This window comes from Eubacterium barkeri (assembly GCF_900107125.1).
In the GTDB taxonomy this organism is placed as follows: Bacteria; Bacillota; Clostridia; order Eubacteriales; family Eubacteriaceae; genus Eubacterium_O; species Eubacterium_O barkeri.
Genome location: NZ_FNOU01000010.1, coordinates 1 through 57,671, shown reverse-complemented (window position 1 = coordinate 57,671; position 57,671 = coordinate 1). Strand labels below are relative to the sequence as shown.

The 57,671-nt window shown below is 51.2% G+C and carries 55 protein-coding genes and 2 riboswitches; of the genes, 48 read left to right on the top strand and 7 right to left on the bottom strand.

From position 1 onward, the window contains the following. Nucleotides 1–42 precede the first annotated feature (42 nt). The 8 genes from BLU30_RS07410 (at nucleotide 43) to BLU30_RS07375 (ending at nucleotide 8,967) form a co-directional block, all read left to right on the top strand. A complete protein-coding gene (locus BLU30_RS07410) occupies nucleotides 43–2,367 on the top strand; it encodes a heavy metal translocating P-type ATPase (protein WP_090245113.1) in 2,325 nt (774 codons plus the stop codon). Nucleotides 2,368–2,498: 131 nt separating this feature from the next. Next, nucleotides 2,499–3,443 (top strand): ABC transporter substrate-binding protein, encoded by a 945-nt coding sequence (locus tag BLU30_RS07405; protein ID WP_090245110.1) that lies wholly within the window; start codon nucleotides 2,499–2,501, stop codon nucleotides 3,441–3,443. Continuing rightward, complete coding sequence (locus tag BLU30_RS07400) at nucleotides 3,440–4,468, top strand: FecCD family ABC transporter permease (RefSeq protein WP_090245108.1); 1,029 nt, start codon at nucleotides 3,440–3,442, stop codon at nucleotides 4,466–4,468. Before BLU30_RS07405 ends, BLU30_RS07400 begins: the two co-directional genes overlap by 4 nt. Before the next feature lie 2 nt (nucleotides 4,469–4,470). Beyond that, on the top strand, nucleotides 4,471–5,736 hold the full coding sequence (locus BLU30_RS07395; RefSeq protein WP_090245106.1) for an ABC transporter ATP-binding protein: 1,266 nt from the start codon (nucleotides 4,471–4,473) through the stop codon (nucleotides 5,734–5,736). Between the two features lie 32 nt (nucleotides 5,737–5,768). Continuing rightward, a riboswitch (cobalamin riboswitch) is annotated at nucleotides 5,769–5,930 on the top strand. Between the two features lie 160 nt (nucleotides 5,931–6,090). Next, entirely contained in the window at nucleotides 6,091–6,840 is a 750-nt protein-coding gene (locus BLU30_RS07390) for an energy-coupling factor ABC transporter permease (protein WP_090245103.1), read from the top strand. Beyond that, nucleotides 6,840–7,163, top strand: a complete 324-nt coding sequence (locus BLU30_RS07385; RefSeq protein ID WP_090245100.1) for an energy-coupling factor ABC transporter substrate-binding protein — start codon at nucleotides 6,840–6,842, stop codon at nucleotides 7,161–7,163. The genes BLU30_RS07390 and BLU30_RS07385 overlap by 1 nt, the downstream gene beginning before the upstream one ends. 56 nt (nucleotides 7,164–7,219) lie before the next feature. After that, on the top strand, nucleotides 7,220–8,128 hold the full coding sequence (gene cbiQ / locus BLU30_RS07380) for a cobalt ECF transporter T component CbiQ (protein ID WP_242873540.1): 909 nt from the start codon (nucleotides 7,220–7,222) through the stop codon (nucleotides 8,126–8,128). Between the two features lie 5 nt (nucleotides 8,129–8,133). Continuing rightward, nucleotides 8,134–8,967: an energy-coupling factor ABC transporter ATP-binding protein gene (locus BLU30_RS07375; protein ID WP_090245098.1), complete on the top strand. Its 834-nt coding sequence runs from the start codon at nucleotides 8,134–8,136 to the stop codon at nucleotides 8,965–8,967. A gap of 6 nt (nucleotides 8,968–8,973) precedes the next feature. Here the strand turns inward: BLU30_RS07375 and BLU30_RS07370 are convergent, their stop codons facing one another. Continuing rightward, complete coding sequence (locus tag BLU30_RS07370) at nucleotides 8,974–9,348, bottom strand: metal-dependent transcriptional regulator (RefSeq protein WP_090245096.1); 375 nt, start codon at nucleotides 9,346–9,348, stop codon at nucleotides 8,974–8,976. Nucleotides 9,349–9,537: 189 nt separating this feature from the next. Continuing rightward, nucleotides 9,538–9,706, top strand: a riboswitch (cobalamin riboswitch). Between the two features lie 102 nt (nucleotides 9,707–9,808). On the opposite strand from BLU30_RS07370, the gene BLU30_RS07365 reads away from it, so the two are divergent. From BLU30_RS07365 to BLU30_RS07260, 23 genes are read left to right on the top strand one after another with little or no spacing between them, the layout of a single operon-like run. Further along, nucleotides 9,809–11,179 carry a cobyrinic acid a,c-diamide synthase CobB gene (locus BLU30_RS07365; RefSeq protein ID WP_090245095.1) on the top strand — a complete coding sequence of 457 codons (1,371 nt, stop codon included), beginning with the start codon at nucleotides 9,809–9,811 and terminating at the stop codon, nucleotides 11,177–11,179. Further along, complete coding sequence (locus tag BLU30_RS07360; RefSeq protein WP_090245092.1) at nucleotides 11,160–12,038, top strand: GHMP family kinase ATP-binding protein; 879 nt, start codon at nucleotides 11,160–11,162, stop codon at nucleotides 12,036–12,038. The genes BLU30_RS07365 and BLU30_RS07360 overlap by 20 nt, the downstream gene beginning before the upstream one ends. Before the next feature lie 52 nt (nucleotides 12,039–12,090). Further along, entirely contained in the window at nucleotides 12,091–12,726 is a 636-nt protein-coding gene (locus tag BLU30_RS07355) for a precorrin-8X methylmutase (protein WP_090245090.1), read from the top strand. 1 nt (nucleotide 12,727) lies between these two features. Then, nucleotides 12,728–13,447, top strand: a complete 720-nt coding sequence (gene cobI / locus BLU30_RS07350) for a precorrin-2 C(20)-methyltransferase (protein WP_090245087.1) — start codon at nucleotides 12,728–12,730, stop codon at nucleotides 13,445–13,447. After that, on the top strand, nucleotides 13,444–14,583 hold the full coding sequence (gene cbiD / locus BLU30_RS07345; RefSeq protein ID WP_090245085.1) for a cobalt-precorrin-5B (C(1))-methyltransferase CbiD: 1,140 nt from the start codon (nucleotides 13,444–13,446) through the stop codon (nucleotides 14,581–14,583). The genes cobI and cbiD overlap by 4 nt, the downstream gene beginning before the upstream one ends. Beyond that, on the top strand, nucleotides 14,565–15,191 hold the full coding sequence (cbiE, locus tag BLU30_RS07340) for a precorrin-6y C5,15-methyltransferase (decarboxylating) subunit CbiE (RefSeq protein ID WP_090245082.1): 627 nt from the start codon (nucleotides 14,565–14,567) through the stop codon (nucleotides 15,189–15,191). Before cbiD ends, cbiE begins: the two co-directional genes overlap by 19 nt. Continuing rightward, entirely contained in the window at nucleotides 15,184–15,768 is a 585-nt protein-coding gene (gene cbiT / locus BLU30_RS07335) for a precorrin-6Y C5,15-methyltransferase (decarboxylating) subunit CbiT (protein ID WP_090245080.1), read from the top strand. The genes cbiE and cbiT overlap by 8 nt, the downstream gene beginning before the upstream one ends. Before the next feature lies 1 nt (nucleotide 15,769). Beyond that, nucleotides 15,770–17,011, top strand: coding sequence for a glutamyl-tRNA reductase (gene hemA / locus BLU30_RS07330; RefSeq protein WP_090245075.1), 1,242 nt, complete (start codon nucleotides 15,770–15,772; stop codon nucleotides 17,009–17,011). Continuing rightward, a complete protein-coding gene (locus tag BLU30_RS07325) occupies nucleotides 17,011–17,595 on the top strand; it encodes a precorrin-2 dehydrogenase/sirohydrochlorin ferrochelatase family protein (protein WP_090245072.1) in 585 nt (194 codons plus the stop codon). The genes hemA and BLU30_RS07325 overlap by 1 nt, the downstream gene beginning before the upstream one ends. Further along, nucleotides 17,592–18,500: a hydroxymethylbilane synthase gene (gene hemC, locus BLU30_RS14345; RefSeq protein WP_207647994.1), complete on the top strand. Its 909-nt coding sequence runs from the start codon at nucleotides 17,592–17,594 to the stop codon at nucleotides 18,498–18,500. Before BLU30_RS07325 ends, hemC begins: the two co-directional genes overlap by 4 nt. After that, a complete protein-coding gene (gene cobA, locus BLU30_RS14340) occupies nucleotides 18,497–20,023 on the top strand; it encodes a uroporphyrinogen-III C-methyltransferase (RefSeq protein WP_207647993.1) in 1,527 nt (508 codons plus the stop codon). The genes hemC and cobA overlap by 4 nt, the downstream gene beginning before the upstream one ends. Further along, the gene (gene hemB / locus BLU30_RS07315; RefSeq protein WP_090245071.1) at nucleotides 20,010–20,975 is read left to right on the top strand and encodes a porphobilinogen synthase; all 966 of its coding nucleotides are present in this window, start codon (nucleotides 20,010–20,012) and stop codon (nucleotides 20,973–20,975) included. The genes cobA and hemB overlap by 14 nt, the downstream gene beginning before the upstream one ends. Next, nucleotides 20,976–22,271, top strand: a complete 1,296-nt coding sequence (gene hemL / locus BLU30_RS07310) for a glutamate-1-semialdehyde 2,1-aminomutase (RefSeq protein ID WP_090245069.1) — start codon at nucleotides 20,976–20,978, stop codon at nucleotides 22,269–22,271. Beyond that, nucleotides 22,264–23,058, top strand: a complete 795-nt coding sequence (locus BLU30_RS07305) for a sirohydrochlorin cobaltochelatase (protein WP_090245066.1) — start codon at nucleotides 22,264–22,266, stop codon at nucleotides 23,056–23,058. The genes hemL and BLU30_RS07305 overlap by 8 nt, the downstream gene beginning before the upstream one ends. Next, nucleotides 23,055–23,819 (top strand): precorrin-4 C(11)-methyltransferase, encoded by a 765-nt coding sequence (gene cobM, locus BLU30_RS07300; protein ID WP_090245063.1) that lies wholly within the window; start codon nucleotides 23,055–23,057, stop codon nucleotides 23,817–23,819. Before BLU30_RS07305 ends, cobM begins: the two co-directional genes overlap by 4 nt. 10 nt (nucleotides 23,820–23,829) lie before the next feature. Further along, nucleotides 23,830–24,891: a cobalt-precorrin 5A hydrolase gene (locus tag BLU30_RS07295; protein ID WP_090245060.1), complete on the top strand. Its 1,062-nt coding sequence runs from the start codon at nucleotides 23,830–23,832 to the stop codon at nucleotides 24,889–24,891. Nucleotides 24,892–24,903: 12 nt separating this feature from the next. After that, complete coding sequence (cobJ, locus tag BLU30_RS07290) at nucleotides 24,904–25,644, top strand: precorrin-3B C(17)-methyltransferase (RefSeq protein WP_090245058.1); 741 nt, start codon at nucleotides 24,904–24,906, stop codon at nucleotides 25,642–25,644. Next, nucleotides 25,641–26,411, top strand: coding sequence for a precorrin-6A reductase (gene cobK, locus BLU30_RS07285; protein WP_090245055.1), 771 nt, complete (start codon nucleotides 25,641–25,643; stop codon nucleotides 26,409–26,411). The genes cobJ and cobK overlap by 4 nt, the downstream gene beginning before the upstream one ends. Next, complete coding sequence (locus BLU30_RS07280) at nucleotides 26,411–27,901, top strand: cobyric acid synthase (RefSeq protein ID WP_090245052.1); 1,491 nt, start codon at nucleotides 26,411–26,413, stop codon at nucleotides 27,899–27,901. The genes cobK and BLU30_RS07280 overlap by 1 nt, the downstream gene beginning before the upstream one ends. A 3-nt stretch (nucleotides 27,902–27,904) precedes the next feature. Then, a complete protein-coding gene (cbiB, locus tag BLU30_RS07275; protein WP_090245047.1) occupies nucleotides 27,905–28,909 on the top strand; it encodes an adenosylcobinamide-phosphate synthase CbiB in 1,005 nt (334 codons plus the stop codon). A gap of 19 nt (nucleotides 28,910–28,928) precedes the next feature. Next, nucleotides 28,929–29,981, top strand: a complete 1,053-nt coding sequence (locus BLU30_RS07270; protein ID WP_090245045.1) for a pyridoxal phosphate-dependent aminotransferase — start codon at nucleotides 28,929–28,931, stop codon at nucleotides 29,979–29,981. Between the two features lie 2 nt (nucleotides 29,982–29,983). Further along, on the top strand, nucleotides 29,984–30,544 hold the full coding sequence (gene cobU, locus BLU30_RS07265; protein ID WP_090245043.1) for a bifunctional adenosylcobinamide kinase/adenosylcobinamide-phosphate guanylyltransferase: 561 nt from the start codon (nucleotides 29,984–29,986) through the stop codon (nucleotides 30,542–30,544). A gap of 24 nt (nucleotides 30,545–30,568) precedes the next feature. Next, on the top strand, nucleotides 30,569–31,075 hold the full coding sequence (locus BLU30_RS07260) for an SEC-C metal-binding domain-containing protein (protein ID WP_090245041.1): 507 nt from the start codon (nucleotides 30,569–30,571) through the stop codon (nucleotides 31,073–31,075). 69 nt (nucleotides 31,076–31,144) lie between these two features. Here BLU30_RS07260 and BLU30_RS07255 read toward each other — a convergent pair whose 3' ends face one another. The 4 genes from BLU30_RS07255 to BLU30_RS07240 form a co-directional block, all read right to left on the bottom strand. After that, complete coding sequence (locus tag BLU30_RS07255) at nucleotides 31,145–32,188, bottom strand: uroporphyrinogen decarboxylase family protein (RefSeq protein ID WP_090245039.1); 1,044 nt, start codon at nucleotides 32,186–32,188, stop codon at nucleotides 31,145–31,147. A 358-nt stretch (nucleotides 32,189–32,546) separates the two neighbouring features. Further along, the gene (locus BLU30_RS07250; RefSeq protein WP_090245037.1) at nucleotides 32,547–34,454 is read right to left on the bottom strand and encodes a DUF2207 domain-containing protein; all 1,908 of its coding nucleotides are present in this window, start codon (nucleotides 34,452–34,454) and stop codon (nucleotides 32,547–32,549) included. A gap of 75 nt (nucleotides 34,455–34,529) precedes the next feature. Then, nucleotides 34,530–35,105 carry a LemA family protein gene (locus BLU30_RS07245; protein ID WP_090245034.1) on the bottom strand — a complete coding sequence of 192 codons (576 nt, stop codon included), beginning with the start codon at nucleotides 35,103–35,105 and terminating at the stop codon, nucleotides 34,530–34,532. A 159-nt stretch (nucleotides 35,106–35,264) separates the two neighbouring features. After that, nucleotides 35,265–36,170 (bottom strand): PLP-dependent cysteine synthase family protein, encoded by a 906-nt coding sequence (locus BLU30_RS07240; RefSeq protein WP_090245032.1) that lies wholly within the window; start codon nucleotides 36,168–36,170, stop codon nucleotides 35,265–35,267. A gap of 157 nt (nucleotides 36,171–36,327) precedes the next feature. On the opposite strand from BLU30_RS07240, the gene BLU30_RS07235 reads away from it, so the two are divergent. The 3 genes from BLU30_RS07235 to BLU30_RS07225 are packed head-to-tail and all read left to right on the top strand — an operon-like array spanning nucleotide 36,328 to nucleotide 39,143. Next, a complete protein-coding gene (locus BLU30_RS07235) occupies nucleotides 36,328–37,014 on the top strand; it encodes an HAD hydrolase-like protein (protein ID WP_090245029.1) in 687 nt (228 codons plus the stop codon). Between the two features lies 1 nt (nucleotide 37,015). After that, nucleotides 37,016–37,771 (top strand): class B sortase, encoded by a 756-nt coding sequence (locus tag BLU30_RS07230; RefSeq protein ID WP_176770863.1) that lies wholly within the window; start codon nucleotides 37,016–37,018, stop codon nucleotides 37,769–37,771. A 34-nt stretch (nucleotides 37,772–37,805) separates the two neighbouring features. After that, nucleotides 37,806–39,143, top strand: a complete 1,338-nt coding sequence (locus BLU30_RS07225; protein ID WP_090245024.1) for an HdeD family acid-resistance protein — start codon at nucleotides 37,806–37,808, stop codon at nucleotides 39,141–39,143. Between the two features lie 59 nt (nucleotides 39,144–39,202). Here BLU30_RS07225 and BLU30_RS07220 read toward each other — a convergent pair whose 3' ends face one another. Then, complete coding sequence (locus BLU30_RS07220; RefSeq protein WP_090245019.1) at nucleotides 39,203–39,691, bottom strand: MarR family winged helix-turn-helix transcriptional regulator; 489 nt, start codon at nucleotides 39,689–39,691, stop codon at nucleotides 39,203–39,205. A gap of 13 nt (nucleotides 39,692–39,704) precedes the next feature. Continuing rightward, the gene (locus tag BLU30_RS07215) at nucleotides 39,705–40,301 is read right to left on the bottom strand and encodes an HdeD family acid-resistance protein (protein ID WP_090245016.1); all 597 of its coding nucleotides are present in this window, start codon (nucleotides 40,299–40,301) and stop codon (nucleotides 39,705–39,707) included. A gap of 253 nt (nucleotides 40,302–40,554) precedes the next feature. Here BLU30_RS07215 and aroB point away from each other — a divergent pair, with 253 nt between their 5' ends. The 14 genes from aroB to BLU30_RS07145 all read left to right on the top strand — a co-directional run. After that, a complete protein-coding gene (gene aroB / locus BLU30_RS07210) occupies nucleotides 40,555–41,625 on the top strand; it encodes a 3-dehydroquinate synthase (protein ID WP_090245014.1) in 1,071 nt (356 codons plus the stop codon). A gap of 14 nt (nucleotides 41,626–41,639) precedes the next feature. Further along, the gene (gene aroA, locus BLU30_RS07205; protein WP_090245011.1) at nucleotides 41,640–42,941 is read left to right on the top strand and encodes a 3-phosphoshikimate 1-carboxyvinyltransferase; all 1,302 of its coding nucleotides are present in this window, start codon (nucleotides 41,640–41,642) and stop codon (nucleotides 42,939–42,941) included. Further along, nucleotides 42,919–44,019, top strand: a complete 1,101-nt coding sequence (aroC, locus tag BLU30_RS07200; protein WP_090245008.1) for a chorismate synthase — start codon at nucleotides 42,919–42,921, stop codon at nucleotides 44,017–44,019. Before aroA ends, aroC begins: the two co-directional genes overlap by 23 nt. Next, nucleotides 43,995–44,291 carry a chorismate mutase gene (locus BLU30_RS07195; RefSeq protein ID WP_176770862.1) on the top strand — a complete coding sequence of 99 codons (297 nt, stop codon included), beginning with the start codon at nucleotides 43,995–43,997 and terminating at the stop codon, nucleotides 44,289–44,291. Before aroC ends, BLU30_RS07195 begins: the two co-directional genes overlap by 25 nt. Nucleotides 44,292–44,474: 183 nt before the next feature. Further along, nucleotides 44,475–47,903: a pyruvate carboxylase gene (locus BLU30_RS07190; RefSeq protein ID WP_090245003.1), complete on the top strand. Its 3,429-nt coding sequence runs from the start codon at nucleotides 44,475–44,477 to the stop codon at nucleotides 47,901–47,903. Nucleotides 47,904–48,386: 483 nt separating this feature from the next. Beyond that, nucleotides 48,387–49,244 (top strand): diadenylate cyclase CdaA, encoded by an 858-nt coding sequence (cdaA, locus tag BLU30_RS07185; RefSeq protein ID WP_090245001.1) that lies wholly within the window; start codon nucleotides 48,387–48,389, stop codon nucleotides 49,242–49,244. Further along, nucleotides 49,219–50,436, top strand: a complete 1,218-nt coding sequence (locus BLU30_RS07180; protein WP_242873539.1) for a CdaR family protein — start codon at nucleotides 49,219–49,221, stop codon at nucleotides 50,434–50,436. The genes cdaA and BLU30_RS07180 overlap by 26 nt, the downstream gene beginning before the upstream one ends. A 162-nt stretch (nucleotides 50,437–50,598) precedes the next feature. Continuing rightward, entirely contained in the window at nucleotides 50,599–50,952 is a 354-nt protein-coding gene (locus BLU30_RS07175) for a hypothetical protein (RefSeq protein WP_143024216.1), read from the top strand. Between the two features lie 26 nt (nucleotides 50,953–50,978). Next, a complete protein-coding gene (locus tag BLU30_RS07170; protein WP_090244993.1) occupies nucleotides 50,979–51,557 on the top strand; it encodes a VanZ family protein in 579 nt (192 codons plus the stop codon). 72 nt (nucleotides 51,558–51,629) lie between these two features. After that, entirely contained in the window at nucleotides 51,630–52,718 is a 1,089-nt protein-coding gene (serC, locus tag BLU30_RS07165) for a 3-phosphoserine/phosphohydroxythreonine transaminase (RefSeq protein ID WP_090244990.1), read from the top strand. 120 nt (nucleotides 52,719–52,838) lie between these two features. Beyond that, complete coding sequence (locus tag BLU30_RS07160; protein WP_090244988.1) at nucleotides 52,839–54,005, top strand: phosphoglycerate dehydrogenase; 1,167 nt, start codon at nucleotides 52,839–52,841, stop codon at nucleotides 54,003–54,005. A gap of 7 nt (nucleotides 54,006–54,012) precedes the next feature. Further along, complete coding sequence (locus tag BLU30_RS07155; protein ID WP_090244985.1) at nucleotides 54,013–55,254, top strand: DUF1015 domain-containing protein; 1,242 nt, start codon at nucleotides 54,013–54,015, stop codon at nucleotides 55,252–55,254. A gap of 104 nt (nucleotides 55,255–55,358) precedes the next feature. Beyond that, nucleotides 55,359–57,305 carry a clostripain-related cysteine peptidase gene (locus BLU30_RS07150; protein ID WP_090244983.1) on the top strand — a complete coding sequence of 649 codons (1,947 nt, stop codon included), beginning with the start codon at nucleotides 55,359–55,361 and terminating at the stop codon, nucleotides 57,303–57,305. Between the two features lie 146 nt (nucleotides 57,306–57,451). Then, on the top strand, nucleotides 57,452–57,671 hold a 220-nt coding region (locus BLU30_RS07145; RefSeq protein WP_176770861.1), incomplete at its 3' end, for a transposase family protein.

Genomic DNA, 57,671 nt, shown 5'->3' with positions numbered 1-57,671 from the left:
ATGAATGTTCATATGTTAATATAAAAAGATAAGGAGATTGCCATGTCGAACCATCATAAAGAACAAGAGCATACCCATGGCCACGACCATACCCATGGTGAAGCCTGCGGCTGCGGTCATGACCATCATGATCACGACCATGAACCCAAAAACGAAAACCATGAAGGATGTGACTGCGGCCACGACCACCATGGTCATCATCATTCCGAAGAACCGGAGACCCAGGATGGGGGAGAAGTGACCAAGGGCCATGAGGTCCGGGTCTACACCATCGAAAACCTGGGGTGCGCCAATTGTGCGGCAAAGATGGAAAAACGCATTAATACCCTCCCGGAGGTGTCCAGTGCCTCCATTACCTTTGCCACCAGGGAATTGCGTTTAACGGCAGCAAATCAGGACCGTCTGATGCCGGAAATAGAGGCGATCTGTCAAAAAATTGAAAATGGGGTCCATCTGGTGGCAAAAGAAGGTGGCCGAAAGAAAGAGGCTCAAAAATCCAAAGGATTTTTCACAAAGGATCAATTGAATCTCATCTCCCTCATTTTAGGTGGGATATTCTTCATTGGTGTCGAAATATACCATGAGGTCAGTGGAATTGAGACCTACTCCCTGCCTCTGATCATCGCCTTTGTGGTGGCCTATCTCGTATTAGGGGGAAACATCGTTTTAACGGCGGTTAAGAATCTTTTCAAGGGACAGGTGTTTGATGAAAACTTTTTGATGAGTGTCGCCACCCTGGGAGCCTTTGCCATCGCCCAATACCCGGAAGCTGTGGGCGTTATGCTATTCTTCCGAATTGGGGTAACCTTTGAACATTTCGCCGTGGAGCGCAGCCGAAGCCAGATTATGGAGGCGGTGGACCTGCGGCCGGAAACGGTTAATTTATTGGTGGGTGAGTCGGTCAAAGTCATTGGTGCCGAGGAGGCCCAGGTAGGGGATATCCTCCTGGTACGTCCAGGGGACCGCATTCCCCTGGATGGCATCGTCATTGATGGGGAAAGCCGCATTGATACCGCCGCAGTCACCGGAGAGCCGGTACCCCTTGGAGTCAGCACTGGGGATGAGGTGATCTCAGGCTGTGTCAATACCTCCGGGGCCCTTAAAATTCGGGTGGAAAAGGTGCTTAAGGAATCCATGGTCACCCGGATACTGGACTCCGTGGAAAACGCCGCCGCCAGCAAGCCGAGAATTGATAATTTCATTACCCGGTTTGCCCGGGTATACACCCCGGTGGTGGTGGCCATCGCCCTGTTTACCGCAGTGGGCATTCCCCTGATTACGGGACAGGCCTTTTACCCCTGGATTTATACAGCTCTGAGCTTTTTGGTTATGAGCTGCCCCTGTGCGCTGGTGCTGTCGGTGCCCCTGGCCTTTTTCTGCGGCATCGGTGCCGGATCGAAGCAAGGGATCCTGTTTAAGGGGGGCGTCGTTATGGAAGCTTTGGCCAATATTAAGGCGGTGGTCATGGATAAAACCGGGACCATTACCCAGGGGGATTTTGTAGTACAACAGGTCATCCCCACAGAAAATTTTGGGGAGACAGAGCTTCTTGCCCTGGCGGCATCCTGTGAACAGGTGTCCACCCATCCCATCGCCACGAGTATCGTGGCGGCTGCAGAATCCCGTGGGCTGGAATTAAATGCCCCAGAGGCTGTTGAGGAGCTGTCCGGTAAAGGGATCGTGGCTATCCAGGGAAACCAGAGGGTTTTGTGCGGCAATGTCAAGCTCATGGAATTCAAGGGCATTGACCTGGCCGGTCGCGTTAAGGCACAGCGGGGCTCTGAGGTGCTTCTGGCTGTGGACGGTGTTTACGTCGGACAGATTATCGTGGCCGATACCCTTAAGCCTGAGGCCAGATCGGCCATTTCCCGGATTAAAGACAATCATATCCTAACAGCCATGCTCACCGGAGATGCCCAGGACAGTGCCGATGCCGTGGCGGCAGAGGCTGGTGTGGAAGAAGTCCACGCCCGACTATTGCCCCAGGACAAGTTGGCCGAGTTGGGGCGGATTCGGGATAAAATCGGTGCGGTCATGTTTGTCGGTGATGGTATTAACGATGCCCCGGTTTTAGCTGGGGCTGATGTGGGAGCTGCCATGGGCAGCGGTGCAGATGCTGCCATCGAGGCGGGGGATGTCGTGTTTATGAATTCAAATTTAGATGCCATTCCAGACGCCATCGAAATTGCAAAGAAGACCGTGAGGATTTCCTGGCAGAATGTGGTTTTTGCGCTGACCATCAAAATTATCGTGATGATTCTGGGATTGACGGGGATTTACGCCAATATGTGGTTGGCAGTCTTTGCAGATACCGGGGTTGCCTTCCTGTGTATTCTCAATTCCATTCGTATCTTATATAGTAAGTAATATTTGCCGGGGACCGAAGTGTGATGCTTTGGGTCTCGGTTTTTTAATTGCGCTTGTATTTTTGGGGGGGATGCTCTAAAATAAGTTGGTAGGAAGAATTGATTGGATTTGTCATGAAGAAGGAGGGCGTTATGAAAAAATTTTGGAATGTCGTGTGGTGTGTGTTGGTGATGGCAGGGATTGTATTGGCCGTGTCCGGATGCCAAAGTAACAGTGGAACCTCTGGGAAGGTCGAGGTGGTATCGGGGCAGACGAGCTATCCCTTGACCATTACCGATGATTTGGGAACAGAGGTGACCCTGGATGCCCAGCCAGAGCGGATTGTTTCCCTCTCGCCGGCCAATACAGAGATTGTGTTTGCCCTGGGGGAAGGGGATCGGCTGGTGGGTCGGACCGACTATTGCAACTACCCCGCAGAGGCCGCTGCTGTGGCTAGTATTGGGGATTACAATGCCCCCAATGTGGAAAAAATCGTTGGGTTGAGTCCGGATCTGGTGTTGGCGACAGACTTTATCGATGACAATGTCCGCAAGCAGCTTGAAAATACCGGGGCCAAGGTTGTGGTGTTCTCAGCGACGAGCATCGATGGGGTGATGGGGGATATTGTCATCACTGGCAAGCTGATCAACGCCAACGATGCTGCTAAAACCGTGGCAGAGGGAATGGAAGCAGAGCGAAAGAAGCTGGTTGATGCTTGTGCTGGAGTTAGTGTCCAAAAGTCGGTGTTCATCGATTTAGGGGATTATTATAGTGCAGGAAATGGCTCCCTATTGGGGTCCATGATGGATGAAATTAATGTGAGGAACATTGCAGCGACGGGGAATACCGCCTGGCCCCAGCTGTCCGTGGAGCAGATTATTGCCGATAACCCCGATGTGTACATCTCGTTTTTGAATACTGCGAAGTCTATTGCTGCAGTACCGGGCTTCAACCAGGTGACCGCCATTGCAAAGGGGCAGATTTATGCCTACGGAATGACCTCCCCTGAGGCGGATCTCATGCAGCGCCCAGGTCCACGGATTGTAGAGGGCTTACGGCTCTTTGTTCAGGATATCTACCCGGATCTCATTAAATGAAAAAGCATTTAAAAAAATACGCCCTGCCCCTGCTGGTGGTGGGGTGTTTACTTCTGATTTATATTTGCACCTTAATGGGGATTACGTCCATTCCCTTTGGGGAGGCGAACCGGATTCTATTGTACCAACTGCTCCGCATTGACATTGGAGGGAGCAGTGCCAGTGCAGGCCACGGGGCCATTATCTGGGATGTGCGTCTGCCCCGGGTTATTCTGGGTTTTTTGACAGGGGGGGCCTTGGCTGTCTGTGGCGGGGCGTATCAGGGGATCTTTAAGAATCCCATGGCCGATCCTTATATCCTGGGGGTATCCTCTGGGGCAGCACTGGGGGCAGCTATCGGCATTGTCCTGCGTTTTGATACCAGCTTTATGGGAATGGGAGGCACGGCGGTGTTGGCCTTTATTGGGGCCTTTGTGACCATTTTTTTGGTTTATCGCATTTCCAGAGTGGGACGGCGGGTACCCGTGGGAAGCCTGCTTCTTTCCGGTATTGCGGTGGGCCAGAGTCTCTCTGCTTTTATGTCTCTTCTGATGATCTTTAATGTCCAGAGTATGAATGCCATTATGTTTTGGACCATGGGCAGCTTTAATGGAACGGGCTGGGACCAGGTCTTTATTGTGCTGCCCTTTGTGCTTTTGGGATGCGTGGTGTTGGCAACAACGGTTCGGGAATTGGATATTATGCTTTTAGGGGAGGATACGGCAACCCAGCTGGGGGTGGATACCGAGCGTCTTAAAAAGAAGGTTCTCATTGCCTCTTCCATCGTGGTGGCGGCAGTAGTTTCTGTGACCGGAATTATCGGCTTCGTAGGGCTGGTGGTTCCCCATGTGGTACGGATGCTCACGGGTCCCAAGCACCGGGTGCTTTTGCCCTTATCCATGGTCCTGGGCGGGGCCTTTCTGGTATGCTGCGACACCCTGGCCCGGAGTGTGGCCAGCCAGGAGATTCCTGTGGGGATTATTACCGCAGCCTTTGGTGGTCCCTTTTTTATTTATCTCCTGCGTAAAACCAGGAAGGGGGTATAGCCATGGATGCCAAGGAAATACTGCGCTTCGACGGTGTTCATACAGGGTATGGAGAACGGGAAATCATCAAGGGCTTTACAGCGACCATCCATGAAGGGGAGTTCGTTGGGCTGATTGGCTCCAATGGAACGGGGAAATCGACCCTCCTTAAGGGGGTGTCCGGTTTATTGCCCATTACTGCAGGGCAGATTTGGGTCCAGGGAGAGGATAATGCCGGCCTTTCCCAGAGGGAGCGGGCCAGGCGGATGGCGGTGGTTCCCCAGCACTTTGCCATCGACTACGATTTTTATGTGGAGGATATTGTGATGATGGGCCGAAACCCCTATCTGGGCTTTCGGGATCGGGAGGGGAACCAGGACCGGGATATCGTGACCCGGGCCATGGCCGTGACGGGGACACAGCGATTTAGAGGGCGACTCTTTAATGAGCTTTCCGGCGGGGAAAAGCAGCGGGTGGTTATTGCCCGGGCCATCGCCCAGGAGCCGGAAATCATCCTACTGGACGAACCCACCTCGGCTTTAGATGTCCATCATCAAATCGAGGTCATGGAAATGATCGTTCGCCTCAATAAGGAATCCGGCATGACGGTGGTGGCGGTGCTCCATGATCTGAATCTAGCCTCCCGGTATTGCGGGCGGCTTATTATGATTAATGACGGACAGGTGGTGGCGGATGGCCCGCCGGAGGCTGTTATTGTGGATGATAATATGCGCCTGTTGTACAATATGCGGATGCTGATTCGAGAGAATACCCTCTTCGAAAAACCCGAGGTGATTCCTATCGGGGTGCTAAAGCCCCAGCAAGTGGAAAATCCTTTGTCCATTCATGTGATTTGCGGTGGTGGCGGGGCGGTTCGGATTTTGGATGAGTTGTCTGAAATGGGCCACCATGTCACCCTGGGGGTGGTGAATGAGGGGAGCGATGACTGGCGGATGGCAGAGTATCTGGGCCTGGAAATGGTAGTGATTCCACCCTTTATGGCGGTGTCTCCAGAGGATCAGCGAAAGAATCTGGCCCTGATGTCAGGGGCGGATGTGCTTTTAGTGGCGGATGTTCCCTTTGGCACCGGAAATATCGAAAATCTTCGGGGATTGTCGGATTTTAAGGGAACCATTGTGATGCATCGGAGCGTATTGTCAGGCGATTTTACTGGAGGATTGGTGGCAGAGGCTCTGGAGGATATAAAACGTCAGCGGGAGGTGGTTATGATTGATGATCATGACGATTTTCTGGGGATGATTGGCACAATAAAAAACGGTTTCTCTTGACACCCAAAGGCCCAAGAGATACAATTAAGCTAATATAATAATTGCTTCCGTGTGTTGGGAAAGAGGTTGGAATCCTCTGCTGTAATCGCATCTGTGTTTCAAAATGCTGTCTTCATTGCCACTGTCAAAGGATGGGAAGGCGAAGACAGATGATATTGATTAGCCAGAATATCACCACGGCGGCTTTCTAAAAGCACTCCGATTTAGTTTGTTTTAGAGATACGACGTTTTGTATTTCAAAGCCTCCTCAGTGTGCTGGGGAGGTTTTTTTGCGAAAGGTGACAAAAGCGCGAAATAAGTCATACGCATACAAGACTGCAGCAATTATTATAAATCTATTTCAGGAGGTTTCTTATGAATAAGAAACAAAAGTGGATTGTTGCTGCATCCGCAGCCTTCTCCCTGTGCTTCGGTATTATGCCGGTGGCGGGTGCCATGCATATCATGGAGGGATATCTGCCGGTAGGGTATTGTGTGCTCTGGGGAGTCATTTCCATTCCCTTCTTGGTTTGGGGATTCTTTTCCATCAAAAAGACGGTATCAGAGAATCGGAAGTCCATTACCTTGCTGGCTATGGCAGGGGCTTTTATCTTTGTTATCTCGTCGCTAAAGATTCCATCAGTAACCGGTAGCTGCTCCCATATGACGGGGACCGGTCTGGGCGCCATTCTCTTTGGACCAGCGGCGGTCAGTATTCTGGGGATTATCGTGCTCTTGTTTCAGGCCATCCTTTTAGCTCATGGGGGACTGACCACCCTGGGGGCAAACACCTTTTCCATGGCTATTGCAGGGCCCTTTGTGTCCTTTGGCCTTTACGCCCTGGGGAAAAAACTGGGATGGAACCGAAAAATCAGTGTGTTTGTTGCCTGTGCCCTGGGGGATTTATTTACCTATTGTGTGACGGCATTCCAGCTGGCCATGGCCTATCCTTCGGAATCTGGGGGTGTGATGGCATCGGCCATTAAATTCCTGGGGGTGTTTGCCCCAACTCAAGTGCCCCTGGCCATTATTGAGGGGCTGCTGTCTGTGGTTATCGTTATTGCACTGGAATCCTATGCCAGCCCGGAACTGAAAGCCATTGGATTTATTGAGGAGGTAAAATAATGACTGCAAGCAATAAGAAAACCGTTATTATCATTTTAATCGCAGTAGTTCTCATTGCCTTGGTTCCTCTGTTTATGCTTCAGGGGGCAGAATTTGGCGGATCGGATGATGCCGGGAGTGAGATGATTAGTGAAATCCAGGGACAGGAATATGAACCTTGGTTTACTCCGGTGCTGGAGCAGGCTCTGAATGGGGAGCTGCCTGGAGAGGTAGAATCCATGATTTTCTGTGTTCAGACTGGGATTGGCGTTGGAATATTGGCCTTTTTTCTCGGCCGATTTGTGGAGCGGAAGAAGCTGGGTAAGGAAGATCAGGATTTATAGCCCCTTTTAATTGGCTTTGACGGTTTTTAGGGAAGTTGTGTCAGATTGGAGGCACTATGGATGTAAAATTATTGTGGCTGGTTCCACCTCTCCTGGTGCTGTTGGTTGGATGCATATACCAAATGAAGGATGGTGTCCGTAATGGACACCATCACCATCGTGGCTTCGGACATAAGCATGGGGAATCGACCCTTTCCATTGATATTTATGCCTATACCTCAAAGCTTGGCGGGGTGAATCCTGGATTTAAGGTGGGCTTTGCCATCATCCTGCTGCTGATGTGCGTGGTGGCGGATAATCTTTACGTTTCCATCAGCGTTATTCTGATTACCACCTTTGTGACGGTGATCCTGGGGGGGATCCATTTCAGAAAATATTTGGAGCTCCTTGCCATTCCCATTGCTTTTCTGATTATTGGGAGCATCGTGATTCTGGTGAATTTCTCCTGGGGGCCAGCCCCTGAGTCTTTGGTGAACCTGGACTGCCGATGGTTTACCGTTTTCGTTACGCGGGAAGGCCTGGGGACCACCATTAATTTATGGGGAAAGGCCTTTGGTGCAGTCAGTGCCATGTACATGATGTCACTCTCGACCATGTCCGGGGAAATTTTCAGTGTGCTGCGACGTCTCCATGTCCCCATGCTCATCGTAGAACTGATGAATATCATGTACCGTTATATTTTTATCCTAATGGATACCCAATCCCGAATGCGCAATTCTGCAGAATCCCGTTTAGGTTATACGACGTATAAGCGTGCCATCTATTCCTTTGGGAATACTGCAGGAAATCTCCTTATTGTCTCGATGAAGCGTGGCGGGCAATTTTACGATGCCATGGAGGCCCGGTGTTATGATGGGGAGTTAAAGTTTCTGGAGGACAAAAAACCTCTGGTGGCCAAACAGGTTATTTTAGCAGCTTTGGTGGTCATCTACTTAGTGGTGGTTTGGATTGCAACGATGAGGTGAATGAAATGCAGGAATCGATTTTAGAAATCGCAGATTTGAAATATGCTTATTCTGGGGAAAATGCGGCACTCAACGGAATCACCGTTGATATCCGGCAAGGGGAGCGGATTGCTGTGGTGGGCTCCAATGGAGCCGGCAAATCCACCTTCTTTTTAAACATCAATGGAGTACTCATTCCCGATGAGGGGACGATTCGCTTTAAGGGCCAGACGATCACTCGCAATAAGAAGGATTTGAATACCCTGCGCAAGGGGGTAGGCATCGTTTTCCAGGATGCGGATAATCAGATTATCGCCTCCACCGTCATGGGGGAGGTATCCTTTGGACCCATGAACCTAAAGCTCAGCCGGGATGAGGTGGTCCGCCGGGTTGATGAAGCCCTGGATTATATGAATCTCATGGAATTCAGGGATCGGGCGCCCCATTATTGCAGCGGTGGGGAAAAGAAACGCATCACCATTGCGGATATTATCGCCATGCACCCCGAAGTCATTATCTTTGATGAACCCACGGCATCCCTGGACCCCCTGAATGCTGTCATGCTGGAGGAAGTCCTGAGTAAGCTGGTGGATCAGGGAAAGACCCTGCTGATTTCTACCCACGATATGGACTTTGCCTATCGTTGGGCGAAGCGGGTCATTGTTTTTGCCGGGGGAGATATTATTGCCGACGGAACTCCCGAAGCCATCTTCTCTAATGAGGACATTCGCATAAAGGCCAATTTGAAAAAGCCCATTTTATTGGATGTCCGGGATGCGATGATTGAAAGCGGGAATTGGCCCCAGGAAGGCCCTTATCCAAAGACGGTAGGGGATTTTCGGAAAATCCTTTTGAAGTAGCCGCCCTTAGCCCTTAAAATGTGATTTGTAGTGGGCTAATAGACATTGGTAGGTTTCTTCGCTGATGTCGTGCTCGATCATACAGGCATCTGTGGTGGCCTGCTCTTCACTGACGCCAACAGCCATAAAGAGCGCTGCCAGATTACAATGGCGCTGGTAGATCTTCTGGGCAATGGCTTCACCCGAGGGTGTTAGCTTCAGGCAGTGTCCATGGTCTACCACAAGATAACCTTGTTCCTGAAGCCGCTTCACGGCAATGCTGACGCTGGGCTTGGAAAAATTCAGGGCGTTGGCCACGTCGATGGCCCGTACATTTCCCTTTTCCTGTCGGAGCATTAAAATTCGTTCTAAATAATTTTCGGTTGATTCTGTTTTTTGCATTGATAAAACCCTCTCTTCCACAATACCATTCATCCTTTGTTTAATCATAGCAAATTCATGAAAAAAAACCAATCTTTTCTTACAGATCGGAGAGTAAAAGTGAGTGGATCTATTTTAGGGTAAAGGTTCTGGAACCGTTGATGTTTTTCGTTGAATGTGTGTCGTAATTGTGGTACTATAAACGTAATCAATAAGAATAAGGTTCATGCTGTGCAGGAAAAGCGGTAAAAACCGCTACAGCCCCCGCTACTGTGATTGCCGACGAGACCTCCGAGACCACTGTTCCAAAATGGGATGGGAAGGGGAGGGTCAGGATGAAGCAAAAGTCAGGAGACCTGGGCAGGATGATAAAGTCAAGGAATCATCTCGGTGGGAGAAGTGGGTTAATTGAGCGCTTTTTTTAGTCTGTCTTCCCAAAATACATAGGGATGGCGGATTTTTTTGTGATTGGGAGGAAACCATGAAAGATTTCATGCTGGCCGGGGTCAGCAGCAATGTAGGGAAGACCACAGTGACCATGGGCATTATGGCGGCGCTGCGGGCCAGAGGTGAGGCGGTTACCCCCTTTAAAACCGGGCCGGATTACATCGATCCCATGTTCCACACCTTTGTCACCGGGCGGTCATCCATTAACCTGGATACCTGGATGCTGGACCCTGAAACGGTTCGGCTTCTGCATTATGGCAAAATGACGGAAGATGCCGTGGGTGTGGTGGAAGGTGTAATGGGGCTCTACGATGGCCATGGCGTGAAGGATGATGTGGGGAGCAGTGCCTATCTTTCCAAGGTGCTGGGTATTCCGGTTTTCCTCATCATCAATGGGCGGGGGATGTCCAAATCTGCAGCGGCCATGGTGAAGGGCTATGTGGATTTCGATCCCGAGGTCCGGGTGGCAGGGGTTATTGTCAATCGACTGTCCTCAGAAAGCCACTATCATTTGTTAAAGGAAATGATCGAGACCCATGCCGGGGTCCCCTGTGTGGGGTGGATGCCGGAATGTCCGGAGCTTGCAGTGAACAGCCGGCATCTGGGACTGATTCCGGTGGATGAGCTGGTGGATATTCAGAAGAAGGTGGATCAGGCGGCAGCCCTGGCCGAGGCCCATATCGATTTGGACCAAATGTTATCCCTATCCGAGACAATAGGCCCCCAGGGATTGATGGCGGATCCCTTTCAAAGCAGGGCCGGCCAGTATAAGGGCCTGCGAATCGGAATCCCCAGGGACCAGGCCTTTAACTTTTATTACCAGGACAATTTATCCGCTTTGGAAGTGCTGGGGGTGGAGCTGGTGTTCTTTAGTCCACTGGCCCATGGGGCCTTGCCGGATAATCTGGATGGCCTCTATATCGGCGGGGGCTTCCCCGAGGTATTTGGGAAGGAATTTGAAGACAACGGGGTTTTTCGGGAAAACGCCCGCCAGGCTTTGGAGGCGGGGCTGCCCTGCTTTGCGGAGTGTGGGGGACTGATGGTACTAACCCAATGGTTGGCGGATAAAACCACAGATCCCACAGAGGGCATTGGTTTTCTGCCGGCCCGTACCGTCATGACCGAGAGGCTCCAGCGCTTTGGGTATGTTGAGGTATTGGCTGAAATCCGGGGAGAGAGTATTTGTACCCGGGCCCATGAATTTCACCACAGCCTGGTGGAAGCAGAGGAGGCCTTGCCCACAGCCTATACAGTTTCTAAGGGCAATCGACAATGGCGGTGCGGTTATGTGAAGAAGAATACCATCGCCGGGTATCCCCACATCCATTTTTACAGTAATCCACAATTCCTCATCGCTCTGCTGGATGGGGCTATGGAGGTCAAGCATGCGAAAGGTAGAGGTTAAAGCCCCGGGAAGCTGTGGGGAGTTCATCCAGGGACGGGTGGGACCAGACCCTTGCCTGGTGTCCTGCCCTGTGGATTTATACTCCACGGTGACCATTGCCGAGGGACGGGCCACCCGGATGATGAATGATAAGGCGGCGGATATGTTGGATCTCATTTTCAGGGAGTACGGCCTCCCCAGGAGTGAGAAGCACAATATCAATATATCCCTTCATTCGGAAATCCCCATGGAGAGGGGGATGGCCAGCTCCACTGCGGATTTGGCGGCGGTGGCCCAGGGCCTGGGGGTCTATTATGACCTGGGACTGGATGCCGACCGCATCGCACAGCTGTGCATCGCCATTGAGCCCACGGACAATATCATGTACCCGGAGCTCAATCTTTTCAACCATGTGGGGGGCCAGATCCTGGCGGATTATCACACCCATTTGGAAACGCCCATCCTCATTGTGGAGTTTAGCGGCCGGGTGAATACCGTGGGCTTCCACGGACAGATGGAGGGGTACGATGCCGGGGATATCGAAGCCTTTACCCAGGTGGTACAGGCCTTTAACCAGGGCATTGCCGCCGGGGATTTGGACCGCATTGGGGCCGCCTGCACTGAAAGCGCCAGGCTCAATCAAAAGATTATCCACAAGCCCCATTTAGAGACCCTTATCGCCTTATCCAAGGCCTATGGGGGACACGGCGTGGTCACTGGCCACAGTGGAACGGTTATCGGCGTGATGTACACCGACAACCAGTTTGATTATCAGGGCTTCATGGGAGATTTTTTAGGGCTGATTCCCAAGGCTGATTACGATGCCCTGTTTTTAAAGAATATTATTTCCGGGGGATTGCAGACCCGTGTTCAGGTGTAATGGCAATACAGGGAAATATGGATTCAGGAACCAATTATAAAGGAGACGAGACATGGAATATATCAACAATCCTCAGGAAATTGAAAAGCGCAGCTTTGAAATCATCACCGAAGAGCTGGGACGGCCATTACCGAAAGAGGTCGCGGAGATCGTTAAGCGCATCATTCACACGACTGCAGACTTTGAGTATGCGGACTTAGTGGAGTTTAAAAACGATGCGGTGGCCAAGGGCATAAAAGCCTTATCCCAAGGGAAAAAAATCTATGCGGACACCAGCATGATTAAGGTGGCGGTTAATAAACGGGCAGCTGAGATGCAGGGGGTGGAAATTGTCAACTATGTCCACGATGAGGACGTTCGGGCAGAAGCTGCCGCCCGGGGGGTCACCCGCTCCACGGTAGCCATGGAAAAGGCCCTTGGGGATGAAGGGGTGGGTATCTTTGCCATCGGCAATGCCCCCACAGCCCTGTATCGCCTCATCGAGGCGATACAGGAGGGGAAGGGTAAGCCGGATTTGATCATTGGGGCACCCATTGGTTTTGTGGGGGCGGCAGAATCCAAGGCAGCTCTGGACGCCTTAGATGCCCTGGAGGTCCCCTATATCCGCATCAACGGACGAAAGGGTGGCAGCCCGGTGGTGGCAGCCATCCTTAATGCCATGCTCTATCAATTGGGAAGGGAGTGGTAAGATGAAAGGAACTTTTTATGGCCTGGGTGTCGGCCCTGGGGACCCGGATCTGATTACGGTCAAGTCCCTGAAGATTCTTCAGGGGGCGGATGTCATTGTGACCCCCACCAAGAAGATGGGCAAGCCCAGCATTGCCTATCGCATTGTCGAGAGCCATATCCCCCAGGGGACGGAAGTCATTGAAATGAATTTCCCCATGATCTCCCTTTCCGCTGAGCGGGAAACCTTAAAGAAGCAATGGGCGGAAAATGCCGATGCCATTGAGGAGATGTTAAAGGATGGCAAGGATGTGGTGTTTCTGACCCTGGGAGATCCCATGGTATTTTCCACCTACTCCTACATCATGGAATTCCTTGTGGAACGGGATATTGAGGTGGTTACCCTTTCTGGGATTCCCTCCTTTTGTAACCTGGCTGCCCAGGTGGGTATCCCCCTGACCCAGGGGGAAGAATCCCTGGGAGTGGTGGCCATGACCCAGCCCATGGAAGAAATTCGGGCCATTCTGGATGCCCATAAAAATATCGTCGTCATGAAGGTATCCGCAGATAATGCCAAGCTGGCCGAGGAGCTAAAAGCCCGGGGGTTAGAAAAACAATTTATCCTGGTGTCCAATATCGGCATGGATACCCAGAGCGTGGTCCGGGATATCGAGGTCCTCGCCGGGAAGATTCCCTACCTTTCCACGGTGCTGATTAAAAAAGATTACGATTTGGGGGAATGACCGTGTTTGAAAAATACGTGGAGAAGGGTGGAAAGCGCCTGCGCTACGGCTATACCACCGGCTCCTGCGCCACGGCAGCTGCTGCCGGGGCCACACGGATGCTCTTAACCGGAGTCCGGGTGAAGCACGTGATTATCGATACCCCCAAGGGCTGGCCCCTGGATTTAACACTCCATGACCCAGAAGTGGGGGAGGGCTGGGCCCGGTGCAGTGTCATTAAAGACGCTGGTGACGATCCGGATATCACCAATGGGGTGAAGGTTTACGTCACGGTCCGTTCCCAGGATGAGCCAGGCATCCGCTTTTCTGCTGGGGTCGGTGTTGGTGTGGTGACCCTGAAGGGGCTATCCGTTCCGGTGGGAGAGCCGGCCATCAACCCGGTACCCCGCCAGATGATTACCCGGGAAATGATGAAAATCATGCAGGCGCAGAGGTATGAAGGGGGCTTTGAGGTAGAAATTTCCATTCCAGATGGGGTGGAATTAGCCAAGCGCACCTTTAACCCCAAGCTCGGTATCCAGGGGGGATTATCCATTGTGGGGACATCCGGAATCGTAGAGCCCATGAGTGAGGACGCCCTGAAGGCCTCCATGAAACTGGAGATTTCCATGCTCAAGGCCCAGGAAATGGACCCCATCATTTTTATTCCCGGTAATTACGGCAAGGACTTTGCTCTGGAACAAGGACTGCCGGAAAACCGTATGGTGAAAACCAGTAACTACGTGGGCTATATGTTAGAAGAAGCCGAGGGCTTTGATATTTCAGAAATTCTTTTTGTGGGCCACTTGGGAAAGCTGGTAAAGGTGGCTGGAGGACTCTTCAATACCCACAGCGGGGTGTGCGACGGGCGGATGGAAATCCTGGCGGCCCATGGGGCGCTGCTGGGGGCAGATCAGACCTGTGTGGCTAAGATCATGGGGAGTACCACCACTGATGAGGCCACAGATTATTTGCTGGAGGCAGGGCTGACCGGGTATTTCGACCATTTGGCTGAGGCCGTTAAGAAGCGCTGTGAAGGCAAGGTCTATGGTAATATCCACATTGAGGTGGTTCTCTTCTCCAAAGCCCATGGATATTTAGGAGCCAGCTCAGGCGCAAAGGAAATGGAAGGACGCATATGCAACCAATCAAGGTGATCGGCCTGGGACCAGGCCATCCCGATTACATATTGCCGGTGGCAAAGGCCGCTATTGCAGAGGCTGAGGTCATTCTCTGCGGCAAGCGCCATTTGGAAAGCTTTGATACCGAGGGCAAGGAAATCCTGCTCATTGGCGGCGGAAAGCCCCTGTCGGAGCTCATGGCCCAGGCGAAGTATTTATATAAGAATCGGCGGACGGCCATTGTGGTTTCCGGGGACTGTGGGTTTTACAGCTTGCTGTCCTATACCAAGAAGGTCATTCCTGTGACGGATATCGAGGCGATTCCCGGGATTTCATCCCTTCAATATCTTTTTGCGAAGATCAGGATGCCCTGGCAGGATGCTCAGCTCATGAGCCTCCACGGCCGTAAGCAGGATCTCATTGCCCGTCTGACATTGACAGGGACCCTGGGGGTTCTGACGGATGCGGAGCAGAACACGGCGGCCATCGCAAAAATGCTGGTGGATGCCGGATACGATAGCAAATGGATTTACGTCGGCGAGAACCTATCCTATCCCGAGGAGCGGATTTGCCGGCTCAGTGTTCAAGAGGCACTCTCCTTTGAAGAGCAGGGGATGTCTGTGGTGGTGATTGCCGATGAGTGAAATTGCAGCGTATAAGGATAGTGAGTACGTCCGGGGGAAGGCCCCCATGACGAAGCGGGAAATCCGTGTCCTCACCATCGCCCTGTTGGGCATTAATAAGGATGATGTGGTCCTGGAGATTGGAGCAGGGACCGGGGGACTCACCATGGAGGCTGCCCATGCCGCCTATGCCGGACACGTCTGGACATTGGAAGGGAAGGAGGATGCCCAGGAATTGGTGGAACGCAACGCCGAGGAATTCGACGCCCAAAACGTCACCCTGATTCCCCACTTTGCCCCCGAGGGATTTTCCCTGGTGCCGGATGAGGTGGATAAGGTCATTGTCGGGGGGACTGGCGGTTGTCTGACGGAAATACTGGATTGGTGCCGGTGCCACCTAAGACCCGGTGGACGGCTGGTCTGTAATTTTGTAACCCTGGAGAATGCCTGTGCCGCAAAGGAAGCCCTGGAGGCCCGGTTTGAGGATGTGGAAATCATACAGGTGGGCATTACCCGGGGAGAACGGGTAGGGGGTCTGACGATGCTGAAGGCGGCCAACCCCATTTTCATTATTACCGCAGGAAAGAAGGAAGAGTAGGATGAAGATCGTCGTCGTGGGGATCAACCATAAGAATACGCCCTTAAACATCCGGGAGAAGGGCTCTTTTATGACCAGAACCCTGAAGGAAGGCATTGAGGCCCTGAAACATGAGGCGGCCATTGCCGAGGTTTTGATTCTTTCCACCTGTAACCGCAGTGAAATTTATGCCGCCACCCGGAACCCAGAGGCGGCCCTGGCTGTTCTGAAGGACTACTACCTAAAGGCGAAATCCCCAGAGCTTGAGGATTATCTGTTTAGCTACAGGGAAAGAGAGGCTATGCTCCATCTTTACCGGGTGGTCACAGGGCTGGACTCTATGATTTTAGGAGAGGACCAGATTCTGGGACAGGCTAAAGATGCCCTGGAAAAAGCCCAGTCCGTGGGGGGGGCCGGAAAATATCTCACCAAGATCTTTCGGGAGGCCGTTACCTTTGCCAAAAAAGTTAAAACAGTGTATAAAATTTCTGAAACCCCGGTATCTTTAAGCTCTACGGCGGTGAAGCACATCAAACGAACCTACGCGGATTACGCGGATAAACGGGTCCTTATCATCGGTTCCGGGAAAATGGGGATTTTGGCCCTGCGCTACATGGCGGCCGAGGGATTCCACTCGGTGTATATGACCAACCGGACCTACCACCCCGGGGACGAATACCGGGGGATATACAAAGGAGTGAATGTCCTCCAATACGATGATCGGTACACTGCCATTGAGGAAATGGACGTGGTCATTTCCGCTACGGCCTCCCCCCACGTGGTCCTGAAACAGGAGCTGATGACCAAGCGGAAAAAGCCCCTGATGATCATCGATATGGCCCTTCCCCGGGATGTGGAGCCAGCCATTAGTGAGATGCCCGACGTGGATCTGATTACCGTGGATGATTTTAAGCATATCATCGATGAAAAGATGCACTACCGGGAACAAATCGCTGCAAAGATTGAGGGAGAAATCGACAGCGAAATTGATGGGCTCATGGTGTGGATCACCAAATCCAAGGTGGACAATATGGTGGCCCATTTTAATAGCCATGCCGGAGAGCTGGCGGACGAAACCATCGAGATTTTAAATGGCCGCTTGAAGCTGACGGAGAAGGAGGAAGAATTCCTGTCAAAAATTGTCCGGTCGAAATTCAGAGAAATGGTGATGCCCTCCATTCGCCAGCTGAAAACCCTGGATAATGAGGATGACATCCTGCGTTTTGAAAAAACCATTGCCTTCCTGACCCAGGAGGGGCAGTAATGGCCGGGCGCCTACCCCTGCTTTTCACCACAGAGGGACGAAAGGCTCTGGTGGTTGGCGGTGGGAGCGTAGGATGCCGCCGGGCAAGGACCTTGGCTGAAGCTGGCTGTGCCCTCACCCTGGTTACGGCGGACCTTCCTGTGGAGGCAGTGGCCGGAGCAACCCTATGCCTGTCAAACTATGGCCAGGAGTGCTTAGAGGGAATGGCCCTGGTGGTTGCGGCAACGGACGATGCCGGAGTCAATGCCCAAATTGTGTCGGATTGTAAAGCCCGGGGAATCCTGGTGAATTGCGTGGATAATCCTGGGGCTTCGGATTTTATCTTTCCATCGGTGGTTCGCCGGGGGGACCTGACCTTGTCAGTATGTACCGAGGGGGCCAGCCCGACCTTGACTAAGGCCATTGTGTCTGAGCTTCGGATGCGTTACGATGAAAGCTACGCCCTGCGGCTGACCTATTTGAAAAAGCTGCGGCAAAGAACCCTGGCATCATCCCTGGATAAGGATGAAAAGCAGGCCCGTTTAAGGACCCAGGCAGCAATGAGTGTGGACGAATTACAGAAAGAGTGGGAGAAGGAGCAATGAAAATTATAGTCGGTTCCCGGGGGAGTAAGCTGGCAGTGGTGCAAACCAACTGGCTGCTGGATATCCTCCGAAAAGCTAATCCCCAGGTGGATTTTGAACTTAAAATCATCACCACCAAGGGGGATACCATCCAACATAAGGCATTGGATGCCATTGGGGATAAGGGCCTCTTTACCAAGGAGTTGGAGGATGCCTTGCTATCCGGAGAAATCCAGATGGCGGTCCATAGTATGAAGGATATGCCTTCATCCCTGCCAGAGGGCCTGACCCTGTCAGTACCACCGAAGCGGGAGGACCCTTCGGACGTCCTGGTTACCCCCCATGCCATCACCAGTGTTTTGGACCTGCCCCAAGGGGCGGTGGTGGCCACAGGGAGTAAGCGTCGGATTTATCAGCTTAAGGCCCTGCGTCCGGATTTAGAAATTGTGGGGATTCGGGGGAATATCGATACCCGCATCCGAAAGATGCAGGAGCAGGGATTAGACGGGATCATCCTGGCGACGGCGGGGATGCGCCGCATCGGCGTGTACGATGCGCCAGAGTACCATGTGATCCCCCTGGATCCCAGCACCTTTGTCTGTGCCCCGGCCCAGGGAATCCTGGCGGTGGAAATCCGGGAGGATAACGAGGACGTTAAGGCCCTCATGGCTACGGTTTGTGATGACCGGACCCGGGTCCAGATGGAAGCGGAACGGGGATTCCTGGTGGGACTTAATGGGGATTGCCATATCCCCATCGGAGCCTATTGTGAGCTGACTGAGGACGGCAGCATTTGCCTCCACGGGCTGTACGGCACCGAGGACGGCAGCCGTTTGGTGGCGGATACCCTCAGGGGGGATGCCCGTCAGGCAGCAGAAATCGGAAATCAATTGGCAATTGCCATGAAAGGTCAGGTGGATGGATGAGCGGAATGATATATCTAACCGGGGGCGGCTGTGGGGACCCGGGACTGCTGACGGTCAAGGCCCGGGAAAAGCTGGAAACCTGTGATGCCGTGGTCTACGATGCCCTGGTGAATCCAGAGTTCTTAAACTATGTGGGGCCTGACTGTGAAAAATACTATGTGGGCAAGCGGTCCTCCAACCATTACCGCACCCAGGATGAAACCAATGCCCTTCTGGTGGAGCTGGGACAAGCTGGGAAAACCGTGGTACGCTTAAAAGGGGGAGACCCCTACGTCTTTGGCCGTGGCGGTGAAGAAGGGGAAATCCTCTACGATGCCGGGGTAGCCTTCGAGGTAATCCCAGGGATTACCTCAGCCATTGGGGGACTGGCCTATGCCGGCATTCCCATTACCCATCGGGATTGCACCTCCTCCTTCCAGGTGGTGACCGGACATCTGAAATCAGATAATAACGATTTGGATTGGCCGGTTTTAGGGAAATCAAAGGGGACCATCGTCTTTTTAATGGGCGTGGAGAACCTCCAGAAGATTACCGAAAGGCTCATGGAAAACGGTATGGAGGCCACCCGTCCGGCGGCCCTGGTCCATCGGGCCTCTACCCCTGAACAGCGGGTGGTCACGGGGACCTTAGCCACCATTTCTGAGATTGCCACCGCCGCCCAGATCACCGCCCCCAGCCTTATTGTGGTGGGGGATGTGGTCAGTAAGCGGGAAAAGCTGCGGTTTTTCGACAATCGTCCCCTTTTTGGGAAGACCGTCTTAGTCACCCGTTCCCGGACCCAGGCATCCTCCATGGTGAAAAAGCTCCAGGATTTGGGGGCAGCTACCATCGAATATCCCACGATTAAGATCAGTCCGATACCAGAGGCCATGGCACATCTGGATGCGGTGCTTCCGACTTTATCGGATTACACCCACATCATCTTCACCAGTGTCAATGGGGTGGAGCTGTTCTTCTCGGCCCTGGCCTCCGCAGGGATGGACAGCCGTGCCTTTGGGGGGCTTCATGTCACCGCCATTGGGAAGGCTACGGCAGACCTGTTAAAGGCCCATGGCATCGTGCCGGACTTCGTGCCACAAAAATATGTGGGCGAGGAGCTGGTGGCAGGCTTAGCGCCTCTGCTAAGCGTCCACAGCCGGGTGCTGCTGCCCCGGTCTAAAAATGCCCGGGTCCTGGTGGCCGAAGAGCTGGCTAAAATCTGCCCGGTGGAGGAAATCCCCATTTATGAGACCATCCGGGAAACCCAGGATGATGTGGATGCCCTGGCCCTGCTTAGATCAGGGGCCATTGACTATATCACCTTTACCAGCTCCACCACGGCACAGTTCTTTGTGGAGAAAATCGGTCCTGAAAACATTACCCTGACAAAATCTGCGGTCTGTGTCTCCATCGGGCCGGTGACCTCAGGGCGAATGGTGGATTTGGGACTGTCCGTGGATCTTGAAGCCGCGGAATATACCATTGACGGAATGTTAAAGGCAATGCTTGAAATGAAAAAGGAGAAAGACCATGTTACCCACTAGATTACGTAAGAATGCGGCCGTCCGGAGCCTGATCCGGGAAACTACCCTCTCCATGGAGGATGTGGTTTATCCTCTGTTTGTGGTGGATGGGGAAGGCATTCGCCGGGAGATCCCCTCCATGAAGGGCCAGTACCATCTGTCCCTGGATATGCTGGAAGCTGAGGTGGTACAGCTCAAGGACCTGGGGATCCGCTATGTCATCCTCTTCGGGGTGCCGGATGAGAAGGATGCTGAAGCTACCCCAGCCTTTGTAGAGGATGGCATCGTTCAGAAAGCAGTCCGCACCATTAAGGCCGTGGACCCGGAAATGTACGTCATTTGCGATGTGTGTTTGTGTGAATTCAAAAGTGACGGTCACTGCTGCTTCTTCCATGGTAATGGGGAGATTAAGCGGGATAAATCCCTTAAAACCCTGTGTAAGGTCGCCGTGAGCCAGGCAATGGCCGGGGCGGATATGGTCGCCCCCTCGGATATGATGGACGGCCATATAGAGGCCCTGCGGGATGCCCTGGATGAGGCTGGCTTTGAAAGTATTCCCATTATGGGGTATTCGGCGAAATACGCCTCCACCTTCTACGGCCCCTTCCGGGATGCCGCCAATTCTGCGCCGGCTTTCGGGGATCGGAAGAGCTATCAGATGGACCCTGCCAACGTGGAGGAAGCCATGAAGGAAGTGGCCCTGGATGTGGAGGAAGGGGTGGATATCGTCATGGTGAAGCCTGCCATGCCCTATTTGGATATCATCGCCAAGGCCAAGGAGCTTTCCTTCCTGCCCATGGCCGCCTACCAGGTCAGCGGGGAATATGCCATGATCCGTAATGCAGTGGATGCCGGATTACTGGATGAACGGGCCATTTACGAAAGCCTGTTGTGTATCAAACGTGCTGGTGCCGGCATCATCATCACCTATTTTGCCAAGGAACTCAAGGCTTTGATTGGAGCGTACCAATAAATGGAACACAGTCAGTCTGAACAACTCTTCACCCGGGCCTGTAAAACCATCCCCGGGGGGGTCAACAGCCCGGTCCGGGCCTTTGGCTCCGTGGGAATGCCCCCGGTCTTTGTAGACCACGCCAAGGGGTCCCACATCACCGATGCCGATGGCAACACCTATCGGGATTATATCTGTTCCTGGGGTCCCTTGATTTTAGGCCACAGCTCTCCCATTTACTATCAGGGGATCGAAGAAGCCCTGGCCAAAGGAAACACCTACGGTGCCCCCACGGAAATTGAAGTGGAAATGGCCGAGCTGATCTGTGACGCCTATCCCTCCATGGACATGGTGCGGATGGTCAACTCTGGCACCGAGGCCACCATGTCAGCCCTTCGCCTGGCCCGGGGCTACACCGGCCGGAATAAATTCATTAAATTTGAGGGATGCTACCACGGCCACAGCGATGCTCTCCTGGTTAAATCCGGGTCTGGTACCCTGACCTTTGGGGTTCCCACCAGCGCCGGGGTTACCGAGGGTGCAGCCCAGGATACCCTGGTGGCCACCTATAACGATTTGGATTCTGTTAAAGCCCTCTTTAGCGAAAATGACGGGGAGATTGCCGCCATTATCGTGGAGCCTGTGGCTGGAAATATGGGGGTGGTCCCTCCAACCCAGGCCTTTATGGAAGGCCTTCAGAAAATAACCGAGGACAACGGTGCCCTCCTCATCTTTGATGAGGTCATCACCGGATTTCGGGTGGCCTACGGTGGTGCCCAGGAGGTCATGGGCATTACTCCGGACTTAACGACCCTGGGTAAGATCATCGGAGGCGGAATGCCTGTGGGAGCTTTTGGCGGACGTCGGGATATTATGGAAAAGCTGGCCCCCACCGGGCCGGTGTACCAGGCCGGCACCCTTTCCGGCAACCCCATTGCCATGGCCATGGGGCTCAATACCCTGGGGTATTTAAAGGCTCATCCCGAGGTGTACGATGCCATGGAAGCCCGGGCAATCCAGTTGGAAAAGGGTTTTAAAGCCAATATTGAAGCCACGGGAATCGCTGCACAAATTACTCGTTTTAAGGGGATGATGTGCCAGTTCTTCACGGATACTCCTATTGTGGATTTTTCCTCGGTGATGACCAGCGATACTGAAAAGTACGCCCGGTATTTCCGGGCGATGCTGGAAGCCGGCAATTTACTGGCACCCTCCCAATTTGAAGCCATCTTCCTCTCCGCGGCCCATACCGAAGAGGATGTGGCCCAGACCATTGCCGACCATCGGGCGGCCCTGGAGGAACTGGCCCATGGGTAAGAAAGCACTCCTTGTCATCAGCTTCGGGACCTCCTATCCCGAAACCAGGGCGAAAACCATTGGAGCCATTGAGGATGTCCTAAAGGCAGCTTATCCTGACTATGATTTCTACCGGGCTTTTACTGCCCGGATGATTATTAAAAAGCTTAAAAATCGGGATGGTGAGGCTGTGGATACGCCCTTAGAAGCCATGGAACGCCTAAAGGCCGAAGGCTACGAGGAGGTGGTTTGCCAAACCACCCATGTCATTAACGGTTACGAGTACGATTTGACCCTCTCGGAGCTCAGACAATACGCCCATGATTTTAAAACATTGACCCTGGGGGTTCCGCTGCTAACCACCCAGGAGGATTTTGAGGCAGTGGCCCGAATCCTCGCAGGGGATATCCCGGAGTTGTCGGCGGATGAAGCCTGTGTCTTTATGGGTCATGGGACAGATCACCACGCCAATAGTGCCTACCCCGCCATGGATTATTATTTTAAGCATCACGGTTATCCAGGGGTGTTTATGGGAACCGTTGAGGGCTTTCCAGAGCTTTCGGATATTCTGCCGAAATTAGAAGCCGGCGGCTATAAACGAGTCCATTTAATGCCCTTTATGATTGTCGCCGGGGACCATGCCCAAAATGACATGGCCGGGGAGGATGATGAATCCTGGAAAAGCCAATTAATGGCCCAGGGCTATGAGGTGGTATGCCATCTCAAGGGAATTGGAGAAAATAAAGCGATCCAGGAAATGTTCGTTGAGCATGCCCGGGGTGCCAAAGACGTAAAGGAGATATTATGAGTACAAATACAGTCTATTTAATTGGAGCCGGACCAGGGGATCCGGAGTTGATCACCCTAAAGGGCAAACGCCTGGTGGATGAAGCAGATGTCATTATTTATGCCGGTTCCCTGGTGAACCCAGGGGTGTTAGAAGGCCATAAGGCCGATGCCCAAATCCACAATTCAGCCTCCATGACCCTGGATGAAGTCATTACCGTCATTAAGGATGGCGTGGCCCAGGGTAAACGGGTGGTTCGGGTACACACCGGAGATCCCTCCATCTACGGCGCGATCCGGGAACAGATGGATCGCCTGGAAGGGGAAGGCATCACCTATGAGGTCGTACCCGGGGTGAGCTCCTTTACCGCTTCTGCCTCCGTGCTGAAAAAAGAATTTACCCTGCCGGATGTTTCCCAGACCGTGATTTGTACCCGGTTGGAAGGCCGAACCCCGGTACCGGAAAAGGAACAACTGGAATCCCTGGCGGCCCACCAGGCTTCCATGGCTATTTTTCTTTCCGTCCAGATGATCGATGAGGTGGCGGCTCGTCTCATGAAGCACTATCGTCCGGACACCCCCATTGCTGTGGTCCAGCGGGCGACCTGGCCAGATCAGAAGGTCGTTCTGGGGACCCTTTCCACCATTGCAGATAAGGTATCGGAAGCGGGGATCACCAAAACAGCTCAGATCTTAGTGGGGGATTTTCTGGGGGATCAGTACAGCTTGTCCAAGCTCTACGACCCCAGCTTTTCCCATGAATACCGCACCGCCACGAAATAAGCGCATCGGGATGAAGACGAATTTTGGCCCTTGGGCCATCGTTGCTGTCAGCCGGGATGCCACCGCCCTTGGCCTTCGGGTCAAGGGGGTTCTGGAGGAGTGGCCGGTGACAGTGTACACCCTTCCCAAATACCAGACCCATGAGACCCAGGCCATTGCTGGGCCCATGGCGGATTTTTTGGGTTCCATTATGGCACAGTACGACACCATTTTGTGCATTATGGCCACGGGAATCGTGGTACGCAGTATCGCCCCCCATTTGGGGCATAAATCTACGGATCCGGGAATTCTGGTTATGGACGCAGCGGGAAAATACGTTATAAGCCTGGTATCCGGGCATTTGGGTGGTGCCAATGATGCCGCTGTGATGCTGGCCGGTCGATTGGACGCCGCCCCGGTGATTACCACTGGGACAGATGTCAAGGGGAGCCTGGCGGTGGATGTCCTGGCCGAAAAGCTGGGCTGTACCATTGCAGACTTCGCCGATGCCAAGGACGTCACCGCTGCTATCCTGGATGATGAAAAAGTCGCCATTGAGGATCGGACGGGGGTGGACTTCACCGGAATCGTTCTCCCGGCCAATATCTTTCTCCCTGAAGACGAGGGATACCCTGGGACTCAGTGGCGTATCGTCATCGACGATGCCCAGGATCCGGAAAATATGTTGCCGGGGCACAGCGTCCAGCTGGTGCCAAAGAGCATCACCGTAGGCGTTGGCTGTCGGCGGGATACCCCCGGAGAGCGGATTATGAAGGCACTGACGCAGCTTTTGGATGAGGTGGGCTATCACCCGGGGGCGGTCAAGACCCTGGCGACCATCCCATTAAAGGCCGACGAGCCGGGAATCCGGGAGACATCTGAGCGCTTTGGTGCAGATGTCAAAATCATTTCTGATGACTTTGTCAAGATGGTTCAGAGCCGCTTCGATGGTTCGGATTTCGTGGAAAAAACCACGGGTCTTCGAAGCGTATCTGAGCCCTGCGGCTATGTGGCATCGGGCTTTGGTCACTGTGTGGCACCTGTGGTAAAAGGTGGGGGAATTACCCTCTCCCTTTGGAAAAAGAAAAAGTGAAAGAGAGATAAGATGAGCAAAAAAATCTATGTTACGGGCTTAGGACCGGGACTGTATGAACATATGACCGAGGCGGCTAAGGCCTCTCTGGAAGTGGCAGATATCATCGTCGGGTACAAGACCTACATCGATATTATCGCGGATTTGGTGGCGGGTAAGGATGTCCGCTCCTCGGGGATGCGCAAGGAAGTGGACCGCTGCCAGGAATGTTTGGATCTGGCAGAGGCCGGCAACACCGTCACCCTGGTAAGCTCCGGGGATGCGGGTGTCTACGGCATGGCTGGTATTATGATGGAAATGGTGGAAAAGCAGGGCAGCGATGTGGACGTCATCGTAGTCCCGGGGATTTCAGCTGCCAACGCCGCTGCCTCCACCCTGGGGGCACCACTGATGCACGACTACTGCGTCATCAGCCTGAGTGACTTAATGACGGACTGGGAGGTCATTAAAAAACGGATTCGCTGTGCAGGAGAAGGGGATTTCATTGTCGCCCTGTACAATCCGAAGAGCAAGGGGCGTCCCAACAATATCGTGGAAGCCCAGGAAATCCTTTTGGAGTACAAGGCGGGCAGCACCCCAGTGGGCATCGTCCGCAATGCTAAGCGAGCCGATGAACAGGCCACCATTACCACCCTGGAGGAGATGTGCGATGCAGAAATTGATATGTTCTCCATGGTCATCATCGGGAATTCCAAAACCATGGTGACAAAGGACAACCTTCACATGATTACACCCCGGGGGTATCAGCTTTGAGCAGCCCCATTCTGGTCCTCGGCGGAACATCCGATGGCCGGGCGGTAACGGATGCACTGCTGGCCAGGGGGGAGGCGGTCATTTACTCCTCGGTCAGCGGTATGAATGCACCGGATACCAGGGACTGGCCCCAGCTCACCAACCAGGTGGGGGCCATGGATGGGGAAGAGATGGCCACACTCCTGGCGGGACGTACGGTCAGGCTGTGTGTGGATGCCACCCACCCCTACGCTAAGGCGGTTTCCCAGACGGCCATGGCAGCCTGTGGGGAACAGGGGGTGGCGTACCTTCGCCTGGAGCGCCCGGGACTGTGCAAACGTCGGGAGGATGTTCACTTTTTTAAAGATTACGACGAGATGGTGGCGTATCTAAAGGATCACCCCGGGAATATACTGACCACCACCGGAAGCCGGGAGCTTGGGCATTATGCTCCCCTTCCCAAGGAGCGCCTGCGCCTTCGGGTGCTGCCTACCAGCGGAGTTTTGGCTAAATGTGAGGAATTGGGCTACACCGCATCCCAAATCATCGCCATGCAAGGGCCCTTCACCCTGGAAATGAATGTGGCGATGCTCCGCCAGTTTGACATAAGGTATCTGACCACCAAGGACAGCGGAAGCCTCGGGGGGGTGGCCCAAAAGGTGGATGCGGCCCTGGAGTGTGGGGCAGAGGTCCTCTGTGTGGCCAGGCCCGGGCTTCACTATCCCCGGGTGTGCGAAACCCCAGAGCAGGTGCTGGACTATATTATCAATGGAGAGGAAACAGTCTGATGGCAAAGAATATCATGTTTCAGGGCACGGGCTCATCAGTGGGGAAAAGTCTGCTGACGGCGGCGGTGTGTCGGATTTTAAATAACAAAGGGCTTAAGATTATGCCCTACAAGTCCCAGAATATGGCCCTTAATTCCTATATTACCGCTGACGGTAAGGAAATGGGACGGGCCCAGGTCACCCAGGCCGAATGTGCCCGGGTGGAGCCGGATGTGTCTATGAATCCCATCCTTTTAAAACCCAATTCCGATGTGGGATGCCAGGTTATTTTAAACGGGGTGGCAGAGTTTAATATGGATGCCCGGGAATACCACGCCCATAAGGCCCATTTAGGCCAGGTGGTTATGGATGCTTATAACACGCTGGCAGAGAATGCCGATGTTATCGTCATTGAAGGGGCTGGCAGTCCTGCGGAAATTAACTTACGGGAAAACGACCTGGTTAACATGGGCTTAGCGGAAATGGTGGATGCACCGGTGGTCCTCATTGGGGATATTGACCGGGGGGGCGTCTTTGCCTCCATCTACGGGACCATTAAGCTCCTGGAACCTGAGGAACAGGCCCGGATTAAGGGCTTCATCATCAACAAATTCCGGGGAGATGTCTCGCTGCTAGAGCCAGGGATTAAGACCATTGAAGAAAAGGTGGGGATTCCCTGCCTGGGGGTGGTGCCCTACGCCCGATTGGTTATTGATGACGAAGACAGCGTTACCGAGCGTTGGCAGGAGCAAAAGGATGGGGTAATCACCATTGGGGTGGTGCGCCTGCGACACATTTCCAATTTTACGGATTGTACGGTTTTTGACATGTACCCGGATGTTAGGGTAGAATATTATGAGAACCAGCGTCAGCTCAGCCGGGCCAATCCGGATCTACTCGTCATTCCTGGGAGCAAGAATACCATTGACGATGTGGTGAAACTGAAGGAAAGCCGAATGGCAGAGGAAATCTGCCGCCTGAAAAAGGCCGGGGTGCCGGTTATTGGCATCTGCGGAGGATACCAGATCCTCGGGAAAACCATCTCTGATCCAGGTGGTGTAGAATCCAGCCTCGGTGTGGTAGAGGGCCTGGGCCTACTAAATATCGATACAGTGATCGAGGCGGAAAAAACCACGACCCAGCGGGAAGGCACCATCACCCAGGATTTCCTGGGAATGGGGATAACCGGTCAAGGGGTCCGTGGCTATGAAATCCACATGGGGATCTCTAAGACCTTAGAGGGTACCGAAGCCTTTTGTAAGCTGTCCGACGGACGGCTGGACGGCGCGGTGTCAGAGGATGGTCAGGTCATGGGAACCTACCTCCACGGTATTTTCGATAACGATGTCTTTAGGGAGGGGCTTTTGGCCACCCTTAAGGAGAAAAAGAATCTGGAAGCTGGTGAAGCCCTGGATTTTGCCCGGTTTAAGGAAGAGCAATACGATAAGCTGGCCGCCATCGTGGCAGATAGCCTGGATATGGACTTGCTGGAAAAAATCATTGAAGGATAAATTATGCTATTAGGGATGAGTACAGGAATATGGGTCTGTCTCATGGTGTTGGCGATGGTCATCGACTGGATAATTGGGGATCCCCGGTGGATTCCCCATCCCATCGTCTTCATTGGGAAACTCATCAGTTTTTTTGAAAAGCACCTTAATAAAGGAAGGGCCCGGCGGGCCAAGGGGCTTCTGATGTGGGTGATGGTCATCGTCATCACCGTGGCCTGCGTGCTTCTGGTGCAATGGGCAGCCAGTAAAATCAATATTATCCTCTTCTACCTGGTGAATCTGTGGCTTTTGACCACTACCCTGGCAGAGCGCTGTCTAAAGGATGAGGTACACAAGGTTTACGATGCTTTAAAAAAAGGAGATTTGGAGCAGGCCCGGATACAGACCGGCTACCTGGTGGGGCGGGATACCGCTGGGCTCTCTGAGCATGAAATTATCCGGGCCGTGGTGGAAACCACGGCAGAAAATACTGTGGATGGAATTTTGGCTCCTCTCTTTTATATGACCCTGGGCTGTGTGACTTGGCGTTATATCCCTGAGATGAATCCCTTGGTGTGGGCCATGGTTTACAAGGCGGTCAACACCATGGACTCCATGGTGGGGTATATTCAGGAGCCCTACACCCAGTTTGGATTCTTTCCAGCTAAACTGGATGATGGGTTTAATTTCATTATTGCCCGGGTTGGAAGTATATTTATGCTTTTTGCCGGAGGGTTTTTGGGGTATAATGCCCGAGAGGGGTGGAATGTGTTCTGTGGGGACCGAAAAAACCACAAGAGTCCAAATTCTGCCCATCCGGAATCGGTGATTGCTGGACTATTGGGCATCCAGCTGGGTGGAGACAATGTTTATTTTGGTCAAGTCCTTAAAAAGCCGACCATCGGAAGGGGTAATAACGCCCTGACTGCCGACGATATTATAGAGACAACCGCCATTGCTAAGGGCTCAGAAATCGTCATGATGGTGGTTATTTGCTTGGCGTTCTTGGTAATTTATTCTTTAGGGTGATCGGGATAGGAGATGGAGTATGAATGTTCATGGTGGGTATCACGGCGGTAATGCAAAAATGTTGGATTTCAGCGTTAACATTAATCCCTTGGGGATGCCGCCGCGCTTGAAATACGATTTAATTGCAGCAATGGATGATTTAGGACGATATCCGGAAATCGCCGGTGCCAGTCAGCGGGATCGTTTGGCGGCACATCTGGGGGTTTATCCCGGTCAGGTCATCCTTGGTAATGGTGCCATTGAGCTGATTTACCTTTTTGCCCGCAGCCTGTGCCGTTCAGACAGTAAGGCCCTGATTGTATCCCCCACCTTCAATGAATATCGCCGGGCACTGACCATGAATGGCTGGGAAGGGGTAACGGAATGGGTGGCTGGTGCCGATTTAGATTTTCGCATTGATCCCGGTACTTTGCCCAGAGCTATTGCTGAGGAGCAGCCCAACGCCGTTTTTATCTGCAACCCCAACAATCCAACGGGGATGGCTTACTCCTGTGATTATCTCAGGGATTTGATGGATGAGTGTGACCCTGGGATTTTGTGGTTCATCGATGAATCCTTCATCGATTTTTCCACCAAAGAATCCAGTATGACCTTGGTGGCTGATGAAGGTCGTCCAGTGATTCTCCTTCGATCCATGACCAAATTTTTTGGGATTCCGGGCCTGCGCATCGGTTATGCTGTTGGTCATGAGGCCATTATCCACGCCATGGAACGCTACAAGGAGCCCTGGAGCATCAATTCCCTGGCTTTAGAAGCCGTGGATACCGTATTTCGGGACACACGCTACATGGAAACCACCAAGAACTACATCCGAAAGGAACGCCACCGGATGTACGTGGCCCTTTCCAAGCTGAACAACCTGAAGGTGTATCAAAGTGCGGCGGATTTCCATTTGTGTCGGCTGAAATGTGGGACAGCAGCAGCCCTCAATGAGGGGTTGAACACCCGGAATATTAATATAAGAACCTGTGAAGATTTCACAGGCCTGGGACCGGACTACTTCCGGATTGCAGTAAAAAAAGTAGAGGATAACGATGCGCTCATGGCAGCGCTAACTGAAATTGTGGGGTAAATATGGGAAAATTAACCTTTATCACTGGGGGAGCCCGGAGCGGAAAAAGCACCTTCGGAGAAAAGTTAGCCAAGGAGCACGGTGGAGCAGTGACCTACATTGCCACCGCCGTTCCCTTTGACGATGGAATGAAAGACCGGATCGCCCATCACAGGGAGCAGCGCCCAGCAGAGTGGCCCACCATTGAGCAGTACCGGGATTTTGAAAATCTGGGGGATGTGGAAGCCTTTCAATCGGCAAAGGTCATCCTTTTGGATTGTCTGACGGTGCTCATTACCAATAACATGATGGACTTCAAGGTGGATTATGACACGATTTCCATGGATGAATTTTCTGCCATTGAAAAGGCCATCCAGGATCAGGTCATGACCGTGGTGGATATTTGTGTGGCCAGCGATAAGGAAACCATTATCGTGGCCAATGAGGTGGGCCTTGGCTTGGTGCCAGCCTACCGAATGGGCAATTTTTTTCGGGATATTGCCGGGCGGGTGAACCAAATGGTTGCGGCTAAAGCGGATGCCGTTTATTTTACCGTTTCGGGAATCCCTATGAAAATCAAGTGATTACAAAAGAGATAGGAGAGTGACATGAGTTTATTTGAACAATGGAAACAGGAAATAGAAGCACATTCTGAGGATCAACAGGACCAGGAAGCATTCTGGAAGGCATTTTGCCAGAAGGAACAGGGCATTTATGAGGATCTTTTAGGAAAGAAAGAAGCCGCCATCACCGGAACGGTTGGCGGATTTGCAGAGCAGTACGGCATGACCGAAGCTGAAATCATGGGATTTTTGGACGGGATTAGTACAAGCCTGTCCACTGAAGCCCCGGTACTGGAGGACATGACTTCAGAGTCAGAATTTAGCTTTACCATCGATTTTGAAAAATTATTCTGGAATATGCTGGCTGTTCCGGCAGAATGGCTCTTTACCCTTCCCCAATGGGATGGCATCCTGTCCCAGGAAAAAAGAGACGAGATTTTCAAAGACTTTAGAAAGCGCAACACTGTGGTCAATGATGGCCCCAAGATTGGACGAAATGATCCCTGCCCCTGTGGGAGTGGAAAAAAATATAAAAAATGCTGCGGCCGATAGGGTGTTAAAAACGCCGTTACCCATGGAGTCAATCCGGGGTAACGGCGTTTTTAAGTGGGGGATGGGCCGCTAATTTGAATACTTCCCGTAGGTTTTGGCTTCCTCTACCATAACCTTGGCCATATGGAAATCCAGGGCGGCGGGGTATTCGCACCCCGTGGCCAGCATAAAGCCACCATCTTTCTTATAGGCATCGATCTGCTCCCGGCAAACAGTACGGACCTCTTCCTCGGTAGCCGCATAGATAAATCCGGGCTCCACATGGCCCATGATGGTAATCTCTTTACCGTACTTTTCCTTCAGCTCCGCCATGGATGCACAATCCGGGGGAAGGTGCTGGAGGGAAATAAGGACGGGGTGCATCCGTTCAATTTGCTCCCGAATGTAAATACCGTTGCCACAGTTGTGCAGCATGACCATACCGCCGTGGTCCCGGACGGCGTTACAAATATCCACCATATAAACCCCTTCAAATTCATCCCACATCTCGGGACTCATAATGGATTTCGAGGCAAAGAGCGTGTCAAACATAATGGCGTGGCAGCCCACCTCCAATAGGGCGATGGCTAACTCTGTGATGGTATCGGCAATATTTTTAAGGGCAACCTTTAGTTTATCCGGGCACATCATCAAATCCATATACAGATTGTCCTGCCCCCGCATCATCCCCAGGATCCCCAGGGGTCCAAAGACAAAGCCAACAATGGGCTTCTCGTTTCCCTTTGCTTCATAGAGCAGCCGGGCCAGCTCAATGTGCTCCTTCATCCGTGGGGTTTCCCTGGGATTGAGAACACCGATTTTAGCATAATCCTCCTCAGATTTAATCAGACAATTATCGTAATTGGGGTGGGCGGCAGCATCCTCGCTGTATTCCAGCTCCTGTCCCCAGTCCGCGGCCTCCACCGAGAGATCCACCAGGGTACTAATGCAGTCACAGCCTACCTCATCAGTGGCCTTGAGGATGGCCTCTGCACACTTGGGCACATCCTTGGTCCATTCCTCGTAGGAAATCCCCAGGGCCTTCCGGGAAACACTGTTAATGAGTGGATAAACCGGGATACGGTCAGCCTCTTTATGCTGTAATGTCAAAGTGACACGTTCCATTGAATTCATAATATTCCTCCTTGTTCTGCTTTCTTTTCAAAAAGAAAGTGAAAATCTTCGTTAACCCTAGGATACCGGAAATGATGACAAAGGTCTGGAAAAAAGAAAAATATTTTTGGTAAATTCTGATGGAGTTGACAGGATGATGGGGAAGAGAGGGGTGAATTGGAGGGAAAAGACGAAGAAAGTATAAAAATATGTGATTTTTGTAAAAAATGAAGATTTGGTAGGGGGTAATCTGCTCACGGGTTTATTTTCCAAGTTGTAAGCTTGAGGAATTTTTATCCTTCTCCAATCCATTCAAGAAAGTAACCCCGGTGATTAACCGGGGTTACAACTGTGTGTGTTGTAGATGGAAAAATCAAATTTACCAGCTGCCACCGCCGCCGCCACCGCCGCCGCCGCCGGAGAAACCACCGCCGCCACCGAAGCCGGAGTCGCTAAAGCCGCCGCTTCCGGAATCCGAAGGGACATGGATCATATCGCTGGTCATGCTGCGCATATTGTGGTTCATCATACTGGCAAAGAGCAGGCAGTCAAAGGTGTCGAAGGTACTGTAGCCATAGTACCAATTTGGGGGTTCGATTGCCAGGCCTTCAAAGTTTTTAGCCCATTTGTCCGTGATGCCTAAGACGTAGGCATAGGGCAGAATGTTATAGAAATACTGGGGGTTTTCATCTACCAGCATCTTAATACGGTCGGCCTCGGCACTGACAATGAAGTTTTTAAAACCCAGTGTTTCCCCTAGCCATTGATTACCAATTTCGGTGCGTCGCTTGGGCAAGACCCACAGGAAGCCCAGGAGGAGGATCGTACCATAAACGGTAAGGAGAGCGGTATCTGGCAGTTCATTCAGCGCCAGAGAGAGGCTCAGGGCAATGAAGGTGAAGAAAGCGCCAACTAAGGCTTTAAAACCACGGCGGCCAGGATTTGCCCCTTTTTTATTGACCACGGCTGTTTGGTAGATGTAATAAAAACCGATGATGGGGAGACCGATGCTGAAGACAACATAAAAGAGCGCCTCAAAGATATCAAACTGACCTGTGCTGGCAATGCTCCCGGCATTTCCGAAGGCGATTCCCACAATAGCCATCAAGGCCAGCAGTCCCAAACGGACGAGCTTAGCAGTCTTAGTGAAAAGCTGGTGTTCGGGATCTTCGAAATAGCCTTCCACCATGGCGGTTGCGGCATCAATGGAGGTGTAAAAGACGCCCTTTAAGGAATCCAATGTGACTGATTCGGTCTTGGTACTGGGGAAGATACCGGTGAAGATTTCCCGGATGAAATCCGGCTCATCCTTAAATTTTGGATGCTTGATCTGGTGGAAGGTAAAGTCTTTTTTCCCGGTAGCTTCGATGGTGAGATAGCCCTTATCCGCTAAATACATGATGACGGCGATGAGGTCCTTGCGGTCCGTCTTTCCATCGATGATGGTGCCAATATGGGGCGGGGTAAAATCGTGGGGTGGGTAGAAATTAACGACTTCCACAGGCTTTGGATTCCGTCCGAGAATGAAGAAGAGGAGAATCCCGGCGATGAGGCAGATGGCGCAGGTCCCGTAAAGGAAGGGGAGTCCTTCGGTGCCGGTCCATACCCCGACGAAATAGCCCTCTGGCAGTCTGAGATTGACGGTGATGCCTTCGCCCGTGGCCAGGGCTTTTGTGCTTTGGCCGGTGATGGTATTCCCATTGACGCTGGTGGTCACCTTCCCTGCATCAATGGCACCATATTCACCAGCGTAGACATTGAGCTGGCTGGCATCAAAGGCCTTGGGCATCTGGATGCTGAAGGAGGCCTGGTCGATGGGGGTGGGCCAATTGTGGGGCAGGATGTTGTAATAGACATCGTCAAAGGTGGTGATACCATCGGCCTTAGGCGCCCAGGTATAGTGGATGATGTAGGTCTTCCTGCCATCCACGAACTCATCGGCATTTCCAATCTTGATGACCAGATTGCCATCCTCTGTGCTGGTTTCATAATCATAGCCTTCGACCGAAACCCTGCTGATCGTGGCGGTAAATGGGGTTTGGATGGCTTTGCCATCAATCTCCCGATACAGGCTACCCTGCTTGGGAATATAGCGGTAAATCCCATGGCGGGGCTCAGTGAAGGAAACGGTAATGGTTTCGGTGATGGCATAGCTTTGATCTTCATTGACAATCATCTCCACCTTATAGTCTGGGGTGGTATAATACTCCTCGGCAAAAGCGGCACCGGGTAACACCAGGCATAAGGTAAAGAGGATGCCCATGAGGGTCAGACATTTCTTTTTCACGGGATACTCCTTTTTACATTATATTTTGAAAAAGCCGGCACAGACTGCACCGGCTTGAGTTAGCGGAAATTCGATTTAACTGAAGCTGACTTTAACATTCTGACGTTCTTCTGTGGAATCAACTTCGAAATAAGGTTTTTTGGTAAAGCCAAACATTCCTGCGACGATGCTGGATGGGAACATCTCCACTTTATTATTCAGGTTCTTCACCGAGCCGTTGTAGTATTTACGGGCATTGGCAATATCTTCTTCCACAGCCTTTAATTGTTCCTGGAGATCGATGAAGTTGGTGTTGGATTTTAAATCCGGATAGGCTTCGGCCACGGCAAAAAGGCTTTTCAGGGTGCCGGAAAGAGCATTTTCCTTGGCGAGTTTATCATCGAGATTACCGCTAGATGCACCCATGGCAGCATTTCGGGCGGCAACCACCTTCTCCAGGGTGTCTCCCTCGTGCTTGGCATAGGCCTTCACTGTTTCCACCAGGTTGGGAATCAGGTCATAACGTTTTTTGAGATAAACATCCATGGTAGAAAAGGCTTCTTCCACTTGGTTTTTAAGCTTCACGAGGGTGTTGTGGGTCCCCATGAACCACAGGCCGATGAGAACGATCAACGCCACAAGGACGATGACGACAATAGCAATGGCGTTCATTATAAAACCTCCAATTGGTTTGAAATATCCGAAACAGCCACTCTGTCTCGGAAGTTCCTATGGCTCTTAGTATACTATAGTGAACCACAGCTTTAATCAACCAAAAGGTTGATTTTGAGATGATAATATCACGATTACGTTAAAATATCCAGAAAAACCTTATAGCTTGAATAAGTCTGTACTGAGATACTTTTCTCCCCGGTCAGGGAAAATCACGACAATGAGACCAGAATCAATGGTCTTGGCAACCTCTGCGGCGGCGTACATGGCAGCGCCACTACTCATGCCGACAAAAATCCCCTCTTTTTTCACGATCTGTCGGGCATAATCAAAGGCAATTTCAGATTCCACCATGATGTGCTCGTCGATGGCCTCGGGCTGATAAAGGGCCGGGACAATGGCTTCCTCCATATTCTTAAGCCCCTGGATATAATGGCCCACCACCGGCTGGGCCTCGACGATTTTTACCCCGGGGTTATGGTGGCGCAGGCCCATGCCAATGCCCATAATGGTACCGGAGGTCCCCAGGGAGGATACCAAATGGGTTACCTTCCCCTGGGTCTGTTCCCAGATTTCTTCAGCAGTGGTGGTGTAATGGGCCAGCTTGTTGTATTGATTGCTGAATTGGTCGGGATTGAAATATTGATCCGGGTAACGGGCAACCAGCTCCCGGACCTTACGGATGGCACCGTCAGTTCCTTCATTCGGTGAGGTAAGTGTGACGGTGGCCCCAAAGGCCTGGATCATCTTCCGTCTTTCAATGGAGACGGCCTCACTCATGACGATTTCTACTTGGTAGCCCTTAACGGCGCCAATCATGGCGAGACCGATACCGGTGTTGCCGCTGGTGGGCTCAATGATGGTCTTATCCGGAGTGAGAACGCCTTCTTCTTCGGCCTGTTCAATCATTTTCAGGGCAATACGGTCCTTGATGCTGCCCGTGGGGTTAAAGCCCTCCACCTTGGCCAAAATTTCAACATGGGGGTTTGGGCATAAATGGTTGATTCGGACCATGGGGGTCGAACCAATCGTCTCTAAAATATGGTTATAAACACGTGGGTTCAAAGTCAAAATCCTTTCAAATATTAATATTCTTACTTTCTTATTATAGTATAAAGCCCCGCATAAAAACAACGGTTTACCGAAATTGATGAAGAATTTCTGTATTAAGATTTGTCAGCGGAAGCAGACTATATTATAATGAAGGAAAAGAAGACAGTTTATGCAAGAAAAGGAGGCAGCCATGCGCTACGATTATATCCTATTTGATTTGGACGGAACCCTGCTGGATTCCCGGGAGGGAGTTTGGCGTTCCTTTGAATATGCCCTGGAGCAGTTGGGGCACCCGGAACCCATTATCGCCGATCCAGCGCCCATTATCGGTCCACCCATTGAGGAAGTGTTGGGGGATCATTTTGGATTTGGCCCAGAAGATGTGGTGCGTGGGTATGCCTATTATCAGGAGGCCTATGTGGAAAAGGGCCTGATGTATGGTGATCCCTTTTTTCATGGGACAGAGGAAGCCATTGCCCGGCTGGTTAACTGGGGCTGCACGGTGGGGGTCTGCACCAACAAAGGGGAAAAAAGTGCCCGGGCCATTGTGGCAAATGGTGGAATTGGCCTGACAGCTGAGGATGTGTATGGATATGCCCCGGAAAAGGGGCGAAGTGTGAAGTCGGATATTATTAAGTCCTTCCTGTTGGATAAGGGCTTGACGGAACCCGGCGATTGGAGCACTGCCCTCATGGTGGGGGATCGGTATACGGATATTGAAGGGGCCAAGGATGTGGGCATTGACAGTGTCGGCGTTCTTTGGGGCAATGGAACGACAGAAGAATTTGTGGCAGCCGGAGCCACCGCCGTGGTGGATTCCTACAGCGCTTTGCTTAAGTGGATTAAAGGAGATTAATATGGCAAAAATAGATAAGGCCCCTAAAAAGAAGGGAAAAGCGGGACGGGTCATCATGGATATTGTGGTGGCACTGGTGGTTCTCGCCCTTTTAGGAACAGCGGCCTGGTTGTTATATAAAGAGTTTTTCCCCAATAACACACCCATTTTAAAAATGCAGGTCACCAAGGCGGATAAAACCATTGATTGGGATGCGCTGAGGGCAAAAAATCCAGAAACCATCGGATGGCTCACCATTGATGGCACCAATATCGATACCCCGGTGGTTCAAACTAAGGATAATAACAAATACCTGTATACCGCTTTTGATGGCAGTAACGATGAGCGGGGGACGCCATTTCTGGATATGGATTACAAGTGGGACCCTAAAAGTCAAAACAGCGTAGTTTATGGGCACAGCACCATGCGCAGCGGGGTACCGGTTATGTTCGATGACCTTCTCAATTATGTAAAAGACCCCACCTTTATCCAAAAAAATGGGGCCATTACCTACAACCGTCCCCCGGAGCTGGGTGGAGACGGCACCTGGGCCATTTTTGCTGTGCTAACGGTGGAAGCGGAAACCGATTATCGGCAGATTGATTTTCCGGATCAGGAGCAATTCCAATCCTACTATCAGGGACTGAAGGATGCCAGCATTGTCAAAACTGATGTGACAGTGGCACCTGGGGATGAAATCATTACCCTGTCCACCTGTATTTTCAATACAGGCTTAAGTGATGGGCGTCTGGCTGTTATTGCCAAGCGGGTTAAATAGAAGTTAAACAGGAATTAAATAGGAGGAGAGCGAAATGGAGAAAAGCTGGCAACAAAAAGCCATGGGACTGGCTGCGGGCTTAGTGGTGATTACCGTGGGGATACTATTAGTGATTAAACCCCGCCAATCCCTAGACACCCTGGCGGTAATCATCAGTGTTGGGATCCTGGTCATGGCGGTTAAAAATGGGGTTGGAGCCTTTATCAATCGCCACAAAAGCAACACGGGCCAGGTCCTGGAGACGGTGGCGGAGCTGGCTGCCGCGGCGATCCTGTTTTATTTTCGCTGGGATTTGGGGGGATGGATTCCCCTGGTCTTTGCGGTGTGGACACTCTTTAATGCGGTGGCAATATTGGTCTCAGCCTTTAACTATTTTAAGGATGGGGCACCCAATTATGGAGCTTACTTTGTCATAGGGATCATCACCTTAGTTCTGGGGCTCTTTCTTTTGGCGAACCACTATGCCAATATACTGGCCTTTGGCATTGTCGCTGGGATTTATATTATTTGGTATGGCGTTACCATCTTGTTCGATACCTTTAATGAAGAGCGCACCCAACTAGCCATGTCTGCCGCAGCCAAGAAGATGCAGCGTAAGCTGCGTATTGCCATACCCAGCATTGTGGGGGCTCTGCTGCCCCGAAAGCTGCTCAAGGACTATGATGATAAAATTGCTTCGGAGGATGCCAATGCCTTTCTGCAAAGCCAGAATATCACGGTGGCAGAGAAGAAAACCCTCAACCCCTTCAACGTGGAGATCCTTATTCATCTGTCCAAGAAATTCATGGAATCCTTTGGACATGTCGACCTGATTTTAGGGGATGAGGCCATCTCCTATGGCAACTTTGATGGTCATAGCTATCGCTTAGGGGGGGCCATTAGCGATGGGGTTCTGTTCCGCTGCAATCGGGAGCGGTATCTCTACCAGTCTACCCATCATGATGAGAAGGTGCTTTATGCCTTCAAGGTGGCTTTTAGTGATGAGGAGCTGAAGCAGATTGCGGAAAATTTTGAACGAATGAAGAAAAACATGGTGCCCTGGTATTGCGATACCCAGCTGGCAGAGCAGGGCCTCCTTCCGGAAGGGGATTATGAAGATGTGGCGGATGTCATTTACAAGGGAAACCAGGCCACCTTCTATAAATTTACCAAGGGAACCCTGCGAACCTATTTTGCAGTGGATACCAATTGTGTGAAGGTGGCCGATTCTATTTTTGAGGGAACAGGCTTCGACAAACCGGCCATTCCCGGTATTGTCACTCCCGGTGCTTATTATGAATTCCTGATGCATGAATTGGAAGCCCCGGGAACCAAGGTGTATGAGCGGGTGCTGTACTCCAAGGAGACCATTACGGAAGCGCCTGTAATATAAAGAATGATAAACCGCAAAACATCCCAAAAGAAAAGGGCTTTTGGGATGTTTTGTGAGTTTTATTGCAAATATTCATAGAGTTCCAGCACGACCTTGTTAAAGACCTGCTTTTCTTTTTCAGAGAGATCGGCAAGCTTGGTATCAAAGGCGATGAAACGTTCGGCCCAGAGACTGTCCAGCTGGTTCAGAAAAGTCTGTCCCCGGTCTGTCACTTTCAGCTGGATGGCCCGGCCCAGGGTGGACTTATCCACCAGGTGCTTGTCCAGGAGTTTGGCAACGGTTTTAGAAACCGCACTTTTGGAGACACCCATCTTTTTCGAGAGATCCGTAAGGTTGAGGCTGCCGGCATCAGCTAAAGCCTCCAGGGTTTTGGCCTCTGTGGGATAGAGATAAATATCTCCATCAAACCGCAGGGGCATTTCCATCAGCGTTGCCAGTTTAAGGGCGCAATCCGTAAAATTATTCCGAAGGACTACGGTTTCCGGAACAATAACGACTGGTTTTTCTTTGCTTTTTTTACTTTTACTCTTTTTCTTCTCTTTTTTCATGATCCCTCAGGCCTCAGCTTTTTTTCATGATTCCTTTGACCTTTGACAGGTGGTAAGCCGCACCGCAGCAGGAAATTCCAAAGGTAATGAAGCCAATCCCACTCCAGATGACGATGGTTAAAATGGCCAGAAGTGGTGAGAACATCAGGATAAAGCCTAAAATAATAATAATGATGCCAAGGGCGAGGTTCCATCCCCAGCCACTACTGCTGCCAGCGTTTTTGAGGGCAAAGGCCAAACCGATGGTATTAAAACCACCAAAGACAATGGCAAAACCGACGTAATAAATCAGCGTGCCAGCTGACATCCCAGGGGAAGCCACCAGGATAATGCCAAGGATCAGGATAAGGAGTCCACAGACCAGGTTCCATCCCCAGGCTGGGGTGTTCTTCCGGTTGGCAATGGCAAAATAGCAGGTGCCAATCCCACCGACGAGGAAGGATACGGCAAAGACGATGCTAAGGGCTTCATAGGCCAAACCGGGGCGGAATAACATCCAGATACCGACGCCAATGGCGAGAAGACCGACGATTAAGATCACCCACCAGTGCTTAATGGTTGATAACACTTCTTCTTCTAGTTCTCCAATTGGACCGTTGTTTATATTCATTGTAACGATCTCCTTTCTATATGTATTTACCTTAATCATACTGGATTCAGCTGGAAATTGCAAATGTTTTACATGGGGATAACAAGGGAATGGGGAAATTGTTAAGAAAGAAATTTTTACAGATTATTTTAATTGAGCTGTCCCGGAAGCCTTGCAAAAGCCCACTGTTAATAGTAGAATACTAGTAAAATAGGCGATGTATACATCAGTTACACATTTGTGAATTAATCAAGAAAAGAGGTTGTATAGTTAGATGAAGAAATTAACCTGTACCACCGGAGAAGAGCATCAATACGATATTTTCATCGAACGGGGCATTAAGGACCGCCTCCATGAAATGGATGGCTTGTTTGGCAAATACCGCAATATCGTCATCATTACCGATAAAAATGTGGGTAAACACTATCTGGGACTCATAAAAAAGCAAATGAAGAGCTTTGGAGGCAATGTTTACAATATTGTGATGGAGCCTGGGGAAGGTAATAAGAACCTGACGGCCGTTGAAGGCATTTACAATGAGCTGGTCGCCTACAGTGTCACCCGGTCAGACCTTATTGTTGCCCTGGGGGGCGGTGTCGTTGGGGATATTGCCGGCTTTGCAGCGGCCACCTACCTAAGGGGGATTGACTACGTTCAGATGCCCACCTCATTATTGGCCCAGGTGGACAGCAGCGTGGGTGGAAAAACCGGTGTGGATCTTCCCAGCGGAAAAAACCTGGTGGGGGCTTTTAAGCAGCCCCAATGTGTCATCATCGACCCTCTGTTTCTAGAAACCTTAGATGACCACTTCCTTATGGATGGGATGGCAGAGGTCATTAAGTACGGCTGTATCAGCTCCGGAAAGCTCTTTGTGCGTCTGCTGGGCTATCAGTACCAGGAGGATCTTTTGGAGGATATGGAAGATATCGTGGCAAAATGCGTCCAAATCAAGCGCAATGTGGTGGAGCATGACGAAAAGGAAAGCGGCCTGCGGCGCATTCTTAACTTTGGGCATACCATCGGCCATGTCATTGAAACTTATTTTGGCTACGGCAGCTACTCCCACGGGGAAGCGGTGGCCATTGGAATGTACAATATTACAAGAATGACCGTTCGGGAAGGGATTACCGACCCTGAGGCCCTGGAAAATCTAGCCGTTATTTTCGACACCTACGGCCTGCCCTACGAAATGCCGGAAATGGATTTGGACCGGGTACGCCAAATTTTAGATACGGATAAAAAGATGGAGGGGGATGTTTTAAATCTCTGCGTCATGCCGAAAATCGGCAAGGCCGAGATTGTAAAAATCCATAAAAGTAAAGCCATCCAGCTTTTTACAGCATAAAGACAGGATTAAACGTGAAAGCACAAAAAATCATATCACAAAAACCGGGGGGATGCATTGTCATCCCCCCTTCTAAAAGTGTTAGCCATCGGATGGTCATGGGAGCGGCTTTGGCAGAGGGCACCAGTGTTCTCCGCAATGTTCAGCTGTCCGAAGATATTCAGGCAACCTGCCAGGCTATGGAGTCTTTGGGTGCCATCATAACCATAGAGGAAGAGGGTCCCCATCGGGTTACCCTTACCATCACCGGGGCCTTTGAGCCCAATGCCGCCGGTAAAACCTTCGACTGTAACGAATCCGGCTCTACCCTGCGTTTTTTAATTCCCCTTTTGGCTTTAAATGCCCAGGATACCCGGGTAGTGGGTAAGGGACGCTTGGCTGAGCGTCCCCTGGAGCCCTATTTTGAGATGTTTAAAATCCAGGGAATTCCCTATACCTTAGAGGAGGAGGGCAAAACCCTGCCCCTACGTTTTAGTGGACAGCTCTGCCCCGGAGTCTTTAAGGTCCGGGGCGATATTTCATCCCAGTTTATTACAGGCCTGCTTTACGCCCTGCCCTTGCTGCCTGGGGAATCGACCATTGAGGTGACCACACCCCTGGAGTCCATCCCTTATGTGGATATTACCCTGGAGGTGCTTAAGCGCTTTGGTATTACTATCCACCATGAGGATTATCAGCGCTTCACCATTTCCGGGAATCAACATTTCCGGGCCGGGGATTTCCGGGTGGAGGGGGATTACTCCCAGGCGGCCTTCTGGCTGGTGGCGGGTATTCTAGGAAAGGGTTTAACAGCCCTGGATTTACCCCAGGACTCCTGTCAGGGGGATCGGGCGATTCTGGAGATTATCACCCAAATGGGCGGTCAAATTACATGGAAGGATGGGGGCGTGATTGTCACACCCGGGGCTACCCGGGGAACCACCATCGATGTGGCCCAGTGCCCGGATCTGGTGCCTGTGCTGGCGGTGTTGGCAGCATTATCTGAGGGAGAAACCCGAATCCTGGGAGGCGAGCGTCTGCGCTACAAAGAATCAGATCGGCTGTCGGCTGTCAGAGCGGTCCTGAGTACGCTGGGGGCAGCGGTGAGGGAAACCCCGGATGGCTTGATTATTAAGGGGGTATCCCGTCTCCACGGCGGTCAGGTGGACAGTTTTAACGACCATCGCATCGCCATGGCCACGGCGGTGGCCAGCGTGGCCTGTGATGGGGATATTATACTGACCCGCCCGGACTGCGTGAAAAAATCCTACCCGGAATTCTGGGAGGTATGGAATGAAAAAGGAGGTGTAGCCAGTGGGATCGACCTGGGGGAATAATATTAAAATATCCGTTTTCGGAGAATCCCACGGTGTGGCTGTTGGGGTCGTCATTGACGGGCTGCCCCCGGGGATTGCCCTGGATGAGGGGGCTATTGCCAAGGAAATGGCCCGGCGCTCCGCCAGTGGAAAAAATCTGGCTACACCAAGGAAGGAAGCCGACGTCGTGGAAATCATCAGTGGCACCTTTAATGGCTACACCACGGGGACGCCCCTGACGGGCATCATCACAAATACCAACACCAAGTCCAAGGACTACAACCGCAATGTTCTGCGCCCCGGCCATGCGGATTATACCGCCTTCAGCCGCTATAAGGGATTTCAGGATCACCGGGGAGGAGGGCATTTTTCCGGGCGGCTCACTGCCCCAATGGTCTTCGCCGGGGCGGTGTGTAAGCAGGCCCTGGCCCAGTGGAAGCCAGGGGTAGGTATTGGCAGCCGCATCGTGGCCATTGGCGGCGTATCGGATGTGGCGACACTTCCTGTGGCGGCCTATGGTCAGATGACCTTTGATAATCCGGAGATTCCGGTCTACGATGGGGCCCTGGAAGCCGCCATGCGGGATGAAATTCTGGACGCCATGGCCGAAGAGGATTCCGTTGGCGGTATTGTCGAGGGCTTTGTCACTGGCTTACCCGCCGGGGTGGGCGATCCCATTTTTGATACCATGGAAAGTCGGCTGGCTTCCATTTTATTTGGGGTACCGGCGGTGAAGGGGGTGGAGTTTGGAACCGGCTTTGCTATGGCCTCGGCCCGGGCCTCAGAGATGAACGATGCGTTTTATCTGGAGGATGGTGAGGTAGTTACCCATACCAACCACAACGGGGGAATTAATGGCGGCATTACCAATGGAATGCCCCTGGTCTTCCAGGTGGCCTTTAAGCCAACCCCCTCCATTGCCGCCACCCAGCACACCGTAGATATCGCAGCGGGGGAAGAGGTCGTGAGCAGTATAGAAGGACGTCATGACCCCTGTATCGTCATAAGAGCCTGTCCGGTGGTGGAGTCAGTCACGGCTTTATGCATTTTAGATTCATTAATGGGAGCAGAAAAATGGATGCCATTCGAAGCAAAATAGACGCAATAGACCGACAGATGGCCGCTTTGTACGAACAACGCATGGCCTTAGCAATGGATATTGCTGAATATAAATACAGTAATGATGAAAATATATTCGATTCTGAACGGGAAGCGGCCGTGGTGGAGAAGAATCTTAAGTTTCTTAAAGATTCCGGGTTTGAAAATTATTACATCGCGTTTCTTCACTTTATCATGGACCAGAGCAAGGAGGTTCAATCCCAATGGATTGAAAACCAAAAAAAGAACAATGAAAGCCATGGTGCGGAATAAGGCGGGGTCATGAGTGACCAGTTTGTATAAAAGATAACAGGATTCAAGAAGAACCCTTTGAAAATTACAATCGCTTTCATTCCGTAGAGTGGCATTTACCCCTTTCTTTTTGAAGGGGTTTTGTTTATAATGGATGTTAAATATTTATTCAAGCAAACTATAACCAAGTCAGGAGAAACGAAGATGAAGAAATTTAAAAAGGTACTCATCGCCAATCGCGGTGAGATTGCCATCCGAATCATCCGGGCCTGCCAGGAATTGGGAATCCAAACCGTGGCCATCTATGCGCCCGAAGATAAAATGTCATTATTTCGGACAAAGGCGGATGAATCCTATATGATCGCTGGGACTGGCGGCCCTGTGGAAGCCTATCTGGATATGGATAAAATCATTGCCCTGGCGCTAAAAAAGGATGTGGACGCCATCCATCCAGGCTACGGCTTCCTGTCTGAAAACCCAGTCTTCGTCCGGAAGTGTGAAGAAGCCGGCATCACCTTTATCGGACCCTCCCACACCATGATGGAACAGATGGGGGATAAGATTCAGTCCAAAATTATGGCAAAATCATGTCATGTTCCCACCATTCCAGGGGTGGAAAAGCCCATTAACTCCGATGAAGAAGCTGTGGAATTTGCCAAGGTGGCAGGCTTCCCCATTATCTTAAAGGCAGCTGCTGGCGGCGGTGGCCGGGGGATGCGAATCGTCCGGGAGGAAAAGCACCTCCTCAAGGAATACCATTCGGCAGTCAGTGAGGCCACCAAGGCCTTTGGGGACGGCACCATTTTTGTGGAAAAATATCTGGAAGAGCCTAAGCATATCGAAGTGCAGATCCTAGGGGATAGCTACGGCAACGTGGTCCATCTCTTCGAGCGGGATTGCTCCATTCAGCGTCGTCATCAGAAGATCATTGAATTTACCCCATCCTTAGCCATCACTGAAGAGCAGCGCCAGGCCATTTGTAATGATGCCCTGCGTCTGGCCAAGGCAGTAAACTACCGCAGTGCGGGAACCATTGAATTCCTGGTGGACAAGCACGGGAACCACTATTTCATTGAAATGAATCCCCGGATTCAGGTGGAGCATACCGTTACGGAGCTGGTCACTGGCATCGACCTGGTCCAATCCCAGATTCTGGTGGCCCAGGGTTATCCCCTGGATTCCGATGAAGTTGGTGTTAAAAGCCAGGATCAAATCAGCACCCGGGGATATGCCATCCAGTGCCGGATTACTACAGAAAATCCGAAAATGCATTTTATGCCCGATACCGGAACCATCGATGTCTATCGGACAGCCAGTGGGGCAGGGATTCGATTAGATGGCGGTAATGGTTTTACAGGGGCAGAAATCACCCCCTACTACGACAGCCTCCTGGTGAAATCCACCGCTTACTCCCGGACCTTTAACGATACCCGGAGAAAAGCCCTGCGTGCCTTAAAGGAAATGCAGGTGGAAGGGGTGGAAACCAATAAGGATTTCCTGATTAATGTTCTGGAGCATGAAGAATTTAAAAAAGGAAATTGTGACACCAAATTTATCGACGATCATCCGGAGCTGTTCAACATCCAGGAAACCACCAGTCCGGAATACAATGCCATTCGCTATATTGGGAACATGGTGGTTAATGAAACCCTAGGTGAAAAACCAGATTTTGAAGAACCGGATATCCCAGTGATTCCTGAAGACGTGTCCTTAACAGGGACTAAACAGATCCTGGATGAAAACGGACCAGAAGGTCTGGTGGAGTGGATTCACAGTCAAAAACGACTGCTGGTGGGGGATACCACCATGCGGGATGCCCATCAGTCTCTGGTGGCCACCCGGGTGCGCAGCCGGGATATGATTAAGATTGCCAAAGAAACCGCCTACCTGGGTCGGGACCTCTTCGCCCTGGAAATGTGGGGGGGAGCGACCTTTGATGTGGCCTATAACTTCCTCAAGGAATCCCCCTGGCGTCGTCTGGATGAGCTGAGAAAGCGCATTCCTAATATCATGTTCCAAATGCTTCTTCGCGGGGCCAACGCTGTGGGCTATAAAAATTATCCCGACAACGTGGTACGGCAATTTATCCGGGAATCCGCCGCCAGCGGCATCGATGTTTTCCGGATTTTCGACTCCCTTAACTGGATGGAGGGCATGAAAGTCTCCATTGAAGAAGTCCTGAAGACGGGTAAGGTGGCCGAGGTGGCCATGTGCTATACCGGGGATGTCCTGGACACCAGCAAAACTAAGTACAACATGGACTATTACATCAAAATGGCCCATGAAATTGAAAAGACCGGGGCTCATATCCTGGCGATTAAGGATATGTCTGCGCTTTGTAAGCCAGTGGCAGCCCGGAACTTAATCCGAGCCTTGAAGGAAGAAGTCAATATGCCCGTCCGCTTCCACACCCACGACACCGCCGGTAACGGCGTGGCAGCCAATATTATGGCAGCGGTGGGTGGTGCAGACATCGTTGATGCCGCCTTCTCCGGAATGAGTGGACTGACGGCCCAGCCTTCCCTGAACTCCCTGGTGGCAGCCCTGGCCCATACCTCCCACGATACCGGGCTTAACGAGGACGACCTCCAGCAGCTCTCCGACTACTGGGCAGGCATCCGTCCCGTCTATAGTAAGTTTGAATCCGGGATGACCTCCAGCAGCACCGAAATCTACAAGCTGGAAATCCCTGGAGGTCAGTACTCTAACCTTAAGAGTCAGGTTGAAAGCTTTGGTCTGGGTCATAAGTTTAAGGATGTCAAGGAAATGTACCGGAAGGCTAATCTCTTGCTTGGGGATATTGTCAAGGTAACCCCATCATCCAAGGTGGTGGGTGATTTAGCCATCTTCATGGTCCAGAATGATTTAACCCCGGAAAATATCCTTCAAAAGGGTAAGGATTTGGCTTTCCCCAATTCCGTTGTGGATTTCTTTAAGGGAATGATCGGCCAGCCTGTGGGTGGCTTCGATCCCGATCTCCAGCGGATTGTATTAAAGGGTGTGGAACCCATCACCGTACGTCCAGGTTCCCTGCTGCCGGATGAAGACTTCGATGGCATCCGGGAAACCTTTAAGGAAGAATTCGGCATTGACCTGACGGATCGGGAAGTGCTGTCAGCAGCGCTGTACCCCAAGGTCTTTAAGGATTACGTTACCTTCTTCCAGGATTATGGTGATTTCATGCGGATGGACAGTCATGTCTTCTTCCACGGTCTTAAAGAAGGTGAAACCTCTGAGGTGGAAGTCGCCAAGGGGCGCCGTCATATCATCAAACTGGTTAAGGTCGGTATGCCTGATGATGAAGGCTTCCGCCCGGTGACCTTCGAAATTGATGGCTTCCGTCGCCAAATTTACATTGAAGACGTGCGCAGCCTCTCCTCCAAGCAGAAGAGCACCATGCTTAAGGCTGATCCTAAGAATAAAAAAGAAATTGGCTCACCCATCCCTGGGACTGTGTTAAAGGTTCTGGTGAACGAAGGGGATGTTGTGACTGAAAATCAAGCCCTAGTCATTGTTGAAGCGATGAAAATGGAAACCGAAATCGTCGCCTCCCAGGATGGTGTCATCAAGAAGATTACGGTAACTGAAGGACAAAAAGTTGAATCCGGAGAATTGATGGTGACCCTGGATTAAAACCTAAAAAATAAGACCAGCCTCTCGGTAGTCCCACCTGGGATTTCCGATTGAAGGCTGGTCTTATTTTTCGGTCTGAGTTTGCATGTTTGGTGGTCTCAGTCCCTTCTATAAGATGATTTAATTGAATGGTACAGGGAAGGTCATGATATCAAGGAGATGATTCTACTGAATTGTCCAATGGACCGGCCAGGCCAGTGGTTTCAACCTTCTTACGATTTCCGAAATTAGAAATGCTGTCCGAAGTATCCCCCGCTGCCGATTCGGTTATGGTCACGAATTCGATCATCTAAAGTTTTACCATTATCCCTATTCAATTAAGTACCTACAGTATAGCACGATTTGAATAAATGTAAACGGCTATCCTGTAAAGGAGTGTATCAAAATTGTAAAGATTTGGGATGAAGTTTTAGAAAATGTTTGATGGATTTTATGTGTCCTTAGTGTATAATTAAAGTATTACGAAGTTAGGAAAAATGACATATGGAAGAATTACTGGTTTATATTCAGTCGCGGGTGACCTTCGTCAATATCATCGAGGTTGCCATCATCGCGTTTTTTATATATGAAGTTTTGATGTGGATTCGGGGAACCCAGGCTGAACAAGTGGCGAAGGGTATCTTCGTCCTGTTAATCTTAGCACCTCTCAGTTCATGGCTGGGCTTTACTACCCTGTCCTATTTGCTGAACAATCTCTTTACCTGGGCCTTTATCATCTTTGTCGTTGTTTTTCAGCCGGAGCTTCGGTCGGCACTGGAGCAAATTGGAAATCGGGGGTTCTTCGATCGCTTCACCAAGACCAAGGAGAAAGTAAAAATCGAAAAGGACATCCGGGAGATTACTGAGGCTGTAGAACACCTTTCCGGCAGCCGGATTGGTGCCCTCATCGTCTGTGAAATGAACACCGGTTTAAACGACATCGTTGGGACAGGCATCGTTCTGAATTCGGACATCAGCACCGAGTTGTTGGAAAATATCTTTACCCCCAACCGCCCCCTCCACGACGGGGCAGTTATCATTGATTTAAAAAATGGAAAAATCCGGGCAGCGGGGTGTCTTCTGCCACTGACGGATAACCGAAAGCTGGATAGTGAATTGGGAACGAGGCATCGTGCCGGAATTGGTATTTCAGAAAAATCCGATGCCCTTACCATCATCGTCTCAGAGGAAACCGGCATCATTTCTTACACTGAGCGGGGTGGGATTACCCGGATGCTCACCAGTGAGGATTTGGAAATATTGTTGCAGGATCGCTTCACCAAGAATGAAGACGACGAGGAGGATGACAAAAAAGGGAGCATCTTCGGGAGGAAGCATGACGAATCAAAAGAAAAAGCATAAGGCGAATGAAAAAATAATTCGGATGGTGCTGGCTATCTGTGCGGCTATCGTGCTTTGGCTATACATTAACGGCAGCTCCATCGACCTGGTGACCCAGGACCTTAGCAGCATCCCGGTGACCTTTACCAACCTGAATGTGCTGGAAAGCAAAGGGCTGACCCTGAATGATAGCCGCAGCTACTACGTCAACCTGCGGGTGCGGGGGACAGAGAAAAACCTGGATAAGCTGGACCCCACAGAAATCTCAGCCCAGGTCGATTTAAAAGACATTGACGAGGCCGGAAATTATAATCCCGAAATCGTGATTCAGGGCTTATCCAACTCCGTTATTTTAGAGGAGGTCAAACCCGCCACCCTAAGCCTTCAAGTGGATCGCTTTAATGATAAAGATTTTTCCGTCACCGTGAACACCGACGGAAAGCCTGCAGATGATAACGCCGTGGTTTCCGCTACCACCGATGAGCAGGTGACCATCGACGGCACCAATGAGGATTTTGCAAAGGTTAAATCCGTGGTGGCCGTGGTCAATGTACAGGGCCTCACCGAGGACTCTATTCAATACGCCACAGTGAATGCCTACGATGAAAATGGTAACAAAATTACCGGATTGGATATCGAGCCCCGGGCTGTTCGGGTCAATATCATCATTGGCAAAACGAAAACCGTCAAGATCAAAGCCCCCTCAATCACCGGGGATGTGGCCACCGGGTATAAAGTGACGGGCGTCACGGTCACTCCGGATAATAAGCTCATTGGCGGCAAGCAATCCGCCCTGGATGCCCTCTCTGAGCTGTCCGTGGAGAACGTCGGTGTCACCGGAGCCACCACCAACGTCACCAAAGAAGTCAAGCTTAAGCTCCCCGATGGCGTCTATTTCATGGATGGCCAGGACTCTGTTACCGTCAGTGTCAACGTCGAAGAAGAGGTGGAAAAAAGCTACACTGTCGATTCCATTGAAACCCGAAACGTTGGTCAAGGCCTGGCTGTGGCTAAAATACAGGACTCCTCCGTCGTCGTCAAGATCAAAGGGACTGCCTCGGAGTTGTCAAAGATTAAGGGGACGGATATTTTAGCCTGGATTGACCTCTCCGGCAAAGCTGCCGGTAAATACGATATCCCCATCCAGATTAAAATTCCGACTGGCACCTTGGAAAGCGTATCACCGGATAAAACCTCGGTTACCTTAAATTAAAAGATAACGTACAAATCATTGAGCCTCGGTTCCTTTTGGGACTGGGGTTTTATTTTTTGTGTTTATGAGCCACTGTTTTTGCAGATACTATTCTTGAAAACCTAAGCTTTTCCGCTTATAATAGAATGATTAAGATCAATACATATAAAGGAGCGAAGGATAATGCCAAGACCAAAAGGAAGCAGAAATAGAGGAACTCGGGTAACGGTAAAAGTGAAGGCAGGGGCATCCATTGCCGAGCAATTGGCACAGGTTGGTGTGGAACTGGAAAAGCAAGAGGCGCTGATGGCGGCTCTGGGAGCGGATGTGGATAAACTGGCTGCATCATTGAAGGAGAAAAAGGCTGCTTACCGGATTGCAGGGCGGACAGTGGCGAAGCTGACCAAAGAAAAGGAAGCCCTGGCAGAGCAAGAGGCAGAGGCGGCCCGTGTGGCGGAAGTGGAAAAGCTGGCGGAGGCCATGCTATCCAGTGGGAAGTCCACAGACGAGATTATGGCCTTTTTAAACCAGGCGTAAAGTTTATATAAGGGAAGAGATATGGAATGACGCGTTTGCTGAATGTGCTGGTTCTTGTATGGCAGGATGTGCTCCGGGATTTTTTGCTTTACTTTCCCACAGGGGTGGTTATTGCCGTGGCGGTTTGTGTTGCCTATGCCATTGTGGTGACACGGCTGGGTCATGACAAGGTGCAGCTTAAGGCGTTAGTGGTTCTCTTTATATTGACGGTTTACGTGGTGGGGGTGCTGTATATCACCCTCCTTTCCCGCCGGGCCCAGGATTTAGATTATTATGATTTATCCTATTTGTTTATCACGGTGTCCCGATCCGTTTATTCCGTGGCTCAGATGGCAGAGAATGTTTTGCTGTTCTTTCCGCTGGGCTGTTTACTGCCAATGGCCCTGCCCCGGAAGTGGCGCAGGGCTTGGCTTATTGTGGGAGTGGGCTGTTTGTTCAGCGGGGCTATTGAGCTAATCCAGCTGGTGACCCACCGGGGAGCCTGTCAGATTTTTGATGTGATGATGAACACCGGTGGGACTTGGGTGGGGTATTTATGCTGGTGGTTGCTATCTCCCAAATCCTGCAAAGGATTTTCACCAAAAAACCACCGGGGGTTCTTGTAATGTTTCATTCTGTAAATTATAATGGAAACACCCCATAAAGGGGTGTAATTTTTTTCCAAGGAGGAATTAACTGTGGAAAGAGTCTACAATTTTTCTGCCGGCCCATCTGCTTTGCCGGTAGAGGTACTCGAACAAGCTGCGGCTGAAATGGTCAACTATCCTGGTGCGGGCATGTCCGTCATGGAAATGAGCCATCGTTCTGCGGCCTTTGCAGACATCCTGGCGGAAGCCAAGGCACTGTACAAGGAACTTATGGGCGTTCCGGACAATTATGAAATCCTGTTCTTACAGGGGGGGGCATCCACTCAATTCGCCATGGTGCCGCTGAACCTGATGAACAAGAATCATAAAGCAGACTATATCTTAACGGGGAACTGGGCCAAGAAGGCATTTCAGGAAGGCAGCCGCTATGGGGATGCCCAGGCCATTGCATCGTCTGCGGACAAAACCTTTAGCTACATTCCGAAGTACACCCCGGAAATGCTGCGTAAGGATGCGGATTATCTGCATATTTGTGTGAATAACACCATCTACGGCACACGTTTCCGTCCGGACAATCTGCCGGAAACTGGAGAGATTCCACTGATTGGGGACATGTCTTCCAACATTCTGTCAGAAGTGTACGATGTCAGTAAGTTTGGTGTCATTTACGCTGGAGCTCAGAAGAATATGGGGCCAGCCGGTGTCTGTGCCGTCATCATCCGCAAGGATCTGGTGGGGGATGCCATGGATTTCACACCGACCATGCTGAACTACGCTACCCATGTGGAAAATGATTCCTGCTTCAATACACCCCCTTGCTACAGCATCTATATCTGTAAGCTGGTATACGAATGGGTGAAGAAGAATGGCGGCGTGGCCGGCATGGAAGCCATTAACCGTGAAAAGGCAGCAAAGCTCTACAATTACCTGGATAACAGCGCTCTCTTCACCGGGACCGTGGTGGCAGAGGACCGCTCTCTGATGAATGTGCCCTTCATTACGGGGAATGCGGATTTGGATGCGAAGTTTGTGAAAGAATCCAAGGCCGCGGGCTTAGAAAACTTAAAGGGTCACCGCTCGGTTGGTGGGATGCGGGCTTCCATTTACAATGCCATGCCCATGGCAGGAGTGGACACCCTCATCGACTTTATGAAGAAGTTCGAAACAGAAAACAAATAATAACATCAGGCTGAACACCAGGACCGGATGGCCGGTCCACATAATTCGCGCGTAGGAGAGACTGGGTTGTATCGAAGTTGGCCAGATCTGCTGCGGCGTTATGAAAGGATAACTATTAAAATGAATTACAATATTAAGACCCTGAACAATATCTCTAAACGAGGTTTGAAGCTTTTAACGGAAAACTACCAGGTGGGGGATGACATTGAGAATCCCGATGCGATTTTGGTGCGCAGTGCCAAAATGCACGACATGGAGATCCCGGAAACGGTGAAGTTTATTGGACGTGCCGGGGCGGGTGTCAACAACATTCCCCTGGAAAAATGCTCAGAACAGGGCATTGTGGTCTGTAACTCACCTGGGGCCAATGCCAACGCCGTGAAGGAGTTGGTGGCCTGTGGGATGCTGATGTCCTCCCGTAAGGTGGTGGATGGTATCGAATGGGCCAAGGGCCTGACGGACAGCGAGGATGTCGGCGCTGACGTTGAATCCGGGAAAAAAGCATTTGCAGGGCCAGAACTGTACGGCAAAAAAATGGGAGTCATCGGCCTGGGTGCCATCGGTGTATTGGTGGCCAATATGGCGGTTGACTTTGGCATGAAGGTGTATGGGTATGACCCTTTTATCTCCATTAAACATGCCTGGGGGTTAAGCAGAAAAGTAAAACGGTCCTCCAGCATTGAAGCCGTATTTAAAAATTGTGACTATATTTCCATCCATATCCCATATATGGAACAGACGAAGGGCTTTGTCAATGCCGATTTACTGGCCAATTGCAATAAGAACCTGCGTCTGCTCAACTTTGCCCGTGGCGGCTTGGTGGATAACAAGGCTTTGGCGAAGGCTTTGGAAGAAGGCCGCCTGGCTGCCTACGTCACGGATTTTCCCAGTGCGGAAACCCTGGCGATGAAGAATGTCATCAATGTCCCCCATTTAGGAGCGTCGACGCCAGAAAGTGAAGAAAACTGTGCCACCATGGCGGTGGAAGAAATGCGGGATTTCTTAGAAAATGGGAACATTGTTAATTCGGTGAACTATCCGGATTGTACCATGGGTGAATGCAGCAGCGTACACCGCATCACCGTGGCCCATAAAAATATCCCTAATATGATTGGCCAGATTACCACCGTGCTGGCCAAGGAAAATATCAATATTTCGGATATGACCAATAAGAATAAGGGCGAATATGCCTATACCATGATCGACGTGGACAGTGAAGTGACCGATGTGGTGAAGCAGGAGCTGAAAGCGATCGAAGGCGTGACCCGGGTTCGGGTTCTGAAGTAGGCCCATTATGGCAACCATTAAACCCTTTAAGGCTGTCCGGCCTTACCCGGATAAGGCTGCAGATGTCGCAGCCTTACCCTACGATGTGTATAACCGTGAAGAAGCGGCAGCGGCAGCCCGGGGAAGGTACGACTCCTTCCTACGGGTGGACCGTCCGGAAACCACTATGGACCCCAGAATGGATCTATACGATCCGGCGGTGTACATTCAGGCAAAGAAGAACCTTCAGAAGCTCTTTGAGCGCAAGGCGATTTTTAAGGATACTGCCCCTTATTTGTACGTGTATGAGCTGATCATGGATGGGCGCAGCCAAACCGGCTTAGTGGCCTGTACCAGCATTGATGAATATTTAAATGATACCATCAAAAAGCATGAGCTCACCCGGGCAGATAAGGAGGCGGACCGAATTCGCCACGTAGATGCCCTGGATGCCAATACGGGTCCGATTTTCTTAACCTATCGCAGCCAAGCGGCCATTAACACCATTATTGATGGGGTGAAGGCAGAGGCACCGGTGTACGACTTTACCGCAGAGGATGGGGTAACCCATCGGGTATGGGTCATCGATGACGCAGATGCCATCACCACCTTGGTGGACGCCTTTGGCGGGGTAGACAGTCTGTATATTGCCGATGGCCATCATCGCAGTGCCTCTGCGGTAAAGGTTGGACTGAAGCGTCGGGAGGAAAATCCTGGCTATACAGGGGATGAGGCGTTTAACTATTTCTTATCCGTCCTCTTTCCCGACGAACAGCTGAAAATCATGGATTATAACCGTGTGGTAGCAGACTTGAATGGCATGACGCCAGAGGAATTTTTGGCGGCCATTTCAAATCAATTCGAGGTGGAAAAGGTGGGAACCACCCCGGTCCACCCCAGTGCCAAGGGAACCTTTGGAATGTTTTTGGGAGACACCTGGTACAAGCTGACGGCTAAGGAAGGCAGCTACGATGTCGAAGATCCGGTGAAGAGCCTGGATGTGGCCATTTTACAGGATAATCTGCTCATTCCCATTTTGGGGATTGAAGATATCCGGACGGATAAGCGCATCGACTTTGTCGGAGGGATTCGCGGCCTGGGCGAGCTTGAACGCCGGGTACAAACGGATATGGCCCTGGCCTTTTCCATGTATCCCACGGCGATTTCAGAGCTCATGGCCATTGCCGATGCCGGGCTGCTCATGCCCCCAAAATCCACCTGGTTTGAACCGAAACTGCGCAGTGGATTATTTATTCACACTTTATCTTAGGTCTTTTGCACCCTTTCATCGTATTTTACGGTGAAAGGGTTTTCTTTTTGCAGGGGGGTCGGTATAATGTAGAAAATTCTAGTAAATACGAAAAGGGGTATTCCATGAAAAAAAGACTGGGAATCTTAGGTATCCTTCTCTTGCTGGCCGTTTTGCTGGCAGGCTGTGGGAGTGGCGGAAGTGGAACTCTTTCCACCGAGGATGTGGGGACGAAAAAACCGACGGGTGAGAAGAGTAAGTGGGCGGTGTATTGGTATTGCTGCGGCAGCGACCTGGAAAGTGAGTACGGCGCTGCAACGGCAGACATTGAAGAAATGCTGGGTGCCAGCATTGGTCAAGAGGTCAAGGTAGTGATCCAAACCGGAGGGGCCGCCCAGTGGCAGAACGATGTCGTGGATGCGTCTAAAATTGAGCGTTACGAATTTGGAAGCGATGGCCTGAATTTAGTGGATCAGCAGCCCCAGGCGGATATGGGTGAAGCCGGGACCCTCCAGTCCTTTTTATCCTTCTGCCAGAAAAATTATCCGGCAGATAACACCATGCTGTTATTCTGGAACCACGGCGGCGGCAGCGTCTCTGGGGTCAGCTTTGATGAAAACTACGATTATGACAGCTTAACCTTAAAGGAGCTGGATACCGCCATTGGCAGCGTCTATGGCTCTGGGCAGAAGCTCAGCGTCATTGGAATGGACACCTGTTTGATGGCCACCCTGGACAATGCCAATATCATGAAGAAATATGCCAATTATCTGGTGGCCTCTGAGGAGCTGGAGCCTGGCAATGGTTGGGAATATACCAAGTGGCTCTCCGCCCTGGGTGAAAACCCGGATATCAGTGCAGTGGATTTAGGAAAGGCCATCTGTGATGCTTTTGTAGAGGGCTGTGAGGATGCCGGAACCAGCGACGAAATCACGCTGTCTGTCACGGATTTAAGCAAGGTAGATGCCCTGGTATCCGCTGTGGACAGCATGGGTACGGAGGTTCTCACCAAAGCGGCAGGGAACAGCAAGGTCGTGGGCCAGTTTGGCCGGAGCGCCCGGGCGGCTGAAAATTACGGCGGCAATAACGACGAGGACGGTTACACCAATATGGTGGATTTAGGGGATTTAATGAAGAACGCCGATGATCTCATTGCTGCCACGGATAAAAACGTGCTTTCTGCCCTGGAATCCGCAGTGGTGTACAAGGTGAACGGCCCCTACCGGAGCCAGGCCTCGGGTTTGTCCACCTACTACTCCTACGATGGGGATACCGACAGCCTGGCGGAGTATGCCCAGGTGGCAGCCAGCCCCAATTACACTCGGTTTATCCAGTACTCCCTGGGTGAGGATGTCTCAGCAGAGGTTTCCCAGTCCACGGGGGTAGCAGATGTTCAGACGGTCCAGGGCTTTAATCAGCAGCTGAATCTGAGTATCGATGGTGATGGCTATATCAACCTGAAGCTGGATCCTGCAGGATTAGATTCTGTATCCAGTGTGACCTTTGACCTCATCTACATGGATGAAGGGGCCAATGAAATGGTGTTTATGGGGACGGATAACGACATTGATGCCAACTGGGACACCGGCGTATTCAAAGACAATTTTCGGGGCGTCTGGGGGGCCATGGATGGTCAGTACGCCTATATGGAAATCACCTACGAGGGAGATGACTATAATCTGTACACCGTGCCCATCAAGCTCAATGGGGAAGAAACCAACATGACGGTTTCCTATAGCTTTAAAGATGAAAAATTCAAGATTTTAGGTGTCAGCGACGGGATTGATGAAAATACCGGGATGGCGGAACGAAGTCTGAAAGAGTTGAAAAAAGGCGATGAAATCATCCTGCTGTCCTATGCCATGAGCATGGATGACGGCAATGATGAGCTGTATGAATATGAATCTAAGCCCATCAAATACAAGGGGGATACTCAATTTGAAGAGGTGGAGCTGACCAATGGAGATTATGCCTATACCTTTAACGTCAAAGACACCACCGGGAAGACGGTTTCTTCGGATTACGCTTATATCAACTACAATGATGGGGATATTACCTCATCCCTTGAATAACGGCATATTGGATGCAATAAAAAGGTTCTATAATAAATGTTGGGGTGAGAACCACCTCAGCATTTATTATTTTTAAAAAAAATGAGCATGAGTGGTTCATATCCGTTAGAATAAAGCGACCAGACCATATTCAAGGAGGAACCATCATGCTCAATAAAGATTATACCAATGAATTACTCGGATTGGAAGGGGTAGAAGTAACGAAAATCGATAGAAAAGAGGCGGCCATTCACATCCATCTACAAATGGAGAGGAAACCCCATATCTGTCCGTCCTGTCATACCCAGACCACCTGTATCCATGATTATCGGACGCAAAAGGTGTTAGACGGCGCAATCCGTCATCAGGCGATGGTGCTGTTGATCC

What these genes read in the sequence shown, in the direction of transcription:
- BLU30_RS07180 (WP_242873539.1), top strand. Translation starts at nt 49,219, where the DNA reads ATGACGAATCAAAAGAAAAAGCATAAGGCGAATGAAAAAATAATTCGG.
- BLU30_RS07270 (WP_090245045.1), top strand. Translation starts at nt 28,929, where the DNA reads ATGAATGTTCATGGTGGGTATCACGGCGGTAATGCAAAAATGTTGGAT.
- cobU (WP_090245043.1), top strand. Translation starts at nt 29,984, where the DNA reads ATGGGAAAATTAACCTTTATCACTGGGGGAGCCCGGAGCGGAAAAAGC.
- BLU30_RS07225 (WP_090245024.1), top strand. Translation starts at nt 37,806, where the DNA reads ATGGAGAAAAGCTGGCAACAAAAAGCCATGGGACTGGCTGCGGGCTTA.
- BLU30_RS07295 (WP_090245060.1), top strand. Translation starts at nt 23,830, where the DNA reads ATGAAGACGAATTTTGGCCCTTGGGCCATCGTTGCTGTCAGCCGGGAT.
- hemL (WP_090245069.1), top strand. Translation starts at nt 20,976, where the DNA reads ATGGAACACAGTCAGTCTGAACAACTCTTCACCCGGGCCTGTAAAACC.
- BLU30_RS07370 (WP_090245096.1), bottom strand. Translation starts at nt 9,348, where the DNA reads ATGCAAAAAACAGAATCAACCGAAAATTATTTAGAACGAATTTTAATG.
- BLU30_RS07220 (WP_090245019.1), bottom strand. Translation starts at nt 39,691, where the DNA reads ATGAAAAAAGAGAAGAAAAAGAGTAAAAGTAAAAAAAGCAAAGAAAAA.
- BLU30_RS07395 (WP_090245106.1), top strand. Translation starts at nt 4,471, where the DNA reads ATGGATGCCAAGGAAATACTGCGCTTCGACGGTGTTCATACAGGGTAT.
- BLU30_RS07405 (WP_090245110.1), top strand. Translation starts at nt 2,499, where the DNA reads ATGAAAAAATTTTGGAATGTCGTGTGGTGTGTGTTGGTGATGGCAGGG.
- cobI (WP_090245087.1), top strand. Translation starts at nt 12,728, where the DNA reads ATGAAAGGAACTTTTTATGGCCTGGGTGTCGGCCCTGGGGACCCGGAT.
- cbiD (WP_090245085.1), top strand. Translation starts at nt 13,444, where the DNA reads ATGACCGTGTTTGAAAAATACGTGGAGAAGGGTGGAAAGCGCCTGCGC.
- aroB (WP_090245014.1), top strand. Translation starts at nt 40,555, where the DNA reads ATGAAGAAATTAACCTGTACCACCGGAGAAGAGCATCAATACGATATT.
- hemA (WP_090245075.1), top strand. Translation starts at nt 15,770, where the DNA reads ATGAAGATCGTCGTCGTGGGGATCAACCATAAGAATACGCCCTTAAAC.
- BLU30_RS07280 (WP_090245052.1), top strand. Translation starts at nt 26,411, where the DNA reads ATGGCAAAGAATATCATGTTTCAGGGCACGGGCTCATCAGTGGGGAAA.
- cdaA (WP_090245001.1), top strand. Translation starts at nt 48,387, where the DNA reads ATGGAAGAATTACTGGTTTATATTCAGTCGCGGGTGACCTTCGTCAAT.
- BLU30_RS07375 (WP_090245098.1), top strand. Translation starts at nt 8,134, where the DNA reads ATGCAGGAATCGATTTTAGAAATCGCAGATTTGAAATATGCTTATTCT.
- BLU30_RS07325 (WP_090245072.1), top strand. Translation starts at nt 17,011, where the DNA reads ATGGCCGGGCGCCTACCCCTGCTTTTCACCACAGAGGGACGAAAGGCT.
- cbiQ (WP_242873540.1), top strand. Translation starts at nt 7,220, where the DNA reads ATGGATGTAAAATTATTGTGGCTGGTTCCACCTCTCCTGGTGCTGTTG.
- BLU30_RS07365 (WP_090245095.1), top strand. Translation starts at nt 9,809, where the DNA reads ATGAAAGATTTCATGCTGGCCGGGGTCAGCAGCAATGTAGGGAAGACC.
- BLU30_RS07390 (WP_090245103.1), top strand. Translation starts at nt 6,091, where the DNA reads ATGAATAAGAAACAAAAGTGGATTGTTGCTGCATCCGCAGCCTTCTCC.
- BLU30_RS07150 (WP_090244983.1), top strand. Translation starts at nt 55,359, where the DNA reads ATGAAAAAAAGACTGGGAATCTTAGGTATCCTTCTCTTGCTGGCCGTT.
- BLU30_RS07360 (WP_090245092.1), top strand. Translation starts at nt 11,160, where the DNA reads ATGCGAAAGGTAGAGGTTAAAGCCCCGGGAAGCTGTGGGGAGTTCATC.
- BLU30_RS07410 (WP_090245113.1), top strand. Translation starts at nt 43, where the DNA reads ATGTCGAACCATCATAAAGAACAAGAGCATACCCATGGCCACGACCAT.
- BLU30_RS07235 (WP_090245029.1), top strand. Translation starts at nt 36,328, where the DNA reads ATGCAAGAAAAGGAGGCAGCCATGCGCTACGATTATATCCTATTTGAT.
- cbiB (WP_090245047.1), top strand. Translation starts at nt 27,905, where the DNA reads ATGCTATTAGGGATGAGTACAGGAATATGGGTCTGTCTCATGGTGTTG.
- cbiE (WP_090245082.1), top strand. Translation starts at nt 14,565, where the DNA reads ATGCAACCAATCAAGGTGATCGGCCTGGGACCAGGCCATCCCGATTAC.
- BLU30_RS07155 (WP_090244985.1), top strand. Translation starts at nt 54,013, where the DNA reads ATGGCAACCATTAAACCCTTTAAGGCTGTCCGGCCTTACCCGGATAAG.
- BLU30_RS07245 (WP_090245034.1), bottom strand. Translation starts at nt 35,105, where the DNA reads ATGAACGCCATTGCTATTGTCGTCATCGTCCTTGTGGCGTTGATCGTT.
- hemC (WP_207647994.1), top strand. Translation starts at nt 17,592, where the DNA reads ATGAAAATTATAGTCGGTTCCCGGGGGAGTAAGCTGGCAGTGGTGCAA.
- BLU30_RS07305 (WP_090245066.1), top strand. Translation starts at nt 22,264, where the DNA reads ATGGGTAAGAAAGCACTCCTTGTCATCAGCTTCGGGACCTCCTATCCC.
- cobJ (WP_090245058.1), top strand. Translation starts at nt 24,904, where the DNA reads ATGAGCAAAAAAATCTATGTTACGGGCTTAGGACCGGGACTGTATGAA.
- hemB (WP_090245071.1), top strand. Translation starts at nt 20,010, where the DNA reads ATGTTACCCACTAGATTACGTAAGAATGCGGCCGTCCGGAGCCTGATC.
- BLU30_RS07255 (WP_090245039.1), bottom strand. Translation starts at nt 32,188, where the DNA reads ATGAATTCAATGGAACGTGTCACTTTGACATTACAGCATAAAGAGGCT.
- BLU30_RS07215 (WP_090245016.1), bottom strand. Translation starts at nt 40,301, where the DNA reads ATGAATATAAACAACGGTCCAATTGGAGAACTAGAAGAAGAAGTGTTA.
- BLU30_RS07170 (WP_090244993.1), top strand. Translation starts at nt 50,979, where the DNA reads ATGACGCGTTTGCTGAATGTGCTGGTTCTTGTATGGCAGGATGTGCTC.
- BLU30_RS07385 (WP_090245100.1), top strand. Translation starts at nt 6,840, where the DNA reads ATGACTGCAAGCAATAAGAAAACCGTTATTATCATTTTAATCGCAGTA.
- BLU30_RS07400 (WP_090245108.1), top strand. Translation starts at nt 3,440, where the DNA reads ATGAAAAAGCATTTAAAAAAATACGCCCTGCCCCTGCTGGTGGTGGGG.
- BLU30_RS07175 (WP_143024216.1), top strand. Translation starts at nt 50,599, where the DNA reads ATGCCAAGACCAAAAGGAAGCAGAAATAGAGGAACTCGGGTAACGGTA.
- BLU30_RS07160 (WP_090244988.1), top strand. Translation starts at nt 52,839, where the DNA reads ATGAATTACAATATTAAGACCCTGAACAATATCTCTAAACGAGGTTTG.
- BLU30_RS07195 (WP_176770862.1), top strand. Translation starts at nt 43,995, where the DNA reads ATGGATGCCATTCGAAGCAAAATAGACGCAATAGACCGACAGATGGCC.
- BLU30_RS07230 (WP_176770863.1), top strand. Translation starts at nt 37,016, where the DNA reads ATGGCAAAAATAGATAAGGCCCCTAAAAAGAAGGGAAAAGCGGGACGG.
- BLU30_RS07260 (WP_090245041.1), top strand. Translation starts at nt 30,569, where the DNA reads ATGAGTTTATTTGAACAATGGAAACAGGAAATAGAAGCACATTCTGAG.
- cobA (WP_207647993.1), top strand. Translation starts at nt 18,497, where the DNA reads ATGAGCGGAATGATATATCTAACCGGGGGCGGCTGTGGGGACCCGGGA.
- BLU30_RS07190 (WP_090245003.1), top strand. Translation starts at nt 44,475, where the DNA reads ATGAAGAAATTTAAAAAGGTACTCATCGCCAATCGCGGTGAGATTGCC.
- cbiT (WP_090245080.1), top strand. Translation starts at nt 15,184, where the DNA reads ATGAGTGAAATTGCAGCGTATAAGGATAGTGAGTACGTCCGGGGGAAG.
- BLU30_RS07355 (WP_090245090.1), top strand. Translation starts at nt 12,091, where the DNA reads ATGGAATATATCAACAATCCTCAGGAAATTGAAAAGCGCAGCTTTGAA.
- cobM (WP_090245063.1), top strand. Translation starts at nt 23,055, where the DNA reads ATGAGTACAAATACAGTCTATTTAATTGGAGCCGGACCAGGGGATCCG.